The organism is Ralstonia chuxiongensis (assembly GCF_024158925.1).
In the GTDB taxonomy this organism is placed as follows: Bacteria; Pseudomonadota; Gammaproteobacteria; order Burkholderiales; family Burkholderiaceae; genus Ralstonia; species Ralstonia chuxiongensis.
Genome location: NZ_JAMYWC010000009.1, coordinates 1 through 42,190 on the forward strand (window position 1 = coordinate 1; position 42,190 = coordinate 42,190).

The following is a 42,190-nucleotide window of genomic DNA, read 5'->3' on the forward strand; positions in this document are numbered from 1 at the left end:
CTCTGTCCATGACCTGATTCACTGCCTCGATCTTGAATTCCTCGGCGTATCTCTGTGCGCTCATTGCTTCTCCTGTCTAACCTCTAGTTTGAGGCTTGCAGGTGTCTACCGAGGCCGGGGCGATTCAGTAAGCAAAAGAAAGGCGCGCCCGAGATGGCGACTTCCCCTTGGATTTGTGTCGCGGGAAGGGAGGGGAGGCAAACTCGCTGCGCTCAGACAGGCCTCCCCTCTTTTTCCTTCCCGCAACAAAAATCCAAGGCGCCATCAAGGGCTCAACGTCAAAAGAAAAAGGCCAACCCGTCGAGAGGTTGGCCTTGTCGTTTAGGCCTGCGTTGAGATGGTTTTGCCTTTGACTTTCCTGCCCTAGATGGCGCCTTGAATTTCTGTTGCAGAGAGGAAAAAGGAAGGGAAACTGTCTGAGCGAAGCGAGTTTTTCCCTTCCCCTCTCTGCGACATAAATTCAAGGAATCTTTCGCCATCTCGGGCGCGCATTTCTTTGCTTACTTTCTTTGGGCAAGACCAAAGAAAGTGAGTCAGCCCCGGCAGGGGATGAAACAAGGGATGCACCACCAACAAAGAAATCCCCGCTCCTCCAAACTTCCAAACCTGCCATTCGGCACAACAAGCTGCACAGACCCAGCCTTACTGAATCACCAGCCCATTCGGCCCCACCACCCCCAGTTCCACATAGTTCGAACCGGGCCGCGTACGGTCGGAAAAGTCCACCATAAACCCGCCACCCACATCGAAATTGCGCAAGTGGGCCAGCTCGCGGCGCACCTGGTCACGCGTGGGCTTGGGGCCCGCGCGGCGCACGGCTTCGGCCAGCACCTTGGCTGCGACAAAGCCTTCCACCGCCCGGAATGAAAGTTCGACATCTCTGGCCCCCACGGCGGCGCGTGCGCGGTTGAATTCGCGGATGAGGGGGTTGACGCCCTTGCCCGGGTTCGGCATCACAAGCGCCAGCGAATAGCCGCGCACCGCATCAATGCCGGCCACCTTGAGCAGAATCCCCGGGTCGATGGACGACAGCCCCAGGAGCTGTGCACCGCCGCCGCGCGCGCGGTATTGCTTGATGAACTGTGCGGCGGGCTCCGCCGTGGCGCCCAGGAAAATGGCCTGCACATCGGTGCCGAGCAGCTTGTCGACAGCGGCGCTCACCGAGGCCGTATTGCGCGGGTACGAGGCGGTGGCAGCAATCGTGAGCTTGTACGGCTTGAGCGTGCGCTCCACGCCGGCCAACACTTCCTTGCCCAACGCATCGTCCTGATACAGCACGCCGATGCGCGTGACGCCGATGGTGACCAGCGCCCCCACCATCTTGTCCATTTCCTGCTGGTAGCTGGCCTTGATGGGGAAGACCAACGGATCGCGAGTCATGCTGGAGGCCCCCGTGGCGGGCCCGACCAGCGGCAGGTTGGCGTCAGCCAGCACGCCGCTGCGCATGAGCGCTTCCACGTTGGCAGTGCCGACTACGGTGAGCGCCGCCACGGGGTTGTCGATCTTGGCCATGTCGCGCACGTTGCGCAGGGTCTGCTCGACTTTCTGCTCATCGTCGCGGGCGACCAGGCGGATGGTCTCGCCGTTGATGCCGCCGTCGAGGTTGAGCCAGTCGAAATACAGGCGTGCCCCGGCATTGAGCGCCCGCCCCGTCGCGGCTTGTGTACCGGACAGCGGCAAGGACTGGATGATGCTGATGTCGGCGCGGGCGGCCGGCGCTGTCAACGCAGCCATGCATGCCACACACGTGGCAAGCATGGCCCACGGCCGCAACCATCCCATCGCCCCGCGCGCCCCCCGGCTACGCGTGTGATTTCCCGTTTGCATTGTTCGCACCCATGTCGCCGCGTGCCTCGTGGGCAACGGCGTTTTTGTCGAGACCGCTTGAGCGATCCGCTTTGTTGTGTGACGCCAGACATCTCCAGCGCCGGGCGATAGCCTGCCATCGACATCTGGCTTCGACAAGTCCTGTCGGCGCATTTACACTGGCCCGACCGTTTCTGTCGCAAACCCGCCATGCCACAGCGCATCCTGCCAACCGATATTGAAGGCCGCACGCCGCCGTCAGCGGCGCATCCGGTGCGGCTTTACACGCGGCAGATGGACGCCAACACGCGGTTTCCGCGCCACACGCATCCGTGGGCGCAGGTGGCGTATAGCCACAACAGTGTGCTGCGCGTGCAGGCCGGCGACACCGCCTGGGTGGTGCCGCCCTCGCGGGCGATCTGGATTCCGCCCGGCATCGAGCATGAGGTGTGGGTGGTCGAAGCCGCCTTCCTGCGCACGCTGTATGCCGACCCGTCCGTGGTGACCGGCGCGCTGGCGCAATGCCGCGTGATGGAGGTGTCGCCGCTGCTGCGCGAGCTGATTGCCGCGATGGACGTGCGCCAGCCGCTGCCGGCCGCGCGCGAGCAGGCGCTGGCCATGCTCATCCTCGACGAGCTGCGCCGCAGCGCCCCGCTGCCGCTGGATTTGCCCATGCCCGCCGACAAGCGCCTGCGCGCCCTGTGCGAACGCGTGATGGCCGACCCCGGCACCCCGCTCACCTTCGACGCGCTCGCCCGCGATGTAGGCGCCAGCGCCCGCACGCTGGCGCGGCGCTTCCGAGACGAGCTGGGCGTGAGCTTTTCACAGTGGCGCCAGCAGGCCGTGCTGGCCAGCGCCATCCCGATGATGTCGCAGGGCATGCCGCTGTCGCGCGTGGCGCAGGAGCTTGGCTACAACAGCCAGAGCGCGTTCTCTGCGATGTTCCGCCGGGCGTTCGGCAGCAGCCCGAGCGCGTTTCTGCATCGACCGGGCGGCGACGACGCCTAGCCCCCCAAAATGGAGACGGTCCTGCCGCGCCTACAGCGGCGGAATTTCCATCGCAGGCAGCAGCACAGCAAACCGCGCACCGCCTGCCGCTGCCGCATCGAGGCGGACCTCGCCACCATGCACCAGCGCAATACGCCGCACGATCGCCAGCCCCAGGCCGAAGCCCCCGGTGTGGCGGTCGCGGCTGGCATCCAGGCGCAGGAACGGCTCGAACACGCGCGCGCGATCCGGCTCTGGAATGCCGGGGCCGTCGTCTTCCACCGTCAGGCGCAGCGCACCGGCCGGGCCCGCTTCTGCGCGGATGGTGATGGTGTTGCTGGCATAGCGCGCGGCATTGCGGATCAGGTTGAGCAGCGCACGCGCCAGCAGGCGGGGGTCGCACACGTGGTGGGCGGGGGCGGCATCGGCATGCACGGCCAGGGTGAGTTGGCGATCGGCCACGTCGTTGGCGACGCTGGCGACCACGCTGTCGAGCCATTCTCCCAGGGCCACGCGCATCAGCACGAGGTGCGTGGCGCCCTGCTCCAGGCGGCTCAACGCGAGCAGCTCGCTAACCAGTTCATCAAGTTCGCGCACGTCACGGCGCAGCGCATCGAGCCGCACGTTGCGCTGTGCTTCCGACTCGGGCGACTGCAGCAGCGCGATGCCGAATTCCAGCCGTGCAATCGGCGTCTTCAGCTCGTGCGAGATGCCGTTCATCATCTCGCGCTGGTGCTGGATTGAGCCCTGGATGCGCTCGGCCATCTCATCGAACTGGCGCGCCAGTGCATACACGTTCGAGCGCTTGCGCAAATTGGCGCGTGTCGCCAGCTTTCCAGCGCCGAAGCCGCGCGCCGCATCTTCCAGCACGCGCAGGTCACGCCAATGCATCCAGACCCAGAGCAGCAGCGGCAGCAGCGCGGCAATGGCGATCAGCGAATAGGCGATCAACTGGATGCCGAGGTAGTCCATGTCCTCGCTGTGGGCGTGCAGCACCGTGCCGTCGCGCAGCGGCAAGTAGTAATCCTTGCCGTTGGTCATCAGCACGAGCTTGTGCTCAGCCAGATCACGCCGCTGCTGCGCCGAGAAATCCGGCACGGTATCCGCATCGATGATGTCGAACGTCTCCCACGCGTTCTTGTTCAAGCGCGCGATGGCGGCATCGCGGCTGGCAGGATCGGCGCGATCGGCGTGGTCGAGGTACTCCTGCAGGACGAAGGCGTAACCCTTGCGCACTTCGCGCTCGCCGTGCGTAAGCGTGTCGTGGAACATCCACACGAACGACTTGTTCACGCCGATGAGCGCCAGCGCGGCCGCCACAACAACCATTGCATACAGCTTCAGTAACGACTTGAGCATGGTTCAGTCCTCCCACGCCGACGGGCTGAACAGATAGCCGCGTCCCCAGATCGTCTTGATCTTGTGCGGCTCGGGCGAGGCATCGCCAAAGCGGCGGCGCAGGCGCGAGATGCCCGAGTCGACGGTACGGTCCAGCCCGTCGAACTCGATGCCGCGCAACTGCTTGAGGATGTCGTCGCGGCTGAGCACGGTGCCGGCGGCGCGCGCCAGGATCAGCAGCAGGTTGAACTCCGCCGTCTTGAGGTCGACCGGCTGCCCGCGCCAGGTGACGGCGCGGTTGGGTGGCGAGATGGCGAGTTCGCCAAAGACAAGCGTGTCGTCGCGCGGCGCCACCGGCTCGGACGTCGACATGGCCGGCACCGAACGGCGAAGCAGCGCGCGGGCCCGGGCAACGAGCAGGCGCGGCTCGATCGGCTTGAGCACGTAGTCGTCGGCGCCGATCTCCAGCCCGGCCACCTGGTCGTACGTATCCACACGCGCGGTCAGGATCAGCACCGGCACGCGCGAGAACGCGCGGATACGCCGGCACACTTCCATGCCGTCCATGTGCGGCAGCATCAGGTCGAGGATCACCAGCGCAGGCTGGTGTTCGCGCACGGCAGCCACGGCAATGTCGCCACGGCGCACCACTTCGACGGCAAATTCATAGTTGCCCAGGTATTCGCTGACCAGCTGCGCGAGACGGTCGTCATCTTCGATCAGCAGCACCTTGGTCTTGAGCGGCGCGTCGGTCATCGCGGTCATCGCTCGTACCCCCGTTTCTTCTTGTGTTGGCCCGCAGTGTACGGCGATGGCCTTGCGAGCGGATGGGGCGGAGAAACTTGCAGACACTCACGCACAATTGCGCACAACTTCCCGGCAATTTCCAGACAGACGTGCGCGTGGCATCTCGCCAGACTGCGGGCTCTCTCTCAAGAGGTCCAACAAGAGGTCCTACGTGCTCAATCGTCTCTCTCCCCGGTTTTCCGTCGCTTATCTGGCCGTGCTCTCGGGCATGTGGCTGTCGCCGTCTTCGGTGTATGCCGACGATGCGTCGTATTCGCTGTCACTCAACGCCGGCGTGGCGCCGCGCTATCAAGGCAGCAAGCAGTACGCCGTGACGGCCGGCCCCGGCTTGCGGGCAGATTTCGGCAACGGCTGGTTCATCGACCCGACCCAGGGCGGCGCGGGTTATGCCATCCGCTTCCTGAACGGCATGTTCGCTTCGGCCGCGCTGTCGTACGACCCGGGCCGCTCCGACACCAACCGCTACGGCCGCCCCGGCTCGGATCACCTCAAGGGCATGGGCACCGTCAAGGGCTCGCTGCTGGGCGTGGTCACGGTGGGCGGCAAGCTCATCGGCGACACCACGGGCAGCGCCACGCTGGAAGTGCCCATCACCAACCGCGAGCGCGGCTGGTCGGGCCACATCGACGTGGCGGCACCGGTCGTGAGCTGGGGCAGCGACAAGATCACCGTCAGCCCGAGCCTGCATTTCGGCTCCAGCAAGTACATGCAGACGTACTTCGGGGTGACGCCGCAGCAATCGGCCAACAGCGGCTTCGCCCAGTACAGCGCGGGCAGCGGCCTGCAAGCCGCCACGCTCACGGTGGCCTGGACGCACGAGTTTTCGCGCCACTGGGCGTTGCAGACGGCGATCGGCACCTCGCACCTCTTGGGCAACGCGGCGAAGAGCCCGATTGTGCAGAACAAGCAGAGTTACTTTGGCGGCACGGGCGTCGTCTACACCTTCTAAGCGCTCCCCAGCTCAAACGAGGGCATCGAGCCACGCCACTGTTTCACGCCACCATGGCGCACCGGACGATGCCCGGAAGAAGCCCATGTGGCCGACGCCCTTGGCGCCCAGCGCTGCGCCGCCCACTTGTCGGCGCGTCACGCGCGTGGCGGGAAACTGCGCGACCAGCGCATCGATTGCGTTAGCGGGTGCCAAGGGGTCATCGTCAAAACCCCAGGCGAGCAGCGGCACGGCGATCCTCGGGTAACGCGAGATATCCAGCCCCGCACGCCGCGCGAAGATGTAGCCGCGCCGGCGGGCAAAGCGCGCCCAATCACCCAGGATGGCGGCCGGAATCGACATCGGCCCCATGCCGACGGCCGCCAGCGGCAGCATGCCGCCGCGCACGCGCGCCACCGCCAAGGGAATCCGCACACGCAGCAGCCATGCAAATTGCGGACGGGTCAGCAGCCCGCGCCACGGCCACAGCCGCGCATCTGCCAGCGGCACCGCTACGTGCGCCAACGCATCGGCATGCACGATGTGCGGTGCCAGCCCCGCCAGTTGCCCGCCCGCGCTGTGGCCGAGCACGACCAGCTTGCGGCCGCTGCAGCCTTCGGGGACGAGCGTGTCGTGCACCCATTTCAGAACGGCGTCGATGTCCTGCCGGCCCCAATCGGCAAAGCGCGGCGTGCCGGGGCCGGTCGCGGCCGCCTCGCCAATACCGCGGTAGTCGAACGTCACCACGCGCCAGCCTGCCAGGCACAGGGCCCGCGCAAACGCCGCGTAGAACTGGCGCGGCACGCCCAGCGCCGAGCAGATCACCACCGTGCCGTGCGCGCCCAGCCCAGGGCTGGTGACGGTCACAGGCAGCGTCCAGCCGTCGGCTGTGCGAACGTGGTCGTCGCGGGTGGGAAGGGCATCGGCGGGGTAGTCGATCGGTTCGCGCTGCATGGGCACTCCGCTCGGGGTCTTGGGATGGGCTCAGTATTGGCGCCGCGGCGTACGGTCACAATTACGCGACAGGTAATCGCGGCAGCTACCTGACTCTGCTTCAATAGGTGACATGACATCCGCCAAGCCTGCCTCCTCATCCTCGTCTTCGTCCGCCACCGACGACACCCTCATGCTTGAAGACGCCGAAGCCGCCCAAGTGGCGATCGAGCCGCCGCAAGCAGCGCTGTCGCGCTTTCCGCAGTTGCTGCGCTTCTGGCGCACGCGGCGCGGGTATAGCCAACTGGCGCTGGCCCTGGCAGCGGGTGTGTCGCAACGGCACGTGAGCTTTCTGGAATCCGCGCGCGCGGCGCCCAGCCGGAACATGATCCTGCAACTGGCGGAGGAGCTGAACGTGCCGCTGCGCCATCGCAACCAGATGCTGCTGGCAGCCGGTTTCGCCCCCGCTTATTCCGAACAAGGCCTTGCCACGCCGGCCAATGAGACCTCGCCGATGATGCAGGCGGTGCGTCATGCCGTGAAGCTGATTCTTGATAAGCAGGCGCCGTATCCGGCCATCGTGCTCGACCGTTTCTGGCATGTGCTCGATGCCAATGCCGCGCATCGCCGCCTGATGCGCTGGGCCATCGGCGATGACCGGTCCGAAGGCGCACCGGGCGCCGTCAACATGATGAAGCTGGTATTCGACCCGACTGCGCTGTGGCCGGCCATCGCCAACCGCGATGTCGTCGGCCAATACTTGGCCCGGCGCGTGCGGCAGGAGCTGGCGCTGCAAGCCATCGACCCCGCCACGCAGCGGCTGCTGCACGACATCCGCGTGATGCAACCGGCGCTGTTCGATGCGGCGGACGCGCCGGCAACCCCCGCGCCCGCACACGATGCCGGCGATCCACCACCTTTCCTGCCCATTTCGCTGCAGCGCGACGGCGTGACGATCTCGCTGTTCTCCACGCTCACCACGCTGGGCACCCCGCGCGATGCGGGGCTACAGGAGATGCGCATCGAGTGTTTCTATCCAGCGGATGAGGCGTCGCGGCGGGCGCTGGAGCGTATTACGCTGTAAGTTTCGCCTGATTGCAACGAGAATCATTCTCATCTATATTGGCCGGTCGATTTGCCTCCCTCCGGCGGCCCTTGCGCCGTTTTGTGCTTCATGACCGACCTGTCCCATCCCCCGCTTTCGGCCGAGCCCGCCGCCAATCCGGGCGCCAACGCGCGCCCCGCGAAGGCCAAGGCTGAACATCCCGCCAATCGCCGCGCCACGATCGTCCGCTGGCTGCGCAAGACGCACGGCTGGTTCGGGCTGTGGGGCGCGGTGATGGGTCTGATCTTCGGTGTGTCGGGCATCTGGCTCAATCACCGCGCGGTATTGAAGTTGCCCGTGGCGCAACAGCGCACCAATACGCAGATCGCCCTGCCCGACCCCGTGCCTGCCACGCCGGAAGCGATGGGTGCCTGGCTGCAGCAGACGCTGAACATTCCGGAGCCCGCCACCCGCACGCGCGTGGAAAAAGCCAAGCCGGTAGCCTGGGCCGAGCGCCCTGCCAACGGTGAAGATGCCCCGGACGAGAAGAACGCCGGCGCGCCGCGCGAACCCGCCGCCAAGCCGCTCATGCAGCCCGAGCAATGGACCTTCAACTTCGGCAGCGCGACCACGCAAATCCAGGCTGAATACTGGGCCGGCAACCGCTCGGTATCGATCCGCCAGACTGACAACGGCTTCCTCGGCACGCTGATGAGCCTGCACAAGGGCGTCGGCATGACGGTGCCGTGGATTCTGCTGGTGGATACGCTGGCCGGCTGCCTGATCTTCCTGTCGATCTCGGGCCTGTGGCTGTGGGTCATGACCACCAAGCGCCGCACGGTCGGCTGGACGATCTTCGGGCTGGGGAGTCTGCTGGCGATCGGGCTAGCGATCTCGCGGCTCTGAATGCCGCATTGCAAAGGATGGCGCCTGCGTGGCGCCATTTTTTTCGCCTTCGCCGTTTACGGGCGGTCGACGCTGCGCTCGGTGAGCAGCCGCTGAATCGCACGCATGCGGGAGCGCACCATCTCATCGCGGCGTTGCGCCACGCAGGTCATCAAGATTTCGATGACGGTCAGGTGCACCAGATACGCCTCGGTGCCGACCCGCATCACCGCATCTTCCGGCACGTCCACCGTCAGCGCGATCTGCGCGCGCTCGGCCAGCGGTGTGCCCGCCTGGGTGATGGCGATCACACATGCACCCTGCTCCGCTGCATAGGCGATCGACTCGAGCAGATACGGCATACGCCCCACGTGCGAGAACGCCACCACGACGTCGGACGCGCCCAGCATAGCGGCCGACACGAGCTGCAGATGCGCATCAAAGTAAGCATTGGATGCCAGCCCCAGCCGCATCAGCCGCGCCTGCATGTCGTTCGCCATGAACGATGAGGCCGCGCCGGCCGCATAGCAATCGACGCGGCGCGCGCGGGCGATGCGTTCGGCGGCGGCGTCGACCTGCGTGGTGGACAGCGATTCACGCAGCTTGGTCAACACCCGCGTGGCGCCGTCAATGACCTTGCTGGCGACCAGTGCCGGCGGGTCGGCCCGGCCGACATGGCCCGGCAGCGTCGGCTGCGCGTGCGCCAGTTCGGCCGCCAGCGTGGCCTTGAACTCGCGCAAGCCTTCGAAGCCGAGCGCCTGGCACATCCGCACAATGGTCGGCATCGACACGCCGGCGCGCACGGCCAACGTCTCCACGGATTGTTCGAGCGACAGTTCCGGCGCTTCCAGGATCAACCGCGCCACACCCTGCTGCGCCGGCGAAAGCGCGGGCAGCTTGTCACGCAGGGCGTTGAGCACGGGAACGGAGAACGAGGGCATGGGTACGTGGGCGGCATAAGGAAATCAGCGTCGCCAGTGTAGCGGCAGCCCCGCAGCACGCCGCCCGCCCGAGGGAAAACCCCCAAGAATCTGTAAGCCGGCGGTTTACGCTCAGCGCCCCTTCAGCGGGCAACGCCCCAGCCGGCGCGACGTGTGCGGCGTTTTGCCGGTGCATGCGTAACTTCAACCCTTACAGCGCAGACTTGCCTGAGAGTCGGCCCCCGAGCCAGGCCGGAAATCCCATTCCGGCCAACACAACAGTCGTCACGACAACAAGGGAGCCACATGACCATTTCGATCCGTTCCATTCCGCTATCGGCCGTTGCACTGTCAGCACTGCTTGCCTGCGGCGCGGCGCACGCGCAATCGAGCGTCACGCTGTACGGCGTGATGGAAACCGGCCTGCGCTACAGCACCAACAACGACGCCGCCGGCCACGGCAAGGCCGAGATGGCGGGCGGTTACTACAGCGGCAGCCGCTTCGGCATTCGCGGGTCGGAAGACCTGGGCAACGGGCTGAAGGCCGTGTTCCACCTGGTCAGCGGATTTGCGCCGGACACTGGAGTGGGCTCCACCAACGACATGGGCCTGGGCGGCTACAAGCCCACCACGCCTGCCGCCTCGCGCCTGTTCGGGCGCCAGGCGTATGTCGGGCTGGAAGGCGGGTTCGGCTCGCTGACGTTCGGCCGGCAAGAGAACCTCGTCTTCAACACGGCCGGCCAGTACGACGCGCTCTCCATCGGCAACCTGGGCGCGACGGCCTGGCACGTGACCGCCACCGGCGTGCGCATCGACAACTCGGTCAAGTACGTGGGAGATTTCAACGGCTGGCGCCCGGGCGTGATGGTCGGCATGGGCGAACAGGCCGGCGCGTTCTCCGCAGGCAACTACAGCGCGCTGTCGCTCAACTACGCCAGCGGCCCGTTCGCGTTCGGTGGCGCGTGGGAGCAGCAAAAAGACCTGCAATCGGTCGGCACCCGCACGTGGACCACCGGCGGCAGCGTACAGGTCGGCCCCGCCAAACTGATGCTCGGTTACATCAACTACCGCGACGGCACATCCACCAAGAACGACCTCATCCTGGGCGGCGTGAAGTACGACTTCAGCGGTCAGTACAACCTGGTGGTGGGCGGCATGGCCACGCGCCAGCGCGACCCCGACGGCCTGCGCTACACCGCCTACGCGATCATGAATTACGTGGTCAGCAAGCGCACGTGGCTGTACGTCGGCATGGACTACACCCACCAGAAGGACGCCGGCACCGTCCTGGCAGCCGCTCTGCCCAAGGCCTCGCAGACCGGCGTCATGGTCGGCATGCGCCACGGGTTCTAAAACGAAGACCCGGCCTGGGCGCAAACACACGCGCCCAGACGGTTTGGCCGTACCCTGCCCTAGATGGCGCCTTGAATTTCTGTTGCAGAGAGGAAAAAGAGTGCAGGCCTGTTTGAGCGAAGCGAGTTGCCTGCGCTCCCTCTCTGCGACATAAATTCAAGGAATCTTTCGCCATCTCGGGCGCGCCTTTCTTTTGCTTACTTTTCTTTGGCAAGACAAAGAAAAGTGAGTCGGCCCCGGCAGGGGACGATACGAGGGATGGACCAGCAACGCCATTAAGCCGGCGCTCCCGCAGCAGGCGGCTCATCAGCAGCCCGCGGCACCTTTCCCTCATCCGGCCCACCAACCCGCGTCATCCACTCCTCAAACGCCGCAGAAGTCCGCAACACCGTCCCCGGCGCCGCCAGCGGCACGTGCGCCTTGTCGAACGCATCCTTCAGCACAACGTTGAACGCCCGCAGCACGTCAGCCTGCTTCTGCGGACGGGTCTTGAACCGCCCCTTGACGATCATCGCGCCGCCTTCAAAGCGGTCCAGCCCGAAAATTTCCGCACCGCCGAGCAGCGTGTAGGCAAAGCGCGGCTCACCAGCAATCTGATCAGCCGCCGCGCGCACGAGATCGATCGCCTGCTGCGGCTCTGCCTCCATCGACACGCGCACTTCAAAATCGGCGAACGAATAATCGCGCGACAGATTGCGCACGGTCTTGATCTGGCTGAACGGAATCGACAGCACCGCACCTGTGCCATCGCGCAGGCGCACCGTGCGGATGGTCAGGTTGATGACGGTGCCCGTAGCCACGCCCACGTCCACCGTATCGCCCACGCTGATGGTGTCTTCCATCAGGATGAAGATGCCTGTGATGAAATCCTGCGCCAGCGACTGCGCGCCAAAGCCCACCGCGAGGCCGATCACCCCGGCGCCGGCCACCAGCGGCGTCACGTTGACACCCAGGTTGGCCAGCACGCCAATGCTGGCCGTCACCACCAGCGTCACCTTCAGGCCATTGCGCAGCAGCGGCAGGATGGTCAGCGCACGCGTGCTGGGCTGCGCCCGCGCCGAGGCCGGCGACAGCGCCCGCAGGATCGCCGTGTCGAGCAGGATCCAGACAAGCCAGGTGGCAAAGACGGTGCTGATCAGGCCCACCATGGCATCGGCGATGCGTTTGCCGTTGACGGAGCTGTGCGCCACCTCCACCAGCGTGTGGCCCCACACGCGCAGCACCAGCTCAAGAAAGGCGATCCAGATGGCAAGCTTGATCAGCGCACCAACGAAATGCTTGAGCCGCTCCACGTAAGGCGAACTGCGCGCCAGACGCAGTTGCGAGCGCCAGTTCGCGCGAGGGCGGATCAGAGCCGACAGGAAGAACGCCGCCACCAGCAGCAGCGACGTCATCACCGCGCGGCGCGCCACCACGTCAACGTTGTCGGGCGTCGTCAGCGTGGCCACGACGGTGGCGCTCGCCAGCACCACCACGGGCACCGGCCAGAACGCAGCCAGCAGACGGCGGACCTGGTTGCCCGCGTGTTCGCCGCTGCGCAGCTCCAGCGGGCGGTTGGCGATCAACTGCCCAATCGGCCGGCGCGCCCACAATGCGCCCACCGCCAGCATCAATGACGCCACCACGTTGCACACCGTGGCCAGCAGCAGACTGAGCGAGCCGCCCAGCACCAAAGCAACACGCGGATCAACCAACGCATCGCCGCAAGCACCCAGACTGGCCGTCAGAAAGATTGGCCACATACCGTGCTTGAACAGGTATTCCACCGCGACGCGCCGGTGCGCGCTGCCGGAAAAGAGCGAGAACAGCATCGCCACGCCCGCCGTAATGATCGCGCCCCATACGATGGCGTAGGCGAGCACCAGCGCCAGGACAAAGCCGGGCGAGGCATCGCGTTCCAGCCGCATGATGACGACAAAGGAAATCGCCCATGGGCCGATCTTGCGCGCCGCGTCGATCAGCAACGCCCGTGTGGTCGGATGCGGCCCGAGGGCCACCGTGAAGCCAAACACACGGCGGATCAACCAGCCCAGGCCGAGCAGGCCACCGGCAATGGCGGCCCAGATGCCCACGGTGCTGGCAAAGTCGGCGGCCAACGGCAGGCGTTTGTCGGGCGAGAGGAGCAGGCCGGCGTTGCCGCTGGCGGCCTCGATACGACGCAGCCAGTAGCGCGGCGCGCCGGCTTCCACATCGGCCTGCAACGAGCCGTTCTCGATGAGCGACGCCACCGCACCCAACAGGCCCGGCGCCTGTTCGGCCTGCACCTTCTGCTGCGCGCTCATGCCGTCGCGCAACTGCTTCAGTTCATTGACGAGGGCCGTGCGCTGCTGGTCGTTGTTGAGCAGCGTGATGACGGTGTCGAGCGACTGGCGTGTCTGGGCGGGGTCCGCTGCCGGCACCGATGCGCTGGCGGTGGAGGTTGGCAGCCCGGCCAGCTTGGAAAACGACACCGGGGCAGCGTCGGCCACGTTGGCGACGCACGCCATCAGCAAAAGCAGGAACGATGCGAGCGGCCACAGTCGCCGCGTCAGGAAGGGAGAATGAGTACGCATGACAGGGAAAGCGATCGTGCAGACATCGACCACGGCACGATACGCGAATTCCCCGGGCGCACAACCTCAGCGCTTGGCGCCCGGTGGCAGAGGCGCCCGCCGCCAGAGCCAGGCGGCCGTGCCGAGCGCACATGCCATGCAGGCCATCACCAGGGCCACCACCCCGGGCCAGCCCCACGGTGCGTAGAGCTTGCCGCCTGTCGTACCGATCAGGCTGGAGCCCAGGTAATACGCCAGCAGATACAGCGCAGCAGCTTGCCCCTTGGCACGCTGCGCACGGCGCCCGACCCAGCCGCTGGCGACCGCATGCGCGCCGAAAAAGCCGAAGGTCAGCAACGCGATACCGCCAATCACCAGCGCCAGCGGCCTCGCCAAGGTCAGCAGCACGCCTGCCGACATCAGCGCCGTGCCCGCCAGCAGCATGCGGCCCCGGCCATGGCGATCCGCCAATCGGCCAAACCATGCGGAAGCGCCGATGCCCAGCAGGTACACCATGAAGATGCCGCCCACCGCCGTCTGGCTGAGGGCATACGGCGCATCGAGCAAGTGGAAGCTCGCGTAGTTGTAGATCGTGACGAAGCCGCCCATCAGCAAAAAGCCCATGGCGAACAACGAACGCAGGCCCGGCTCGCGCAGATGCGCGCCCAGCGTGTCGAACAGATCGCCCAGCGCCACACCCTTGCGCGGCACAAAACGCCGCGACGGCGGTAGCAGCCACAGGAAGGCCAGCGCCGCCAGCAAACCCAATGTGCCGGTAAAACCCATGGCATCACGCCAGCCGAAATGGTCGGCCACGGCGCCGGTCAGCACGCGCCCGGCCATGCCGCCAAAGGCCGTCCCGCCGACATACAGGCCCATCGCCATGCCAAGCCCTTGCGGATGCACCTCTTCGGCCAGATACGCCATCGCCACCGCCGGCACGCCGCCCAGCACAACACCCAGCAGCGCCCGCGTGGCCAGCAACCCGTGCCAGCCAGGCAGCACCGCCGCGGCCAGCGTGAGCACCGACGACAGCACCAGCGACACGCCCATCAGCGTCTTGCGATGGATGGACTCCGACAGCAACCCCGCAAACAGAATCGCAAACGCCAGCAGCAGCGTGGACACCGACAGCACCAGGCTCGTCTGCGCGGGCGTGAGGCCAAAGTCGTGCGCCAGCATCGGCATGAGCGGTTGCACGCAATACAGCAGCGAGAACGTGGAGAAGCCCGCCGCGAACAGCGCCAGATTGGCGCGCAGATAACCGGGGTGGCCCCGGACCAGCCAGTGGGAAGAATCAGCGGGTTCGATGGCGGGCGAAGAAGAAAGTGGAGCGTTCACGGCGGGCGGGTTGAAACAAGCGCAGAGGCAAGCGCCTATTATCGTTCGCAGGCACTGTTCCCGCTGCGATGCGGCATCGCTCTTGCTGCGCAGCTCCCACCACGCTTATCCGCCCGACCATGGAAACCACGCTCTACTACTGGCCCGAAATCCAAGGCCGCGGTGAATTCGTCCGGCTGGCGCTGGAGCAGGCCGCCGTGCCCTACACCGACCTCGGCCGCGAAGATGCGTCCGCCATCGAAGCGTTTCTCGACGATGCGGGCATTCCCACGCCGCCGTTCGCGCCGCCGTTCCTGGTGGCCGGCCCGCTGGTGATCGCGCAGACGGCCAACATCCTGCTCTACCTTGGTCAGCATTACGGCCTGGCTCCGCACGACGAAGCCGGCGGCCTTTGGACGCACGGCCTGCAACTGACGATTGCCGATTTTGTGGTGGAGATTCACGACACGCACCACCCCATTGCGTCAGGCGAGTACTACGAAGACCAGCGGCCCGAAGCGAAGCGCCGCACGCAGGATTTTCTCGACCACCGCGCCCCAAAATTCCTGCATTACTTCGAGCGCGTGCTCGAGCGCAACCCCGCCGGCCCGACGTGGGCCGTGCGTGATGCGCTGACGTATGTGGATTTGTCGCTGTTCCAGATCGTGGCGGGGCTGCGTTACGCGTTTCCGCGCCACATGCAGCGATACGAGCGCGAGCTGCCGCATCTGGTGGCGCTGCACGATCGCGTGGCGGCGCAGCCGAACATCGCGGCGTATCTGGAATCGCCGCGGCGCATTCCGTTCAACACGATGGGCATCTTTCGCCACTACCCCGAGCTCGATGCGCTGAAATGACAAAACCCGGCGCAGGCCGGGTTCGCATGGAGGTTCAATCGTTCAGGCCGCCAACGGCGTAGTAACGGGCAACTGGCGGGGCAACCGGCTGCGGATGTCTTCCAACGCTGTGGGCCAGCTCTCGATGGCCGCCAGATCGTGGATGTCCTGCAGATCGATCAGCAGATCCACCACCTGGTCGTCATCGACATTCACGCCGGAGCAGCGCAGCGCACACGCGAGCGCATCGTCGCTCGGCACACGCAGCAGGCTCACGCCTAGGCGCTCGATCGCGGCGCAGTAGAACGCATCGTCAATAAGGATGCCGACGCCGCACCGGCGGTTGTCGAGCCCGCGATAACGCGGCTCGCCGTCGGCGTCTTCAGAGCGGCATTGCTGTGCGAGCAGGTGTGCGCGCACGCGTTCAAAAATGTCCTCGATGCCGAGGAACGTCCCCTTCCCTTTCATGGTGTCACCTTCTATAGGGTGATCTGTGACCGGCCGGTCGGTCAGAATGTATCGACAAGAGCGCCGCTCAGGCCGAATTGGCGCGCAATCGACTGCAGGCGGTCCTTCCACTCCCACGTGCCGAACACGTCGTGTGCGTTCTGCAGCTTGGAGAGCAGCTCGACGGTGTCGCGGTCGTCCACGTCGATGCGCGCGCGCTTGAGCGCGCGGCGCAACGCCATGACGCCGGCGTCCATGTAACGCGGAATCTCGTTGGTGGGCTTAAGGATGTAGCGCACCGGCACGCTTTCCATCGACGTCGTGTAGTCACGCACGCCGATCAGGTTGCCGATCGGGCAGCAGCGGCCGCCCTGGCCGTGGTACGCCGCACCGCCGCGCGGCAGGATGGCAGCGCCGCCCTGTCCGAACAGATGGCGGACTGCGCCGTCGTAGATTTCTTGTTTGCTGAGATATTGCGTCTTCATGTTGTTTCCCCTGACCCCAGAGTGCAGGCGTCGCCGATTCGATTCACTTCCGACTTCCGGCCTGACGTTGCGTCCGACGTCGCACAATCTGCCATCCGTGCGATCTATCTTGGTTCAGGATGCACCAGAACCATGGGCCGAAAAAGGACCGGAATGTAAGTCATTTTTACCGTTTGCTTTTTGGCAACGGATTGCCCGCAAAGGTGCGCCAGTCAACGCTTTGCGGGTGCTTCATACACCACGCGATCAGGCTGTTTTGACATGCGCTGATGCGCGTTCGCAACAGCATGTGCGTAAGACTGCGCGCACGTGGCGCATGCGTCGTAGGCGCGGTGCTTACATCCCGATGATCTGGTCTGCGTGGCCGAGGCAGAAGCCACGTCGGTCATGGTGCCCACAGGTGGGCATCACCTCGTAGCCGGCAGCGCGCAGCAACACCGCGCGCGCGGCCACCTCCACCGGAGGCAGGGGCTGCCCCGAGTCTTCATCGCGCACCAGCCGGCCGAGTTGGGCAAACGGCTGGCGCAGCAGATGGTCCAGATCCAGCGATCCGCAGTACCGCATCACATCACCTTCTTCAAAATGGCGGCGGCACCGCGGTGCGCCGGTTACATCGATTCGTCTGCCAGCTCAGGACACGCAACGAGCGTCCGGCGCACACGCGCATAGGCGGCACGCTGCGCCCAGATCGCGTCGGTCAGGGCCGCGATGAGCGTGTCGCGAGGGAGGCTTTGCGGTGCCACGCCGAACTGCGCTTCCACGGTACGTAGAGCCTCCGTCACTTCGCTTCGCCATCGGGCGTCGAGTCGCTGGGTCATGTTGTTCTCGTTGGGTCGGTTCTGGCGCGGTGGGCGGCGGGCTTGTGCCCACTCTGGCCGCGCTGGGAAGGGATTGGCGGAATGGGTTCCGCTCTTGTTTGTGAAGAACGGCACACGGGGCCGAAACTTGATTGCTGCGGCGGGGGGTAAACCGGCTCCTCCGTTGCACTTGGCGACACCCGGCGCCTCTCCGCCAAATGGGCTCCCCCATTCGCGCAGCAACTTCGGCGGGTGCCCGTGGCCCAATCGGTTCTGCAACCGCCACCGAGCCACCGATGAAGATGGAGCGTCACGTGTCCCGACTGTCTTTCCTGCGCCGTACCGTACTGACCGTTGCCTGCGCGCTGGCCTTGCCCGCCGTTGCGACGGCCGGCGCCCCAGACCCACGTCAATACATGCATGGCGTTGGCGCGGTGCCTGCCGCAACGGCCAACACCTTCAACGTGTTCTTCAGTGCCTCGGGCCTGCCCCCGCGCGGCGCCGATCGCAGCGGCAGTTGGCCGCACGATGTCTATGTCGCGCAATGGCACGCCGACACGGGCGTGCTCGATGCCCCGCGCATCTTCATCCAGAAGCCCGAAGCGCAGGAGCCCGTGACGGTGGCCCGTAACCGCGCAGGCCAGGTGATGGTGTCATTTGAAGACGGCTGGAATGCGCCGGAAAACGTCAACCAGCGCTTCGGCATCTACGACACGGCGCTGCGGCCCATCAAGCCGTATCCGCAACTGGTGGAATCCGGCGGGCACTCGGGCCATATCACGGCGGTGGGCGACCGCTTCGTTGTGTTCTATTCCGACGGCTGGATCACCGGCGGCGGCGTCGACAATCTCGGCAGTGGCAACGGCGTCTACCTGAAGGTCTACGACGGGCGCGGCCGCCGCCTGCATAACGTCGATGTTGCCGATGGCCGGCGCGAATGGTGGCCCATGGTGGCAGGCGGCAGCACCAATGCGCTGCTGGCCTGGCAGCAGTTCGTGCCGGGCCAGACCGAGGCCAATCTGAAGATCGCCGTCTTTGATCCGGTCAGCGGACGCGTAACGGGCGAGCAGCTTCTGCACAAGCATCTGCAGTACTACACCTACAGCGTCACGTGGATGCCGGCGATCGAGCGGTACTTGCTGGTGGGCGTGGCCAAGGGCAACGGCTTTGCCGATCTGATCGACACGACGGGCAAGGTGCGCGCATCCATTTCGTGCATGCCGGCAACGGTGCGCGAAGCGGGTATCACCGTGAACCAGAACACCGCTTATACGCCCGCCGCTGATGGCCGCCTGCTGCAACTGCAGGCGGGGCCGGATTCGCTCACGCTATCGGCCACGCTGCTGAACACCGACGGCAAGCGCGTGCAATGGCGCCCGGTGGGCAGCACCGGTTTGCTGCGCACGTCGGGCGCAATCGACTGGATGTCGCTGACGGAAAAGGGGCTGGAGCAGTTGCACTTCGACCCCGCCAAGACGCAGCCGGCCAACGCGGTCGACCAGTGCCGCTAGCGCGACAGGCTCAAACGTCCGTAACAAGCACGCGCAGGCGTACGAGACCATCCCACCTGGCGTGGATGGCATCGGCAATGCGGGCGATTTCGGCGGCCAGTGCCGGCGGCAGGACCAGGTCGACCTCCACTGCGCCATCGACGTAGTGGAGCACGCAGTGGCGTGCGTCCAGCGGCGTGCCGGACGGCAGCAGTTGTGCCAGCACGGCGTGCAGCGCATCTCGGTCGGGTAGCGGCACGGGGTCGGTCGCGATGTGCTCGCGCGGGTCGACGTGAATCTGCACGTCGAGCACGGCCGTTGCGATATGTGCCGTCAGTACATTGGTGCGCGCCCGAACCGCAATCGCATGGCCCTCGCTCACGGAGACGCGCGGGTCCACCTCGATATGCGCATCCACCAATGCCTGGTCGCCTGTCACACGCGTACGCAGATCGTGCACATTGATCACGCCCGGCGTGGCTTCCAGGCTGGTCCGGATTGCCTCCACCTGCGCAGGCGGTAAGGCGCGGTCCATCAGGTCGTTGAGCGCCTCCCAACCAAAGCGCACGCCCACACGGCCAATCATCAGCCCGACGATGCAGGCGGCCGCCGGGTCCAGCCAGTGATAGCCCATCAGGTTGCCCGTCACGCCAATCGCCGCCACCAACGACGACACCGCATCGGAACGCGCATGCCACGCATTCGCAATCAGCATGCGTGAGTTGATGCGCTTGGCCACGGCCAGCATGTAACGGAAAAGTCCTTCTTTGGCCGCCAGCGCGATCAGTGCCACGACCAGCGCCGGACCATGCACCGGCGTCGGCCCCTGCGGCGATCGCAGGCTCTCCACCGCAGCCCAGATCATGCCCGTGCCCGCCCCGATCAGCAGCAGCCCGAGCCCCAGCGACGCGGCGTTCTCGTAGCGCGCGTGGCCGTATTGATGGTCTTCGTCTGGCCCCTTGTGGCTGTTGCGGTTGGCAATGAAGACGATGCCATCGGCGATCAAGTCCGACAGCGTATGCAGCCCGTCCGCCACCAGGCCCTGCGAATGCGACCACAGCCCCGCCGTAATCTGCCCTGCCGAGAGCAGGCAATTGACGCCCGCGCTCACCAAGGTGGAGCGCTCGGCGCTCTGCTTGCGTGCGGCCGCAGAAGGTGCTGTCGAGGATGTGGGCGTCATGGGAAATCGGTGCGATCAAGCGTGCGAGGAAATCGCCAGCATTGTGCCACGCACCAGCGCACCACCTGGGTCCGAAATGATGGCCACGATCGCAACGCGCTGCGACAAATTTGCACCAGAAAAGCGCGGATTGGGGCGTATTTATAGGACGTTTCCGATGTTCCACCCTGGAGGCTTCGGCGATTCTCAGCAATGCGGCAAACACGTTGCCGCACGTTACACGCTCGGAGACACGTCGACATGCATCCCACCATCCAAATCGTCATTGCAGATGATCACCCTGGCGTGGTGGCAGCCGTGCGGCGCCTCGTATCGGGGGTCGACGGCTTCGAGGTGGTGGGCGAGGCCAGCAACGCCGATGAGCTGCTCGCCGTGCTCGGCCGCGTGCGTTGCGACCTTGTCATCACCGACTACGCCATGCCTGGCAGCCGCTATGGCGACGGCATCCTCCTGCTCGAATTCCTCGTGCGCCGCCACCCCGACCTGCGCGTGATGGTGCTCACCATGCTTGAGACCCGCGCGCTGATGAGCAACATCCTGCGCGCTGGCGTCAAGGTCATCGTCAGCAAATCCGACGAGCCGCATCACATCCTCGAAGGCATGCATGCGGCGGCGGACGGCCGCATCTATCTCTCGCCAATGCTCAATGCCAAGCTGCTCTGCCGCAACGGCGAACCGCAGCCCGCCCACGACGACCCGGTCGCCAAGCTCGGCAAGCGGGAGTTGGAAGTGCTGCGCATGTACGTGACCGGCAAGACGGTCAGCGAGATTGCCGTGCAGCTCAACCGCAGCGTCAAGACCATCAGCTCGCAAAAGCAGACGGCCATGCGCAAGCTCGAGCTTGGCACCGAGGCGGCGCTGTTCGACTTTGCCGTGCGGCACGGACTGCTTGGCAGTGGTGAGGCCTGACACGATGGCCCGCGTCACGCGTGCGGCGTCTGCTCGCCTGCGCATCGGTATCGGTGCAGGGTTGCTCGCCTGCGCCGTCGCACTGGGCTGGGCGGGTGGCACGCGCGATGCCGACGCGGAAGACGCGGCGCAGGCCGTCCAACGCCTCACGCAGTTTCCGTCCAAGGTGACCGTGGGCGTCATCAGCGATGCCATGGCGCCGCTGGAAGGCGTCGAAGCCGACCGGCTCAGTGGCTTCTCCGGCGATCTGCTGATGCATCTGATTCCGCAGGATCAGGTACGCGTCATCCCGCACGTCTTCGCACGGCGTGACGACCTGCTCAAGGCGGCGTGCCGGGGCGACGTCGACATCATCATGAGCGTGGCACCCCGCTCGCAATACGATCACTGCCTCATCTATTCCGCGCCGTATCTGGAACGCCCCACCGCGGTGGTCGCGCGCAACGACAACACGCAAGTCGCGCAGAACCCATTTGCCCCCGGCATGCGCATCGCCGTCGAGCAAGGCTCCTCGCTCGAAGAAGAGTTGGCTGGGCAATACCCGAGCATCCGCCTGATCAGCACGCCCACGGCGGCCGACGCCCTCGACGCCGTGCTGCATGACGCGGCAGACGCTTACGTGGGCGTGACCTATCCGACGCGGGAGTTGATGTCGCAGCCGCGCTACCGGCGGCTTTCGATCGTGCAGCTTGTAAACCAGCAGGTGGACGCGCTGCACTTTGCCGCGCCGCGCGGGCAGGCAATGCTGATCCGCTATCTGGACCGCCATCTTGCCCAGTTGCCCGACGCGACGATGAGCGAGCTGCGCGCGCGGTGGATCACGCAAGGTGGCGGGTCCTCCGTGGGACTGCAGTTGTCGGACGACGAGCGGGCCATGCTGGCATCGCTGCCGCCGCTGCGCTACGCCGCTGATCCTGACTACATGCCGTACACCTTCAACGGCACGGGCGGCGCGATCCTCGGCATCTTTCCCGAATACCAGAACTTTCTCTCGCGTACGCTCGGGTTGCGTTTCGAGCGGGTGGCCGTGCGTGACTGGGCGGAGGCGATCGAGAAGGCGCGCAGCGGGGAGGTCGACATCCTGCTCGGCATGTCCGACCAGGATTCCCGACCGCCGGGCTTTACGTTCACGCAGCCGATCGATGCGACGCCGATGGTGATCGTCGGGCGCAGCGACGCGCTCACGGTGGCCGCGCTGCCCGAACTTTCCGGCAAGACCGTCGCTCTGCCGGCGAGCGACACGCTGACCACATTGCTGCATCAAAACGTACCGAAGATCCGCATTCTTCCGGCGCGCTCGGTCAACGAGGCGTTGTCCATGACAGCGACCGGAGAGGCCGATTTCACCATCGTCAACCTGCCGGTGGCTGACGCGCTGATCCGCCATCACTTTCCAGGCGAGCTGAAGGTTACGGGTTCGGCAAACACGGTCGAGAGCATCGGCGTGGCCGTGTCGGCGCGATACGCTGCGCTGGTGCCGCTCATCAACCGCGCGCTCTTCGCCATGCCTGAAGGCGAGCAGGTAAGCATCCGCAACAAGTGGCTGTCGGTCAGCTACCAGTTGGGTCCATCCGCTTCAGCCGTGCTCGGCAGGTTCGGCCCGGCGGCAGCGCTGGTGCTGGCGGCGCTGGTGGCGCTGTTCATCAAGCAGATGCAACTGCGCCGCGAAAACCATCAGCGCCGCCGTGCCGAAGAAACCCTGGCCCGCCAGCTGAGCTTCCAGCGCGCGCTGATGGAAGCCGTGCCGTTTCCGCTCGTCGCCAATGACGCCGCACACCGTTACGTTGCCGTGAATGCGGCGTTCTGCAACATGTTCGGCCGCACACGCGCGGCGCTGCTCGGGCATACGCCGCAGGAGCTGGGGCTGTATTCGGTCGGCGACGCGGTGCCGCTGTCCGATATCGACAGACGCGCGGCGCAGGCCGGTGAAAGCACGCGCGAAGAGCTCATCATCGAGACGCCGGACGGGCAATCGCGCAACGTGCTGTACTGGATCGAGCCGTTCCATCTGCCGGATGGTCAACCTGCTGGCACCGTCGCCTCGCTGGTCGATATCAGCGAGATCCGCGAAACGCAGGCGCGGGCCGAACGCCTTGAGCAGCGCCTGCGCGAGGTCACCGAATCGCTGCCGGCGCTGGTCTACCAGTTTGAGCTGCCGCCCGGCCAAGCACAGGGGCGCATCACTTACGTGGCGGGCAAGGCGCACGAAACGCTTGGCGTTGAGCCCCAGGATTTGCTGGGCTACCTGTCCACGCCCGAACTGCTCATTTACCAGGACGACCGGGAACGGATTCTTGAGAGCGTGCTGACCTCCGCGCAAGAGCTGACGCCGTTCGACCAGCGCTTCCGCCATGTCAGCCCGGACGGTTCGGTGCGCTGGCTGCACGCGCGCTCGATCCCGCACCGCGAGGCCGACGGCCGCACGGTCTGGAACGGCTACCTGAGCGATGTGACCACGGAGCGCGAGCAGGCCGACGCGCTGGAAGCCGCCAAGAACGCAGCGGAATCGGCGTTGCACGCGAAAGACCGCTTCCTGGCCATGATGAGCCACGAAATCCGCACGCCCATGAACGGCGTGCTTGGGCTGGTCGAATTGCTGCAGCAGACGAAGCTCGAAGGCGAGCAGAAGCAGATGGTCTCGCTGGTGCAGGATTCGGGGCGCGCCCTGCTGCACATCCTCGATGACATCCTCGACTACGCAAAGGTCGAGGCCGGCCGGCTGGATATCTCGCCCTCGCCGACAGACTTGCGCGAGGTCTTTGACGGCACGGTCGGGCTGCTGGCAAGCCGCGCCCACGAGAAGGCGCTCGCCGTGCACGTGGATGTGGCCGCCAACGTGCCGGCCAGCGTCTCGGTCGACAGCATTCGTCTACGGCAAATCCTGTTCAACCTGCTTTCCAACGCCATCAAGTTCACCGACACCGGCAGCGTGCGGCTTTCGGCAGAATGCACGCGCCTGACGGACGACACGGCGCACCTCGCCATCTGCGTCTCCGATACGGGCATCGGCATCTCACCGGAGGTTCAGGCCACGCTGTTCGCGCCGTTCGTGCAAGCCGAGCGCTCGACCACACGCCGCTACGGCGGCACCGGCCTGGGCCTGGCGATTTCTCGCCAGCTTGCCGGCCTGATGGGCGGCAAGCTCGTCATGGAAAGCGTTCCCGGGCACGGCACGGCAGTCACGCTGCACTTGGCCGTGCCGATGCTCAAGGCGCGGTATGCGTTGCCGCAACTGGCGGGCTGCAGCGTTGCCATTGTTGTGGACGACCCGGCCGTGCGGCACAGCCTCACGCAGTTCGCGATCGCGGCCGGACTGCAAGCGGGCCCCGCCGCTAACGCCGACATCCTCTTCACCTCCACCGCACAGGCAGAGGCGCACGCCATCCGCATCACCCCGGAAGCGTGCTATTCCGGACCCGGCAACACGCTGAGCATCAATCCGCTGAACTGGCACGCATTTGTACAGGCGTGCGAGCGCGCGCTTCCCCAATCCGACCATGTGCCGATCGCCACCGCGGCGGTGCACGCACAGCCCGCCGTCGCCCCCTGTGACGCGCCGGGTGCGCACATCCTCGTGGCGGAAGACCACCCGATCAACCGCGAACTGATCGCCAAGCAACTCCGCCTGCTGGGTTATCGGGTCACGCTGGCCGAAGATGGCGTGGTCGCGCTCGAGCGCCTGCACGAACACCGGTTTGACGCATTGCTCACGGACTGCCACATGCCGCGCATGGACGGCTTCGACCTGGCGCGGCACATCCGCCACGAAGAGCGCGCCGGCGGCCCTCGCCTGCCCATCATCGCCATCACGGCAACAACGCTTGCCGAGGAGCACGCGCGATGCCGTGCCGTGGGAATGGACGCAAGCCTGCTGAAGCCGACCACGCTTGTCACGCTGCAGGAAGCGCTGGCTGCGCTGTGGAGCCACGAAGCCGCAAGCGCAGATGCGCCCCCGGAGGCGCCATTCGCCCTGTCGCTCGACGATCTGCACGCCGCACTGGGGGCCGACCCCGCCGCAGCCGGGTTGGCACAGGTCTTCCTGTCGTCGCTGGCTGAGGATGCGCAGCGGCTCCAGCCGCTGCTGGACGCAATGGACCGCGCAGCGCTGCGCCAGTGGGCCCATCGCACCGGAGGCGCGCTGGCGCTGCTGCACAACCCGAACGTCGACGCCGTGTTGGAAGCCTTCCGCCATGCCGTGCATGACGGTAGCGAGCGTGACATCCGCGTCTCCGGGCGCCATGCCACGCGGCTTCTTGCGCACATCAACGCGTTGTTGAGTGCCTTCGCACCGGCGGCCGCTGACGTTGTGCACCGCACGCAAGTGACGGATTCATAAGGGAAAACCGTTTCAAGCGATCGATGCCTCGCTTTTAGACGTGCCATTCCAATCGCCCGATTGACTCGGTTCTGGCGGCCTCCTACGATGACATCGACCAATGTCACATTAAGAGGCGCCCAAGTGGTGCCCACGGAGACACCACGTGAACGCACGGACCGATTTTCCGCGCCCCGACACTTTTGCGCCGACCCCGCGCAGCCCTGACGCCCCCGCCCTGATCGATGCTGCAATCATCGGGACGGGTTTTGCTGGCCTGGGCATGGCGATCCAGCTCAAGCAAAACGGCATCGACAACTTCCTCGTCTTCGAAAAAGCGGGGTCTGTGGGCGGCACGTGGCGCGACAATCATTACCCCGGCTGCGCGTGCGATGTGCAATCACATTTGTATTCGTTTTCGTTCGCGCCCAATCCGGACTGGTCGCGCATGTATTCGCCGCAGCCGGAAATTCGCGCGTATCTGGAGCGCTGCACCGATGAATTTGGCGTGCGCCCGCACGTGCGCTTCCATCACGAACTGACGCGCGCCACGTTTGACGAAGCCGCCGGCGTGTGGAATCTGGAAATGGCCGACGGCCGCCGCTACCGCGCCCGCACGCTTATCTCCGGCATGGGCGGCCTGAGCCGTCCGGCGTGGCCGAACATTCCCGGCATCGAAACTTTCCAGGGCAAGGCTTTCCACTCGCAATTGTGGGAGCACGATTACGATCTGCGCGGCAAGCGCGTGGCCGTGATCGGCACGGGCGCCTCGGCTATTCAGTTCGTGCCGCAGATCGCGCCGAAGGTTGGCCGCCTCGACCTGTATCAGCGCACGCCGCCGTGGATCCTGCCCAAACCCGACCGCAAGGTGTCGCGCGCGGAGCATTGGCTGTTCCGCCATCTGCCGTTCACGCAAAAGCTGATGCGCACGGGCATCTATTGGATGCTGGAGTCGCGCGTGCTCGGCTTCGTGATTCATCCGAAGCTGATGAAGGCGGTGGAGCGCATGGCGCGCGGCCATATCAAGCGCCGCATTGCCGATCCCGTGCTGCGCGAGAAGGTCACGCCGAACTACACCATCGGCTGCAAACGCATCCTGATCTCGAACGACTATTACCCGGCGCTCACGCGCGAGAACGTCGACGTGATCACTTCCGGCATCGCGCGCGTCGAATCCAACGCCATCGTCACCACCGACGGCACGCGGCGCGAGGTCGATTGCCTGATCTTCGGCACGGGCTTTCATGCAACGGACCCGTTCCCGCGTGGGGTGCTGGTCGGCAGCCAAGGCGTGGACATTGTCGATGCGTGGGACAAGCACGGCGCAGAGGCCTACCTGGGCACCACGGTGTCGGGTTTTCCGAATTTCTTCATGGTGGTGGGCCCGAACACGGGGCTCGGCCACTCGTCGATGGTGTTCATGATCGAGTCGCAGGTGGCGTACATCGTTGACGCGCTCAAGTCGATGCGTGCGCACAACGTGGCGGCCATCGACGTACGTCCCGACGTGCAGCGCCGCTTCAACGACGGCATCCAGAAGCGGCTGTCGAATGCGATCTGGTCGGCCGGCGGCTGCGTGAGCTGGTACCTCGATCCGAAGACGGGCAAGAACACGACGCTGTGGCCGGGTTTCACCTGGCAATTCCGCCGCGCCACGGCGCATTTCCGGCTGGCGGATTACCGCACGCGCCCGATGGCCGTACCGAAGGGCGTGCCCCTGCGCGTGCCTGCCCGCACGGTGCCCGCCGCTCGGAACACCCCTAACGAAGAAGTGCTCGACCGCGTCTGACGCGCGCCAGCCCCAAGGAGACCACGCCATGAAGTCATTCAACAACCAGGTTGCCGCCATCACGGGCGCCGCGTCGGGCATGGGCCGCTCGCTGGCGCTGCAGCTGGCACGCGAAGGCTGCCATCTCGCGCTGGCCGATCGCAATGAAGCGGCGCTCGCGCAGACGCTGCAACTGGTGCGTGCGCATGAAGGCGACCGCATCCGCGTGACCACGCATGCGGTTGACGTGGCCGACCGCGCCGCCGTGTATCGCTGGGCCGAAGAAGCGGCCGCCGCGCACGGCAAGGTCAACCTGATCTTCAACAACGCGGGCGTGGCGCTGTCCAGCACGATCGAAGGCATGGAAGACGACGAGCTGGCCTGGATCATGAACATCAACTTCTGGGGCGTCGTGCACGGTACCAAGGCGTTCCTGCCGCTGCTCAAAGCAACGGGCAACGGCCACATCATCAATACGTCGAGCATCTTCGGCATCTTCGCGCAGCCGGGCATGGGCGCCTACAACGCCAGCAAGTACGCCGTGCGCGGCTACACAGAAGCGCTGCGCCAGGAACTGGATCTGATGAACTGCGGCGTGTCGGCCACGTGCGTCCACCCGGGCGGCATCAAGACCAACATTGCCAAGTCGAGCCGCGTCTCGCCGAGCATGAACGGCTTCCTGGTGCGCGACGAGCAGCAGGGCAAGGCGGAGTTCGAGAAGTTCTTCATCACCTCGGCAGACAAGGCCGCGCAGGTGATCCTGGATGGCGTGCGCAAGAACAAGCGCCGCGTGCTGATCGGCCCCGACGCCCACGCCGCAGATGTGATGGCCCGCGTGCTGCCCGCGGCGTACCAGGCGCTGGTCGTGCGCGAAGCCCGCCGCACGCGCAAGAAAGCCCTGCGCGACGATACGTCGCCGGCCACCGTACGCGCCAAATAAGGGGCCGCCGATGAACACGGCCACCACCAGCGAACTGTTCGCCAGCCCCCCGCGCGCGAACCTGCTCAACGTCGCCCGCGCGATGCTGCGCCCCGGCCGCATCGGCCTGCGCAGCATCGGGCGCAACGTGCTGATCGCGCGTTACGCCAAGCCGCAATCGCGCTATCTGCCGCTGATGGGCACGCGCGTGCATTACACCGATGAAGGCGCCGCCAACTCGGAAGGCACCTTGCTGCTGATCCACGGCTTTGGCGCATCGCTGCATACGTGGGACGGCGTGCTGCCGCAGCTCACGCGGCGCTATCGCGTGATCCGGCTCGACCTGCCGCCGTTCGGCATCACCGGCCCGCTGCGCGATGCACAAGGCCACCCGCGCACGATGGAGCTGCCGCTGTACCGCGACTTCATCGACGCGTTTGTCGATACGTTGGGCTTGTCGAAACTCACGCTGATCGGCAACTCGCTGGGCGGCATGGTGTCGTGGGACTTTGCCGTGCGACACCCGGGCCGCGTCGAGAAGCTCGTGCTGATCGATTCGGCAGGCTTTCCGATGAAGCTGCCGATCTACATCGATCTGTTCAATCACCTGGGCGTGCGGCTGACGTCGCCGTGGATGCTGCCCGAGGGGATCATCCGCGCCGCAACGCGCGATGTGTATGGCGACCCGTCGCGCGTGTCCGAACCCACGCTGCGTCGCTACGCCGATTTCTTCTATGCCGACGGTGCACGACAGGCCATCGGCAAGATGGTGCCGAAGTTCCGCTTTGACGATGTCGATACCAGCGGGCTGGCCTCGATCCGAGTGCCCACGCTCATCCTCTGGGGCCAGCGCGACCGGTGGATCCCGCCCGCGCATGCCGGTGAATTTGCCCGCCGCATTCCTGGCGCCACGCTGCGCATGTATCCGGCACTCGGCCATATCCCGATGGAGGAAGACCCCGTGCGTGTTGGGACCGACCTCTGTGCATTCCTCGATCAAGGGCGCGCGTCGACGCGCCTTTCAGAAACCACATTCCAGGAGAACCGCCCATGATGCCAGTCCGCCGCGACGTGCATCCTCACCTGCCTGCTGATCGCATCAGCAACTGGCACGAGCGAGGCACGCACGTCACCCACTTCCTGAACGCGCTGTCGATCTTCTTCCCGACCGGCGAGCGCTTCTTCATGGACAGCGTGCGCAACTACCGCCATCTGGTGACCGACCCCGAACTCAAGCAGGCCGTGGCCGGTTTCATTGGCCAGGAAGCCATGCACACGCGCGAGCACGTGCTGTACAACGACCTGCTCGACCGCGCCGGCCTGCCCGCCACACGCATCGACCGCTTTGTCGGCAAGTTCCTGAACGTGCTGCGTAAGTGGACGCCGAAGTCGCACCAGTTGGCCGTGACCGTGGCGCTGGAACACTACACCGCCATGCTGGCCGGCCAGGTGCTTTCACATGAAGATGGCCTGGGCCGCAACTCGGAGCCCGGCTACCGCCAGGTCTGGCTGTGGCACGCGATGGAAGAGACCGAGCACAAGGCCGTCAGCTACGACGTGTGGAACCTCGCCATCAAGCCGGGCCTGCGCCGCTACATCCTGCGCACGTCGACGATGCTGCTGACCACGCTGATGTTCTGGTCGATGGTGTTTTACGTGCACTTGCGGCTGATCTTTGCCGATCGCACCTGCAAGAACAAGTTCTTCGGTCTGGGCAAGGCGTTCCACTTCCTGTGGATCCACCCGGCACCGCTGCGCAAGATCATTCCGGAGTTCTTCGACTTTTTCCGGCCCTCATTCCACCCGTGGGATGAAGACAACCGTGATGCACTTGCACGCCTGCCCAAGCTGATTTCGGAAATCGAAGCCTATGCCGCTGCAAACGGCGAAGCGCCGTCGCCGTCGATCCGCCGCAAGCTCTCGACGGCAGGTGCAGCCGGGTCTTGAGCAGGCATTCAAAACGCCTGCAGCACCCGTCGTATCGGGATCAAACTAGAAATAGATAAGGCGCGCCCCACGCATGGGCGCGCCGGAGACACTAGCCTTTGTCCGGCCCGGGTGTGCTGCCCGGCGGTTCATGCATGTGCTCGATGACCTGCGCCACGCGGTCGCCCAGGTATTTGTTGGCGGCCGTCTCAAGCGCGCGCATCAGCTCGGCTTCAACCGCCACCAGCGCCAGCGGACGGATGCGCCAGATCACGTCGACCAGACGCGGCACGTCTTCGACCGGCGGCAGATCGCTGCCGTATTTGTCGAGTTCGCGCACGACCATGGAGACAAGATCGTCGGCCACCGCCTGCGTATGCGGCCGGGCACGCTCGATGATGTCGAGCACTTCGACCAGCGGGAAACCGGCCTTTGCCATCTGCGCGCCGGCCAGCAGTGCTTTCGGGCTGCGCGCCAGATAGCCGAGGCCATCGGGTTCAAGCAGGCCAAGCGAAATGGCCCGCGCCAGCGCCTGACGCGACATGGCACGGCCAAACAGCTTGGCCAGCGCCAGAAGCGAGTAGTGCTTGGGCGACTCATCCGACCACGGGCTGGCGATGGCGGATTCGAGCCCGAGAATGGAGCGCAGGTCATGGCCCTCGACGATGGCCTTGAGCAGCTCCTGGATGTTGGAGAGCGTATAGCCGCGCCCGAGCAGGTGATTGATGAGCTTGAGCCGCCCCAGATGCGCCTGCGTGTAGATACCCACGCGACCACGCCGCTCGGGCGGATCGATCAAGCCACGATCCTGATACGAGCGGACGTTGCGGACAGTGGTTTCAGCCGCGCGCGCCAGCTCATCGATGGTGAACTCGCGGGCAGGCGGAATGGCGGGCGGACCGGCATCGCCGGTTGGTTTGCGGGCAGGCATGCAAAAAATTCTACACGAGCGCGGCGACAGACCGCGTCGGTTGCCGGAACGTTTCCGGTGCGTTTCTCACGACGAGGAGACCGTCGATGTGGGACTTGACCTTGCGTCACCGTAATAGCGCGCTCCGGGCTGCGGGCGCGGTGGTTGCGGCGTTGCTGCTGCAAAGCTGCGCCACCGCCGGCGACGGACACGGCGCCATCGAAGCTGAAAAAGCCAAACAGCTTGAAGACGCCCGGGCCCAGGCGCGCGCGCCGTTCCAGTCGGGCAACCTCGCCACGCGCGAGGTGCGGCCCGCCACGCTGCGCGATTCCGGCCAGCCCGATGCGATCTCGTATCTGCGTCATGTCGATTTCCGCTTCGATGGTGGCGTGGGCTTTCTGGTCGACCAGCTCGCGCTGCGCATGGTGCCGCGTGCGCCAGGTGATCCGGTGTGGCTCGACGATGTGTCGTCGTACACGCTGCAGCCCGTGAATGGTTCAGTGCGCGTCACGGCAGAGAGCATGGCCGCGCTGTTCAACACCGTGGTCTTTGCGCGGGGGCCGGGCGATGACCCTCCGCTGCGTAACTTCAGCTTCTCGCTCGACGACGGCACGCTCGACATGCGCGCCGAGATGCGCCGTCGCGGCGCGTGGGTGCCGATCGAACTGCGCGGCCCGCTGGTCCTGCGCGACCCGCAAACCATCGTGTTCCGCCCCAACGTGGTCAAGGTGCGGGGCCAGGATGCCAGCGCGCTGATGGGCGCCGCGCATATCGAACTGGCCGATCTGTTGCCGGTGTCGACGCCTGCCGTGCAGCTGGCGGGCAGCGAGATCGTCATGCAGGTGCCCAAGCTGTTTCCGCCGCCCGCGCTGGATTTGAAGCTCTCCGCCATTCGCGTCACGCGCGAGGGGCTGCTCATGCAGATCGGCGATGGGACCCCGCAGATGCCGCCGCTGGCCAACGCCGCCGATGCGCAGCGCCCGTACATCCTCTTTCGCGGCGGTGACATCCGGTTCATGCGCTCGATGCCGATGAATGCGCGCATCGATATTGTCGTGGCCGATCCGGCCAAGCCGTTTGTGTTCAACCTGTACCGCTATCGCGATCAGCTTGTGGCTGGGTCGCTGCGCTTCTCGGCCGATGGCGGCATTCGCGTGCTGATGCCGTCGTTCGACGCGCTCAGCGCCGCCAGAGCCGCCAAGGCACCTGCCGTCGCCAAAGCGGGCAAGCCCGCCCTGCAACTCGCCAAGAGGACCGCGCCATGATCGCCCCCGCCTTCGCTCTCGCCGCCCTGATGTTGCGCTTGGTGTTGGTGACGCTCGGCTTGACCGGGCTTCTTGCCAGCGCCGTCGCCCGCGCTGCCGAGCCACCCATGGCCAGCGCACAGCGCAAGGAGTTGACAACCGTGCGCCAGCAATGGGTGCAGCGCTGCGATCCGTCCTCCGGTGCGCCTAACGCCAGCGGCCCCGCCGTTGCGCGCGACTCGGGCACGGCACCGCCCGTCGTGCAGATGCGTGATGTGGATTTCCGCATCACCGGCGACATCGGCTTCCGCGTGCACCAACTCACCGCGCAGCTCGTACCGCACAAGCCGGGTCAGCCCGTCGACATGGACGACCCGAGCCAGTTCGACATCCGCATCCTCGGCGGCGAAGTAACCGTGCCCAAGGATTCGCTCGACGCGCTGTTCAACCGGTATCTGCTCGACTATTCGCCGCGCTCGCTCAATGCGCTGTCGCTCACGCCAGGCGACGGCGTGCTCGACGTGTCGGGCGGGCTCAAGCTGCGCAATCATTTTCCCGGCGTGTGGCTGCCGTTCGGCATGCGCGGCACATTGGCGCTCAAGGAATCGCGCTACCTCGTCTATACGCCCACCGAGGCACGCGTGATGGGCATCCAGACGCTGGCGCTGCTCAAGGGGATGGGGCTGGAGTTGTCGCAGCTTGCGCCGCTCAATCGCGACGGCGCCAAGCTGGACGGTAATGACATGGTGCTGGACCAATACACTGTGTTTCCACCGCCGCGGCTGATCGGTCAGATGAAAACGGCGCGTGTCACGCCTGACGGGCTGGTGCTCGGCTTCGGCCCTGCGCCGGCCCTGTGCGCGTCTGCGCCCACCGACGCGGCCGGCCGCATCTGGATCCAGTCAGGTGACCTGAAGATGTACAACGTGCTGGTGACCAACAGCCGCGTGCTGGTTACCGATACATCAACGCACGGGCCGCTGCGCTTCGACCTGTATCACTACCGCGAGGCCGCTGCGCGCGGCACCACGCGCATGGATGCGGACGGTACGCTGCGCGTCGACCTCGCGCCGGCAGCGGCCGTCCAGTAACGCCGTCGTCAGCGCGCTATTTTTGGCAAACGGCGTGCAGGATCGCCTCGCCCTCTGAGCGCGGCACGACGGCTTCCCAGCGGGGGCCGTCGATGTTTTTGGTGAGCACCGTGGCGTGCTGGCCGTCCTGGATCAGCGCGCTGACCGGCAGGATGCGCCCTTCCTTGCAGTCGTAGACGGACGTGCGTGTGTCGTACTGATACGCCCTGCCGTCGGATAGCTTGCGCGGCGCGTCATAGGCGTCGCGCGTCGTGGCACGCACGGTGCCATCCTTGTTGTGCTCGATGGAGTCCTTGTCCAGATAGAGCGAGCCGCCGTTGTCGGCCAACGGGGCCAGCTTGACCCAGTTGTCGGCCGCCATGGCGGTCGAGCTACCGATTGCCAACGCGGCAGCCACCCAGTAGATCAGCGTCGTTCGTTCCGTTCGCATTGCAACCTCCGTTTGCCTCATTGCACAGACGTACGCGGGGTGAAGCAGCAGGGCTGCCTCGTTCTCCGCACATTCGAATTAGGCGTAGCAAACGGCATGCCCCGCGTCTGCCACTGCCGCGGCAGGCAAACAAAAAAGCCCGCACGGGGCGGGCTTCTTCGGGAATGCGGGACCGCTTACTTGGCAGCGGCGGCCATGTAGTCGACGGCGGCTTTCACGTCGTCATCGGAGCCGGCATAAGTGCCCTTGGGCGGCATCGCGGCCTTGCCGTGCAGCGCGGAGTCATACAACTTGGCCTTGCCTTGGGCAATGCGCGGCGCCCAGGCGGCCTTGTCGCCAAACTTGGGCGCGCCAGCCACTCCGGCGGCGTGGCACATCTGGCAAGTCGACTCGTAAACCTTCTTGCCAACTTCACCCGCCGAGGCTTGCGGTGCGGCAGCTGCAGCCGGCGCGGCCGGTGCTGCAGCGGGTGCCGGCGCAGCAGCGGCCGGAGCGGGGGCGGCCGCCGGAGCCGATGCTTCCGATGCTGATGCTGCAGCCGGGGCTGCACCCGCGCCCGCCGGTGCAGGCGGTTCCTGCAGCTTGCCGCCAGCGGAGTTGGCCATGTAGACGATGGCGCGTTCGATTTCGTAGTCGCTCACGTCATCCGGCGACGTGCCGCCGCGCGCGGGCATACCGCCCTTGCCGGCCAGCGCCACCTTCGTCAGGCCATCCAGGCCCTGCGGCAGGCGCGGACCCCAGCTTGCCGCGTCGCCGAACTTGGGCGCACCAGCCACGCCTGCTGCGTGACAAGTCGCGCAGACTTCCTTGTAGAGCTGCTCGCCCGTCTTGAAAACGTGCGGTGCGTTCGGGTCTTTCAGTTCGAGTTGCGCAACGGGCTTGATGCGATCGTTGACCGCCTCTTCCGACATGCCTGAACCGCCGGCACCCTCTCTGGCACCCAGGCCGACGTAATTGGCCAGCAGGATGATGATGAGAATCGGAACGACAAAGGCGGCGATCACCGCGATGATCAGCTGCTTGGGGGTCTTGATCAGAGGCTCGTGTTCGTCGTGTTGCGCGTCGCTCATGCTCAACTCTCAGGATGGTGAAACCGCTCTTGGAGCCCTCAGAGCGCCGCCGGCAAGGTCACGAGCATCGCCGGCAGGCGTGGGGGCCGCATTGGATCGCGATGAGGGCAGGAAGACCATGGCGATTCAATCGCCGCGTCGGCCCAGACAGACCTGTCCCCGTCTTTCTTCTGGCAAATAACGCGCGATTATATCCGTAATGCTTTGGCCTTTGACACGCGGGACAGCCCTAGGCGCCGCTTTTCGACCTGCGTCAAAAACCCAACGAAACGTTGCAGCAGCAGGCCTCGTACCCAGGGGTTCCCGGGCGCGCGATGGACGCTTGCGCCCAAATGCGCTATCCTGCGGGGCTTCTCTTTCGGTGCGTTCTGTGCCGATATGCGCCCGTAGCTCAATGGATAGAGTACTGCCCTCCGAAGGCAGGGGTTGCTGGTTCGATCCCAGCCGGGCGCGCCAAAAAATCAAAGATTTACGCTACTTGTACGGTTTTCCGACGCCAGAACCGCGCTTCTGCCGCAACGTGCAGGCCTGCCTATTCCCGAACCTTATTCAGCTTCCCAGCCTTTTTCGATTCATCGATCGCGCTGCGGGCACGCTTAGAAAATAGTCACCTCATCAGGAGTTAAGCCGTGAGCCGTTACTGGAGCGATATCGTTCAGCAACTTGTGCCCTACGTCCCGGGCGAGCAGCCAGCCATCGCGCGGCCCATCAAGCTGAACACCAACGAAAACCCGTACCCGCCGTCGCCGCGCGTGGTGGCCGCAGTCTCTGCGGAGCTGGGGGAGAAGGGCGAGAACCTGCGCCGCTACCCCGATCCGCTGTCGCGCCGGCTGCGCGAGACGGTGGCCGCGCAGGTCGGCCTCAAGCCTGAGCAAGTCTTTGCGGGCAACGGGTCGGACGAAGTCTTGGCGCATGTCTTCCAGGCGCTGCTCAAACACGACAAGCATCTGCGCTTCCCGGACATTTCGTACAGTTTCTACCCGACCTACGCGCGGCTTTACGGCGTGCAGTGCGAAGTGGTGCCGCTGGCGGACGACTTCTCCATCCGCGCCGATGACTATCTTGGCGACGCAGGCGGCGTGCTGTTCCCGAATCCGAACGCGCCGACCGGCCACGCGTTGCCGCTGACGGAGATCGAACGGATCGTCGCCGCGAACCCGTCGTCGGTCGTCGTGGTGGATGAGGCCTATGTAGATTTCGGCGCGGAGTCTGCCATTGCGCTGATCGATCGCTATCCGAATCTGCTGGTTGTCCACACCACGTCGAAGTCGCGCTCGCTGGCCGGCATGCGCGTGGGCTTTGCGTTCGGGCATACGGCGCTCATCGAAGCGCTCAATCGCGTGAAGGACAGCTTCAACTCGTATCCGCTGGATCGCCTTGCGCAGGCGGCTGCCCAAGCGGCTTACGAAGATGATGCGTACTTCCGCACCACGTGTGCACGCGTGATGGCAAGCCGCGCGCGGCTGACGCAATCGCTGCGGTCGCTGGGGTTCGAGGTCGTGCCGTCGATGGCGAACTTTGTGTTCGCGCGGCATCCAGCCCACGACGCGGCAACGCTGGCAGCACGGCTGAAAGAGCAAGCCATCTTCGTGCGCCATTTCAAGCTTCCGCGCATCGACCAGCATCTACGCATCACGGTCGGCACCGATGATGAATGCGACGCATTCTTAAAGGCGCTACAAAGTCTGCTGGCGTAAGCACCCACGCGTCTGCGGCAAATTGCCACCGGTGTTGACCAGCCATTTGGGCGACTGCGATTGCGCGGACGGCGGCATTCCTCGACCACTCGGTGCATCCCCAGCATTGCGTGGTGTGGATCAAAGGCCACGAAAGCAACCGATTGCTGCACTCAGGTATGCGGAACATTGACCGTACGCAGATGCTGCCGGCCGATTGCTGTGCCAGAATGCACGAGCGGGTAAATGGCGCGCCGACGCCGTCCGCTGTCCCCTAGGGTGAGCCTGAGCATTGCACGGGCGGCACGGGACGCCACACAACACACTCCCACAAAAGGAATCAGCATGTCCAATCGTCGTCAATTCCTGAAGAGCATTCCCATCGTGGCCGCCGCAGGCGCCGTCATGTCGATGTCGGACCTGGCACTGGCTGCACCGATGGTGGCGGAAACCGACCCGCAAGCCAAGGCGCTGGGCTACGTGGCTGACAGCGCCAAGGCCGACAAAACCAAGTTCCCGAAGCACACGCCGGATCAGCATTGCGGCAACTGCGCCCTGTACCAGGGCGGTACGGCTGCGCAAGGCGGTTGCCCGCTGTTCGCCGGCAAGGACGTCGCCAACAAGGGCTGGTGCAGCGCCTGGGCAAAGAAGGCTTGAGCGAAGCGGTATCGCGCGCAAGCAAAACGGACCCTTCGGGGTCCGTTTTTTTATGGGCGCGCCCTCTACAATGCGTGCCATGCCGTTCACATTCACACCCACCGTCCTCGTCATCGACGACGAACCGCACATCCGACGCTTTGTCCGCGCTGCGCTGGAGGAGGAAGGCTGCGAAGTCCATGAAGCCGACCGCGTCGAGCGCGGCCTGATCGAAGCGGGCACGCGTCAGCCGGATGCGGTGATCCTCGATCTCGGCCTGCCCGATGGCGATGGCATGCAGTTGATTCGCGAGTTGCGCACCTGGACGGAAGTGCCGGTGCTCGTGCTTTCGGCTCGGGTGGATGAGCGCGACAAGATCGACGCGCTCGATGCCGGCGCAGACGATTACCTGACGAAGCCGTTTGGCGTGGGCGAGCTGATTGCGCGCCTGCGCGTACTGCTGCGGCGCCACGCCAAGCGTGGCGAAGACGGCGGCAGCATCATCCGCTTCGGCGAGGTGGAAGTCGACTTGGCGCGCCGCTTGGTCAGCCGCAATGGCCAAGCCGTGCATCTCACACCCATCGAATACCGGCTGCTGGCTGTGCTGCTTGGCCGCCGCGGCACCGTGATGACGCATCGCGAGCTGCTACGCGAAGTCTGGGGCCCGGCGCATTCCGACAGCAGCCACTATCTGCGCATCTACATGGGCCACCTGCGCCACAAGTTGGAACGCGATCCGGCGCGGCCCGAGCACCTGCTGACCGAAGTCGGCGTCGGGTACCGCTTCACGGCGTAAGCCGGTTCACTGTTCCTTGATGCCTGCGGCGCGGACGATGCGGCCGTTGCTGTCGTATTCCGCGCGGATGGCAGCGGCAAACTGTTCGGCGGTGCCGCCGGCCGGCACCACGGCTGCCTGCGTGAGGCGATCGCGCAGATCGGGCGCAGCCAGCGCTTTGTTGATCTCTGCGTTCAGTCGGGCAATCACGGGCGCAGGCGTCTTGGCCGGCGCGAACACACCAAAGGTCGACGCCATGTTGGCCTTGGCGTAACCCAGTTCGGTGAAGGTCGGCACGTTCGGCAGCGTATCGAGCCGGTGCGGCGCGCCCACCGCAAGCGGGCGCAGCTTGCCACTCGCGATGTGTTGCATCAGCGTGGGGCCAACGTTGGTCGACATGACCTCCACCTGGCCGCCCAGCGCATCCGTCAATTGCTGGCCACCGCCTTTGTACGGGATGAGCGTGACGTCCACATGCGCCTGCGACTTGATCTGCTCCAGCGCAAGATGCCCCACGGTACCCAGGCCAGATGTCGACCAGCGGATCGAGCCCGGCTTGGTGCGCGACTGGCTCAGCATGTCGGCAAAACTCTTGCCTGTGAACGCCGGCGTGCCCAGCAGGATCATCGGGGCGTACATGACATTGGCCACGGGCGCGATGTCTTTCTGCGGGTCATACGGCAGCTTGCTGAAATGCGGATTGAGCGTGAGCGGGCTGACCGACGAAAAGCCCAGCGTGTAGCCATCTGGCGCCGCCTTGGCCACGGCGTCCATGCCGATGCTGCCGCCGGCACCGGCGCGGTTTTCCACGACCACCGGCTGCCCCAATTGCGCCGACAGCTTTTCGCCCAGCGCACGCGCCACGTTGTCGGAAATGCCACCGGTCGGGTACGCGACGATGATGCGGATCGGCTTGGCCGGATAGTCCTGCGCTTGCGCAGGTACGGCAGCAAGCAGCGGCAGGCCGGCGCACAGCAGCACGGCAGAGGCAATCAGACGGCGGCGGGCAGTACGTGCGGAAGTCATGGCGTAATGTCAGAAGAACGAAACAGGAACCAGCATTGTAGGCGGATGCCCAGGCAGCCTTGTCCGACGACGTACAAAAACTGCAGGCAAAAGAAAAGGCGCCCGAAGGCGCCTTTTCCGTTCCCAATCGAGTGACAGCGTCGATTAGAAGATGTGGCGGATACCCACGCCAACGCTGGTCTGGTTCGACTTGCCGGTGCCGGTTGCGTTGCCGCCACCCGACAGTTCCGGCAGAGCCGCGTCCTTGACCTTGTTGTAGTCGACCGTGCCATACACTTGCGTGCGCTTGGACAGGGCGTACTCAGCCAGCAGAACGCCGGTGTAGCGCTTGCCGTCGTTGCCGGCGGTCAGAGCAGCGTTCTTGATGCTGTCGTAGTAGAACGCGCCCGTCAGAGCCAGCGCCGGGGTGACGTTGTACGTCACGCCCAGGATGCCGACGTGGTCACGACGCTTCGTGGCGCCCGGGGTCAGGCCAGCGCCCGAGGTGGCGTTGCCGTAGATGTTCAGGCCGAAAGCGCTGCCGCCGACGCAGTTTGCCGAGCTGTTCACGCAACCCGTGGCGTCGCTGCTGTCGATGTAGCCTGCGAACAGCTTGGCTGCAGCGATCGTGTAGTTACCGCCGATACCCCACACGGTTTGCTTGTTGCCAGCAACGTCCTTGTGCTGTTGTGCGAAGGCGCCGATGTAGGCCGGGCCGAATTCGTAGGCCACCGTGCCGCCAACGTACGAGTTCTGGCTTGCAGCGCCAGCCACTTCGCCAAAGCCGTAGGCCAGGCCGACCGACAGGCCGTTCCACTTGCCTTCGTACTTCAGCATGTTGGATTCACGCAGACCGGTCAGGCCGTAGTACATCCACGAGTTGCCGTCGTAGTTACCCACGCCCAGCGGGTCGAAGTTGCCGCCGGTCGTGAAGCCGAAGTTGTATTGACGGCCCAGCGTGATGGTGCCCAGGTCCTTGTTGGACAGGCCCACGAACGATTGACGGTTGAACAGCGTACCCGAGCTGCTCATCTTGCCCGAATCCGAGTTGAAGCCGCTTTCCAGCACGAACAGTGCCTTGTTGCCGCCGCCCAGGTCTTCCGAGCCCTTCAGGCCCCAGCGGCTGTTCGACACAGCACCGCTTTCCATCTGGGTCACGCTGTTGCCAGCTTGGTTGGCGTTGTTGATGTAGTGAATGCTGGTATCGACAATACCGTACAGCGTCACGCTCGATTGGGCGTAGGCAGAACCTGCGAACAGGGCGCCAACTGCAACCAGAATGGCAGACTTTTTCATGTGGGCTCGTAATAAAAGAGTTGTCTCAAACCGCCCGACCCCGTGTGCATGAGGTTGGGCTCCTCCGTTTCCTTAACTTCCGTGTCGGAAGTGCCGCGCAAATTTAACAAAAGCCCATATGCCCGGCAAAGTAATTCACGGAATCGTTCTACCAAGTGTGGTACGCGCGCATCGCTCTTAATGCACTGCACCAAATCGGCCTACGGCAAGGCTTGCCAGCGCATCGCGCCCTGCTGTGGTGCACCAAGGCGGACCGCCGGCTTTGAACCGCTCTCTTGATTAGACAAAAAGGTTGGGGGATTGCCGGGGGCGTTACGCCATTGGCGCGATATTCAGCGCGGTTCACGCTGACTTGCATCATTTCGGCGCCGACAACAAACCGTTCGTCGCACCACCGTGGATACGGCATGCCCCCTGACCTAGGCTGTACACCGTGGCAGGACATCAAATGACCACAAACAAAGCCGAAAATCAGTTGAAGAAGGAGTTCGCCATGCGACTCAAGCAAATGGGGTTGGCCGCCATGTTGGCGGTCGGAGCCCTCGCGGCTGGCAGCGCTTGGGCACAAGCCAGCCGCGTGGAAGTGTTCGGCCAGAATGCGCGGGCCGAACGGTTTGACGTCTATAGCGACGGTGCTCGCACCGGACGCTTCGACACGTATACAGAAGGCGCACGCAGCGGCCGCTTCGATCCGTATTCGGACGGCATGCGCAGCGACCCGGCCGGCCGCTCCCGCGACGGCGGCGGTACGGTCTACGGATACCCGGTTCCGAATTGATGCGCTGATCGGCATTCACCGCGTTCGTCGCGCATTGATCAATTACGGGCCGGTCTCCAGGCATCCTCCGTTTTCCGCCTCTTGGCCCACTCTGGCCCCGCTGGTGATGCGCCAGCGGGGCTTTTTCATGCGCGCTCAGATGAGCTTGTCGAGCGTGATCGGCAGTTCGCGCACGCGCCGGCCGGTGGCGTGATAGACCGCGTTGGCGATGGCCGCCGGCACGCCCGTGATGCCGATCTCGCCAATGCCCTTGGCGCCCAGCGGGTTGATGTGCGGGTCCGCCTCGTCGAGCACGAGGATGTCGATGTCGGGCACATCGGCGTTGACTGGCACGTGGTACTCCGCCAGGTTGTTGTTGACAATGCGGCCGTAGCGCGGGTCGAACAGGCTCTCTTCGAACAGCGCCATGCCCATGCCCCAGACGATGCCGCCCATGAGCTGGCTGCGACCGGTCTTGGCGTTGAGCAACCGCCCCACGCCGTAGCTCCCCACGATGCGCGAGACCCGGATCACCCCCAGATCCGCATCAACGTGCACCTCGGCAAACACCGCGCCGAACGAGTGCATTGAGTACTTCTGCTTTTCTTCGCCCGGCGCCACCTTGGCGGTCACCTCGATGGGGCGGCCGTAGCGCGCGACCACGGCGGCCACGGGCTCACGCGCACCGCCGCGGGCACTCAAAAAGCCGTCGGCCACGGTGATGTCGCTTGCGGCCACGCCATGCAGCGGCGAGCTGGCATCGGCAATGGCTGCGGCAATCAACGCATCGCGAGCCTGCGCGCCGGCGGCCTGCACGGCGGGCGATACGCTGGCCACGCTCTGCGAGCCGCCCGACACCGGCGCCTCGGGCATGCGCGTATCGCCCAGGCCAAAATGCACGCGGTCGACGGGCATGCCCATGGCATCCGCCGCCACCTGCGTCATCACCGTGTAGGTGCCGGTGCCGAGATCCTGCGAGCCGGATTCGACCTGCGCCGTGCCGTCGGGCAGGTAGCGCGCGGTGGCGCCGGCCGCGCTGCGGTTGGCAGGGTACGTGGCCGTGGCCATGCCCCAACCGATGCGTGTGTTGCCCTCGCGCATGCTGCCCGGCTGCGGGTTGCGGCGCGCCCAGCCGAAGCGCTCGGCACCAGCGCGGTAGCACGCGGCCAGCGATTTGCTCGACCACGGGATGCGTTTTTCCGGGTCTTGCGCGGCGTCGTTGCGCAGACGCAGCTCCACCGGATCGATGCCGAGCGCGTAGGCCATCTCATCCAGCGCCACTTCCAGTGCGAACGTGCCAGTGGCTTCGCCCGGCGCGGGGCCGGAACACAGCGCGGGCCCCGGCAAAGGGCCGCGGCCCAGCGGGGGGCGCGGG

37 protein-coding genes and 1 tRNA gene are annotated in these 42,190 nt (G+C 65.4%); 20 read left to right on the forward strand and 18 right to left on the reverse strand.

Going from position 1 to position 42,190, the window contains the following annotated elements:
* Positions 1 to 642: 642 nt before the first annotated feature.
* On the reverse strand, positions 643 to 1,734 hold the full coding sequence (locus tag NKG59_RS23670; protein ID WP_253542067.1) for an ABC transporter substrate-binding protein: 1,092 nt from the start codon (positions 1,732 to 1,734) through the stop codon (positions 643 to 645).
* 282 nt (positions 1,735 to 2,016) lie between these two features.
* Between NKG59_RS23670 and NKG59_RS23675 the strand changes: the two genes are divergently transcribed.
* The gene (locus NKG59_RS23675) at positions 2,017 to 2,814 is read left to right on the forward strand and encodes an AraC family transcriptional regulator (RefSeq protein ID WP_253542070.1); all 798 of its coding nucleotides are present in this window, start codon (positions 2,017 to 2,019) and stop codon (positions 2,812 to 2,814) included.
* Between the two features lie 30 nt (positions 2,815 to 2,844).
* On the opposite strand, the gene NKG59_RS23680 is transcribed toward NKG59_RS23675, so the two are convergent.
* Both NKG59_RS23680 and NKG59_RS23685 read right to left on the reverse strand, forming a co-directional pair.
* Positions 2,845 to 4,152: an ATP-binding protein gene (locus tag NKG59_RS23680; RefSeq protein WP_253542073.1), complete on the reverse strand. Its 1,308-nt coding sequence runs from the start codon at positions 4,150 to 4,152 to the stop codon at positions 2,845 to 2,847.
* 3 nt (positions 4,153 to 4,155) lie between these two features.
* The gene (locus NKG59_RS23685; RefSeq protein WP_045206826.1) at positions 4,156 to 4,887 is read right to left on the reverse strand and encodes a response regulator; all 732 of its coding nucleotides are present in this window, start codon (positions 4,885 to 4,887) and stop codon (positions 4,156 to 4,158) included.
* A 202-nt stretch (positions 4,888 to 5,089) separates the two neighbouring features.
* On the opposite strand from NKG59_RS23685, the gene NKG59_RS23690 reads away from it, so the two are divergent.
* A complete protein-coding gene (locus tag NKG59_RS23690) occupies positions 5,090 to 5,887 on the forward strand; it encodes a MipA/OmpV family protein (protein ID WP_253542076.1) in 798 nt (265 codons plus the stop codon).
* Positions 5,888 to 5,899: 12 nt separating this feature from the next.
* Here NKG59_RS23690 and NKG59_RS23695 read toward each other — a convergent pair whose 3' ends face one another.
* Complete coding sequence (locus NKG59_RS23695; RefSeq protein WP_253542079.1) at positions 5,900 to 6,820, reverse strand: alpha/beta hydrolase family protein; 921 nt, start codon at positions 6,818 to 6,820, stop codon at positions 5,900 to 5,902.
* A 112-nt stretch (positions 6,821 to 6,932) separates the two neighbouring features.
* Here NKG59_RS23695 and NKG59_RS23700 point away from each other — a divergent pair, with 112 nt between their 5' ends.
* Together NKG59_RS23700 and NKG59_RS23705 are read left to right on the forward strand one after the other, a co-directional pair.
* Positions 6,933 to 7,883 carry a helix-turn-helix domain-containing protein gene (locus tag NKG59_RS23700; RefSeq protein WP_253542082.1) on the forward strand — a complete coding sequence of 317 codons (951 nt, stop codon included), beginning with the start codon at positions 6,933 to 6,935 and terminating at the stop codon, positions 7,881 to 7,883.
* Between the two features lie 90 nt (positions 7,884 to 7,973).
* Positions 7,974 to 8,750, forward strand: coding sequence for a PepSY-associated TM helix domain-containing protein (locus tag NKG59_RS23705; RefSeq protein WP_253542084.1), 777 nt, complete (start codon positions 7,974 to 7,976; stop codon positions 8,748 to 8,750).
* 56 nt (positions 8,751 to 8,806) lie between these two features.
* Here NKG59_RS23705 and NKG59_RS23710 read toward each other — a convergent pair whose 3' ends face one another.
* Positions 8,807 to 9,670: a MurR/RpiR family transcriptional regulator gene (locus NKG59_RS23710; RefSeq protein ID WP_253542086.1), complete on the reverse strand. Its 864-nt coding sequence runs from the start codon at positions 9,668 to 9,670 to the stop codon at positions 8,807 to 8,809.
* Between the two features lie 285 nt (positions 9,671 to 9,955).
* On the opposite strand from NKG59_RS23710, the gene NKG59_RS23715 reads away from it, so the two are divergent.
* Positions 9,956 to 11,002 (forward strand): porin, encoded by a 1,047-nt coding sequence (locus tag NKG59_RS23715; RefSeq protein ID WP_253542088.1) that lies wholly within the window; start codon positions 9,956 to 9,958, stop codon positions 11,000 to 11,002.
* Positions 11,003 to 11,277: 275 nt separating this feature from the next.
* Here NKG59_RS23715 and NKG59_RS23720 read toward each other — a convergent pair whose 3' ends face one another.
* The gene (locus tag NKG59_RS23720; protein ID WP_253542090.1) at positions 11,278 to 13,554 is read right to left on the reverse strand and encodes a mechanosensitive ion channel family protein; all 2,277 of its coding nucleotides are present in this window, start codon (positions 13,552 to 13,554) and stop codon (positions 11,278 to 11,280) included.
* Positions 13,555 to 13,620: 66 nt separating this feature from the next.
* Positions 13,621 to 14,874 carry an MFS transporter gene (locus NKG59_RS23725; RefSeq protein WP_253542092.1) on the reverse strand — a complete coding sequence of 418 codons (1,254 nt, stop codon included), beginning with the start codon at positions 14,872 to 14,874 and terminating at the stop codon, positions 13,621 to 13,623.
* A gap of 119 nt (positions 14,875 to 14,993) precedes the next feature.
* On the opposite strand from NKG59_RS23725, the gene NKG59_RS23730 reads away from it, so the two are divergent.
* A complete protein-coding gene (locus tag NKG59_RS23730; protein ID WP_045206592.1) occupies positions 14,994 to 15,710 on the forward strand; it encodes a glutathione S-transferase in 717 nt (238 codons plus the stop codon).
* 42 nt (positions 15,711 to 15,752) lie between these two features.
* On the opposite strand, the gene NKG59_RS23735 is transcribed toward NKG59_RS23730, so the two are convergent.
* The 4 genes from NKG59_RS23735 to NKG59_RS23750 form a co-directional block, all read right to left on the reverse strand.
* Positions 15,753 to 16,157, reverse strand: coding sequence for a hypothetical protein (locus tag NKG59_RS23735; protein WP_253542094.1), 405 nt, complete (start codon positions 16,155 to 16,157; stop codon positions 15,753 to 15,755).
* A 41-nt stretch (positions 16,158 to 16,198) separates the two neighbouring features.
* Positions 16,199 to 16,621, reverse strand: coding sequence for a hypothetical protein (locus NKG59_RS23740; protein WP_045206594.1), 423 nt, complete (start codon positions 16,619 to 16,621; stop codon positions 16,199 to 16,201).
* A gap of 336 nt (positions 16,622 to 16,957) precedes the next feature.
* Positions 16,958 to 17,185, reverse strand: coding sequence for a hypothetical protein (locus NKG59_RS23745; RefSeq protein ID WP_024977450.1), 228 nt, complete (start codon positions 17,183 to 17,185; stop codon positions 16,958 to 16,960).
* A gap of 44 nt (positions 17,186 to 17,229) precedes the next feature.
* Complete coding sequence (locus tag NKG59_RS23750) at positions 17,230 to 17,439, reverse strand: hypothetical protein (RefSeq protein WP_253542096.1); 210 nt, start codon at positions 17,437 to 17,439, stop codon at positions 17,230 to 17,232.
* Between the two features lie 275 nt (positions 17,440 to 17,714).
* On the opposite strand from NKG59_RS23750, the gene NKG59_RS23755 reads away from it, so the two are divergent.
* Complete coding sequence (locus NKG59_RS23755; RefSeq protein WP_045206595.1) at positions 17,715 to 18,929, forward strand: hypothetical protein; 1,215 nt, start codon at positions 17,715 to 17,717, stop codon at positions 18,927 to 18,929.
* 10 nt (positions 18,930 to 18,939) lie between these two features.
* Here NKG59_RS23755 and NKG59_RS23760 read toward each other — a convergent pair whose 3' ends face one another.
* Complete coding sequence (locus NKG59_RS23760; protein ID WP_253542097.1) at positions 18,940 to 20,088, reverse strand: cation diffusion facilitator family transporter; 1,149 nt, start codon at positions 20,086 to 20,088, stop codon at positions 18,940 to 18,942.
* Positions 20,089 to 20,328: 240 nt separating this feature from the next.
* Here NKG59_RS23760 and NKG59_RS23765 point away from each other — a divergent pair, with 240 nt between their 5' ends.
* The 6 genes from NKG59_RS23765 (at position 20,329) to NKG59_RS23790 (ending at position 29,946) form a co-directional block, all read left to right on the forward strand.
* Positions 20,329 to 20,997, forward strand: a complete 669-nt coding sequence (locus NKG59_RS23765) for a response regulator (protein ID WP_045206599.1) — start codon at positions 20,329 to 20,331, stop codon at positions 20,995 to 20,997.
* A gap of 4 nt (positions 20,998 to 21,001) precedes the next feature.
* Entirely contained in the window at positions 21,002 to 25,333 is a 4,332-nt protein-coding gene (locus NKG59_RS23770; protein WP_253542100.1) for an ATP-binding protein, read from the forward strand.
* A gap of 145 nt (positions 25,334 to 25,478) precedes the next feature.
* Positions 25,479 to 27,101 (forward strand): flavin-containing monooxygenase, encoded by a 1,623-nt coding sequence (locus NKG59_RS23775; protein ID WP_253542103.1) that lies wholly within the window; start codon positions 25,479 to 25,481, stop codon positions 27,099 to 27,101.
* Between the two features lie 28 nt (positions 27,102 to 27,129).
* Positions 27,130 to 28,020 (forward strand): SDR family NAD(P)-dependent oxidoreductase, encoded by an 891-nt coding sequence (locus NKG59_RS23780; RefSeq protein WP_045206606.1) that lies wholly within the window; start codon positions 27,130 to 27,132, stop codon positions 28,018 to 28,020.
* Between the two features lie 10 nt (positions 28,021 to 28,030).
* Positions 28,031 to 29,053, forward strand: a complete 1,023-nt coding sequence (locus NKG59_RS23785) for an alpha/beta fold hydrolase (protein WP_253542106.1) — start codon at positions 28,031 to 28,033, stop codon at positions 29,051 to 29,053.
* Positions 29,050 to 29,946: a metal-dependent hydrolase gene (locus NKG59_RS23790; RefSeq protein ID WP_253542109.1), complete on the forward strand. Its 897-nt coding sequence runs from the start codon at positions 29,050 to 29,052 to the stop codon at positions 29,944 to 29,946. Before NKG59_RS23785 ends, NKG59_RS23790 begins: the two co-directional genes overlap by 4 nt.
* Before the next feature lie 91 nt (positions 29,947 to 30,037).
* Here the strand turns inward: NKG59_RS23790 and NKG59_RS23795 are convergent, their stop codons facing one another.
* Positions 30,038 to 30,856, reverse strand: a complete 819-nt coding sequence (locus tag NKG59_RS23795; protein WP_253542110.1) for a MerR family transcriptional regulator — start codon at positions 30,854 to 30,856, stop codon at positions 30,038 to 30,040.
* A gap of 86 nt (positions 30,857 to 30,942) precedes the next feature.
* Between NKG59_RS23795 and NKG59_RS23800 the strand changes: the two genes are divergently transcribed.
* Positions 30,943 to 32,100, forward strand: a complete 1,158-nt coding sequence (locus NKG59_RS23800) for a hypothetical protein (RefSeq protein WP_253542113.1) — start codon at positions 30,943 to 30,945, stop codon at positions 32,098 to 32,100.
* Entirely contained in the window at positions 32,097 to 33,170 is a 1,074-nt protein-coding gene (locus NKG59_RS23805; RefSeq protein WP_253542116.1) for a DUF2993 domain-containing protein, read from the forward strand. The genes NKG59_RS23800 and NKG59_RS23805 overlap by 4 nt, the downstream gene beginning before the upstream one ends.
* A 16-nt stretch (positions 33,171 to 33,186) precedes the next feature.
* Here the strand turns inward: NKG59_RS23805 and NKG59_RS23810 are convergent, their stop codons facing one another.
* Together NKG59_RS23810 and NKG59_RS23815 are read right to left on the reverse strand one after the other, a co-directional pair.
* Positions 33,187 to 33,600 carry a surface-adhesin E family protein gene (locus tag NKG59_RS23810; RefSeq protein ID WP_253542118.1) on the reverse strand — a complete coding sequence of 138 codons (414 nt, stop codon included), beginning with the start codon at positions 33,598 to 33,600 and terminating at the stop codon, positions 33,187 to 33,189.
* A gap of 176 nt (positions 33,601 to 33,776) precedes the next feature.
* Positions 33,777 to 34,670: a c-type cytochrome gene (locus NKG59_RS23815; RefSeq protein WP_045206621.1), complete on the reverse strand. Its 894-nt coding sequence runs from the start codon at positions 34,668 to 34,670 to the stop codon at positions 33,777 to 33,779.
* A gap of 380 nt (positions 34,671 to 35,050) precedes the next feature.
* Here NKG59_RS23815 and NKG59_RS23820 point away from each other — a divergent pair.
* From NKG59_RS23820 to kdpE, 4 genes are all read left to right on the forward strand, one after another.
* Positions 35,051 to 35,126, forward strand: a tRNA-Arg gene (locus NKG59_RS23820).
* 173 nt (positions 35,127 to 35,299) lie between these two features.
* A complete protein-coding gene (gene hisC, locus NKG59_RS23825) occupies positions 35,300 to 36,367 on the forward strand; it encodes a histidinol-phosphate transaminase (RefSeq protein WP_253542120.1) in 1,068 nt (355 codons plus the stop codon).
* A 324-nt stretch (positions 36,368 to 36,691) separates the two neighbouring features.
* Positions 36,692 to 37,003: a high-potential iron-sulfur protein gene (locus tag NKG59_RS23830; protein WP_253542123.1), complete on the forward strand. Its 312-nt coding sequence runs from the start codon at positions 36,692 to 36,694 to the stop codon at positions 37,001 to 37,003.
* A 70-nt stretch (positions 37,004 to 37,073) separates the two neighbouring features.
* Entirely contained in the window at positions 37,074 to 37,778 is a 705-nt protein-coding gene (kdpE, locus tag NKG59_RS23835) for a two-component system response regulator KdpE (RefSeq protein ID WP_253542126.1), read from the forward strand.
* A 6-nt stretch (positions 37,779 to 37,784) separates the two neighbouring features.
* On the opposite strand, the gene NKG59_RS23840 is transcribed toward kdpE, so the two are convergent.
* Complete coding sequence (locus NKG59_RS23840) at positions 37,785 to 38,783, reverse strand: Bug family tripartite tricarboxylate transporter substrate binding protein (protein ID WP_253542129.1); 999 nt, start codon at positions 38,781 to 38,783, stop codon at positions 37,785 to 37,787.
* Between the two features lie 144 nt (positions 38,784 to 38,927).
* On the reverse strand, positions 38,928 to 40,058 hold the full coding sequence (locus NKG59_RS23845; RefSeq protein WP_253542132.1) for a porin: 1,131 nt from the start codon (positions 40,056 to 40,058) through the stop codon (positions 38,928 to 38,930).
* A gap of 493 nt (positions 40,059 to 40,551) precedes the next feature.
* Between NKG59_RS23845 and NKG59_RS23850 the strand changes: the two genes are divergently transcribed.
* On the forward strand, positions 40,552 to 40,836 hold the full coding sequence (locus tag NKG59_RS23850) for a hypothetical protein (protein WP_024977383.1): 285 nt from the start codon (positions 40,552 to 40,554) through the stop codon (positions 40,834 to 40,836).
* A gap of 135 nt (positions 40,837 to 40,971) precedes the next feature.
* On the opposite strand, the gene NKG59_RS23855 is transcribed toward NKG59_RS23850, so the two are convergent.
* The coding region (locus NKG59_RS23855; protein ID WP_253542137.1) for a xanthine dehydrogenase family protein molybdopterin-binding subunit at positions 40,972 to 42,190 on the reverse strand (1,219 nt) is incomplete at its 5' end.

Excerpts from the sequence above, each read along its gene's own strand:
- NKG59_RS23780 (WP_045206606.1), top strand. The coding sequence starts at position 27,130 with ATGAAGTCATTCAACAACCAGGTTGCCGCCATCACGGGCGCCGCGTCG.
- NKG59_RS23755 (WP_045206595.1), top strand. The coding sequence starts at position 17,715 with ATGAAGATGGAGCGTCACGTGTCCCGACTGTCTTTCCTGCGCCGTACC.
- NKG59_RS23710 (WP_253542086.1), bottom strand. The coding sequence starts at position 9,670 with ATGCCCTCGTTCTCCGTTCCCGTGCTCAACGCCCTGCGTGACAAGCTG.
- NKG59_RS23750 (WP_253542096.1), bottom strand. The coding sequence starts at position 17,439 with ATGACCCAGCGACTCGACGCCCGATGGCGAAGCGAAGTGACGGAGGCT.
- NKG59_RS23735 (WP_253542094.1), bottom strand. The coding sequence starts at position 16,157 with ATGAAAGGGAAGGGGACGTTCCTCGGCATCGAGGACATTTTTGAACGC.
- NKG59_RS23830 (WP_253542123.1), top strand. The coding sequence starts at position 36,692 with ATGTCCAATCGTCGTCAATTCCTGAAGAGCATTCCCATCGTGGCCGCC.
- NKG59_RS23705 (WP_253542084.1), top strand. The coding sequence starts at position 7,974 with ATGACCGACCTGTCCCATCCCCCGCTTTCGGCCGAGCCCGCCGCCAAT.
- NKG59_RS23720 (WP_253542090.1), bottom strand. The coding sequence starts at position 13,554 with ATGCGTACTCATTCTCCCTTCCTGACGCGGCGACTGTGGCCGCTCGCA.
- NKG59_RS23685 (WP_045206826.1), bottom strand. The coding sequence starts at position 4,887 with ATGACCGACGCGCCGCTCAAGACCAAGGTGCTGCTGATCGAAGATGAC.
- NKG59_RS23795 (WP_253542110.1), bottom strand. The coding sequence starts at position 30,856 with ATGCCTGCCCGCAAACCAACCGGCGATGCCGGTCCGCCCGCCATTCCG.
- NKG59_RS23730 (WP_045206592.1), top strand. The coding sequence starts at position 14,994 with ATGGAAACCACGCTCTACTACTGGCCCGAAATCCAAGGCCGCGGTGAA.
- NKG59_RS23800 (WP_253542113.1), top strand. The coding sequence starts at position 30,943 with ATGTGGGACTTGACCTTGCGTCACCGTAATAGCGCGCTCCGGGCTGCG.
- NKG59_RS23715 (WP_253542088.1), top strand. The coding sequence starts at position 9,956 with ATGACCATTTCGATCCGTTCCATTCCGCTATCGGCCGTTGCACTGTCA.
- NKG59_RS23785 (WP_253542106.1), top strand. The coding sequence starts at position 28,031 with ATGAACACGGCCACCACCAGCGAACTGTTCGCCAGCCCCCCGCGCGCG.
- NKG59_RS23680 (WP_253542073.1), bottom strand. The coding sequence starts at position 4,152 with ATGCTCAAGTCGTTACTGAAGCTGTATGCAATGGTTGTTGTGGCGGCC.
- NKG59_RS23770 (WP_253542100.1), top strand. The coding sequence starts at position 21,002 with ATGGCCCGCGTCACGCGTGCGGCGTCTGCTCGCCTGCGCATCGGTATC.
- NKG59_RS23695 (WP_253542079.1), bottom strand. The coding sequence starts at position 6,820 with ATGCAGCGCGAACCGATCGACTACCCCGCCGATGCCCTTCCCACCCGC.
- NKG59_RS23700 (WP_253542082.1), top strand. The coding sequence starts at position 6,933 with ATGACATCCGCCAAGCCTGCCTCCTCATCCTCGTCTTCGTCCGCCACC.
- NKG59_RS23840 (WP_253542129.1), bottom strand. The coding sequence starts at position 38,783 with ATGACTTCCGCACGTACTGCCCGCCGCCGTCTGATTGCCTCTGCCGTG.
- NKG59_RS23670 (WP_253542067.1), bottom strand. The coding sequence starts at position 1,734 with ATGGCTGCGTTGACAGCGCCGGCCGCCCGCGCCGACATCAGCATCATC.
- NKG59_RS23845 (WP_253542132.1), bottom strand. The coding sequence starts at position 40,058 with ATGAAAAAGTCTGCCATTCTGGTTGCAGTTGGCGCCCTGTTCGCAGGT.
- NKG59_RS23765 (WP_045206599.1), top strand. The coding sequence starts at position 20,329 with ATGCATCCCACCATCCAAATCGTCATTGCAGATGATCACCCTGGCGTG.
- NKG59_RS23810 (WP_253542118.1), bottom strand. The coding sequence starts at position 33,600 with ATGCGAACGGAACGAACGACGCTGATCTACTGGGTGGCTGCCGCGTTG.
- kdpE (WP_253542126.1), top strand. The coding sequence starts at position 37,074 with ATGCGTGCCATGCCGTTCACATTCACACCCACCGTCCTCGTCATCGAC.
- NKG59_RS23850 (WP_024977383.1), top strand. The coding sequence starts at position 40,552 with ATGCGACTCAAGCAAATGGGGTTGGCCGCCATGTTGGCGGTCGGAGCC.
- NKG59_RS23805 (WP_253542116.1), top strand. The coding sequence starts at position 32,097 with ATGATCGCCCCCGCCTTCGCTCTCGCCGCCCTGATGTTGCGCTTGGTG.
- NKG59_RS23675 (WP_253542070.1), top strand. The coding sequence starts at position 2,017 with ATGCCACAGCGCATCCTGCCAACCGATATTGAAGGCCGCACGCCGCCG.
- NKG59_RS23790 (WP_253542109.1), top strand. The coding sequence starts at position 29,050 with ATGATGCCAGTCCGCCGCGACGTGCATCCTCACCTGCCTGCTGATCGC.
- NKG59_RS23740 (WP_045206594.1), bottom strand. The coding sequence starts at position 16,621 with ATGAAGACGCAATATCTCAGCAAACAAGAAATCTACGACGGCGCAGTC.
- NKG59_RS23760 (WP_253542097.1), bottom strand. The coding sequence starts at position 20,088 with ATGACGCCCACATCCTCGACAGCACCTTCTGCGGCCGCACGCAAGCAG.
- NKG59_RS23745 (WP_024977450.1), bottom strand. The coding sequence starts at position 17,185 with ATGCGGTACTGCGGATCGCTGGATCTGGACCATCTGCTGCGCCAGCCG.
- NKG59_RS23815 (WP_045206621.1), bottom strand. The coding sequence starts at position 34,670 with ATGAGCGACGCGCAACACGACGAACACGAGCCTCTGATCAAGACCCCC.